The organism is Kitasatospora sp. NPDC051164, assembly GCF_044455625.1.
Taxonomy (GTDB): domain Bacteria; phylum Actinomycetota; class Actinomycetes; order Streptomycetales; family Streptomycetaceae; genus Kitasatospora.
In genome coordinates this window covers 317,125-373,730 of the sequence record NZ_JBITFB010000004.1, presented here as the reverse complement: position 1 = coordinate 373,730, position 56,606 = coordinate 317,125, and the positions used below count along the sequence as shown (strand labels likewise).

The 56,606-nt window shown below is 72.7% G+C and carries 49 protein-coding genes and 3 tRNA genes (2 of these 52 only partly in view); 25 read left to right on the top strand and 27 right to left on the bottom strand.

Annotated elements, in window-relative coordinates:
* Both dnaG and ACIBEC_RS08775 read left to right on the top strand, forming a co-directional pair.
* Positions 1-210 carry the end of a DNA primase gene (dnaG, locus tag ACIBEC_RS08780; protein WP_360504212.1) on the top strand. Its footprint begins 1,695 nt before the window's first position, so only the last 210 of its 1,905 coding nucleotides appear in the window; its start codon lies beyond the left edge, outside the window; its stop codon occupies positions 208-210.
* A gap of 121 nt (positions 211-331) precedes the next feature.
* Positions 332-1,534 (top strand): RNA polymerase sigma factor, encoded by a 1,203-nt coding sequence (locus ACIBEC_RS08775; RefSeq protein WP_396287802.1) that lies wholly within the window; start codon positions 332-334, stop codon positions 1,532-1,534.
* Here the strand turns inward: ACIBEC_RS08775 and ACIBEC_RS08770 are convergent.
* From ACIBEC_RS08770 to ACIBEC_RS08755, 4 genes are all read right to left on the bottom strand, one after another.
* Positions 1,531-2,703, bottom strand: a complete 1,173-nt coding sequence (locus ACIBEC_RS08770; RefSeq protein WP_360504208.1) for a DUF2690 domain-containing protein — start codon at positions 2,701-2,703, stop codon at positions 1,531-1,533. The two genes, ACIBEC_RS08775 and ACIBEC_RS08770, sit on opposite strands and share 4 nt — an antisense overlap.
* Before the next feature lie 421 nt (positions 2,704-3,124).
* The gene (locus ACIBEC_RS08765; RefSeq protein WP_360504206.1) at positions 3,125-4,525 is read right to left on the bottom strand and encodes a glutamate decarboxylase; all 1,401 of its coding nucleotides are present in this window, start codon (positions 4,523-4,525) and stop codon (positions 3,125-3,127) included.
* Between the two features lie 122 nt (positions 4,526-4,647).
* Positions 4,648-6,081, bottom strand: a complete 1,434-nt coding sequence (locus ACIBEC_RS08760; RefSeq protein ID WP_360504204.1) for an FGGY family carbohydrate kinase — start codon at positions 6,079-6,081, stop codon at positions 4,648-4,650.
* A gap of 107 nt (positions 6,082-6,188) precedes the next feature.
* A complete protein-coding gene (locus ACIBEC_RS08755) occupies positions 6,189-6,494 on the bottom strand; it encodes a hypothetical protein (RefSeq protein WP_396287800.1) in 306 nt (101 codons plus the stop codon).
* A 234-nt stretch (positions 6,495-6,728) separates the two neighbouring features.
* Between ACIBEC_RS08755 and ACIBEC_RS08750 the strand changes: the two genes are divergently transcribed.
* Positions 6,729-6,801, top strand: a tRNA-Asn gene (locus tag ACIBEC_RS08750).
* A 60-nt stretch (positions 6,802-6,861) separates the two neighbouring features.
* A tRNA-Asn gene (locus tag ACIBEC_RS08745) sits at positions 6,862-6,934 on the top strand.
* A 125-nt stretch (positions 6,935-7,059) separates the two neighbouring features.
* On the opposite strand, the gene ACIBEC_RS08740 is transcribed toward ACIBEC_RS08745, so the two are convergent.
* Together ACIBEC_RS08740 and ACIBEC_RS08735 are read right to left on the bottom strand one after the other, a co-directional pair.
* Positions 7,060-7,806, bottom strand: coding sequence for a trypsin-like peptidase domain-containing protein (locus tag ACIBEC_RS08740; protein WP_360504200.1), 747 nt, complete (start codon positions 7,804-7,806; stop codon positions 7,060-7,062).
* A 117-nt stretch (positions 7,807-7,923) separates the two neighbouring features.
* Entirely contained in the window at positions 7,924-8,775 is an 852-nt protein-coding gene (locus ACIBEC_RS08735; RefSeq protein ID WP_360504198.1) for a hypothetical protein, read from the bottom strand.
* 190 nt (positions 8,776-8,965) lie between these two features.
* On the opposite strand from ACIBEC_RS08735, the gene ACIBEC_RS08730 reads away from it, so the two are divergent.
* The 5 genes from ACIBEC_RS08730 (at position 8,966) to ACIBEC_RS08710 (ending at position 12,314) form a co-directional block, all read left to right on the top strand.
* Positions 8,966-9,039: transfer RNA gene (locus ACIBEC_RS08730), tRNA-Ile, on the top strand.
* 313 nt (positions 9,040-9,352) lie between these two features.
* Positions 9,353-10,300: an SPFH domain-containing protein gene (locus tag ACIBEC_RS08725; RefSeq protein WP_360504196.1), complete on the top strand. Its 948-nt coding sequence runs from the start codon at positions 9,353-9,355 to the stop codon at positions 10,298-10,300.
* A 9-nt stretch (positions 10,301-10,309) separates the two neighbouring features.
* Positions 10,310-10,537 carry a hypothetical protein gene (locus tag ACIBEC_RS08720; protein ID WP_360504194.1) on the top strand — a complete coding sequence of 76 codons (228 nt, stop codon included), beginning with the start codon at positions 10,310-10,312 and terminating at the stop codon, positions 10,535-10,537.
* Between the two features lie 42 nt (positions 10,538-10,579).
* The gene (locus tag ACIBEC_RS08715) at positions 10,580-11,227 is read left to right on the top strand and encodes a GPP34 family phosphoprotein (RefSeq protein WP_360504192.1); all 648 of its coding nucleotides are present in this window, start codon (positions 10,580-10,582) and stop codon (positions 11,225-11,227) included.
* Between the two features lie 142 nt (positions 11,228-11,369).
* A complete protein-coding gene (locus ACIBEC_RS08710) occupies positions 11,370-12,314 on the top strand; it encodes a pyridoxal-phosphate dependent enzyme (protein ID WP_360504190.1) in 945 nt (314 codons plus the stop codon).
* Between the two features lie 25 nt (positions 12,315-12,339).
* On the opposite strand, the gene ACIBEC_RS08705 is transcribed toward ACIBEC_RS08710, so the two are convergent.
* Positions 12,340-13,851: an LCP family protein gene (locus tag ACIBEC_RS08705; protein WP_360504188.1), complete on the bottom strand. Its 1,512-nt coding sequence runs from the start codon at positions 13,849-13,851 to the stop codon at positions 12,340-12,342.
* A gap of 120 nt (positions 13,852-13,971) precedes the next feature.
* Positions 13,972-14,436, bottom strand: coding sequence for a MarR family transcriptional regulator (locus tag ACIBEC_RS08700; RefSeq protein ID WP_360504186.1), 465 nt, complete (start codon positions 14,434-14,436; stop codon positions 13,972-13,974).
* A gap of 103 nt (positions 14,437-14,539) precedes the next feature.
* Here ACIBEC_RS08700 and ACIBEC_RS08695 point away from each other — a divergent pair, with 103 nt between their 5' ends.
* Both ACIBEC_RS08695 and ACIBEC_RS08690 read left to right on the top strand, forming a co-directional pair.
* Complete coding sequence (locus tag ACIBEC_RS08695) at positions 14,540-15,565, top strand: NADP-dependent oxidoreductase (RefSeq protein WP_360504184.1); 1,026 nt, start codon at positions 14,540-14,542, stop codon at positions 15,563-15,565.
* 392 nt (positions 15,566-15,957) lie between these two features.
* Positions 15,958-16,452: a DUF3145 domain-containing protein gene (locus ACIBEC_RS08690; protein WP_360504182.1), complete on the top strand. Its 495-nt coding sequence runs from the start codon at positions 15,958-15,960 to the stop codon at positions 16,450-16,452.
* Between the two features lie 79 nt (positions 16,453-16,531).
* On the opposite strand, the gene fabF is transcribed toward ACIBEC_RS08690, so the two are convergent.
* The 5 genes from fabF to ACIBEC_RS08665 form a co-directional block, all read right to left on the bottom strand.
* Positions 16,532-17,797, bottom strand: coding sequence for a beta-ketoacyl-ACP synthase II (gene fabF, locus ACIBEC_RS08685; RefSeq protein WP_360504180.1), 1,266 nt, complete (start codon positions 17,795-17,797; stop codon positions 16,532-16,534).
* A 184-nt stretch (positions 17,798-17,981) separates the two neighbouring features.
* The gene (locus ACIBEC_RS08680) at positions 17,982-18,230 is read right to left on the bottom strand and encodes an acyl carrier protein (protein ID WP_360493006.1); all 249 of its coding nucleotides are present in this window, start codon (positions 18,228-18,230) and stop codon (positions 17,982-17,984) included.
* Positions 18,231-18,309: 79 nt separating this feature from the next.
* Positions 18,310-19,341, bottom strand: coding sequence for a beta-ketoacyl-ACP synthase III (locus tag ACIBEC_RS08675; protein ID WP_360493003.1), 1,032 nt, complete (start codon positions 19,339-19,341; stop codon positions 18,310-18,312).
* Entirely contained in the window at positions 19,338-20,288 is a 951-nt protein-coding gene (locus tag ACIBEC_RS08670; protein WP_360493001.1) for an ACP S-malonyltransferase, read from the bottom strand. The genes ACIBEC_RS08675 and ACIBEC_RS08670 overlap by 4 nt, the downstream gene beginning before the upstream one ends.
* A 91-nt stretch (positions 20,289-20,379) precedes the next feature.
* Entirely contained in the window at positions 20,380-21,576 is a 1,197-nt protein-coding gene (locus tag ACIBEC_RS08665; protein ID WP_360493031.1) for a helix-turn-helix domain-containing protein, read from the bottom strand.
* 206 nt (positions 21,577-21,782) lie between these two features.
* Here ACIBEC_RS08665 and ACIBEC_RS08660 point away from each other — a divergent pair, with 206 nt between their 5' ends.
* Positions 21,783-22,559: a pirin family protein gene (locus ACIBEC_RS08660; protein WP_360492998.1), complete on the top strand. Its 777-nt coding sequence runs from the start codon at positions 21,783-21,785 to the stop codon at positions 22,557-22,559.
* 35 nt (positions 22,560-22,594) lie between these two features.
* Here ACIBEC_RS08660 and ACIBEC_RS08655 read toward each other — a convergent pair whose 3' ends face one another.
* Positions 22,595-23,425: a serine hydrolase domain-containing protein gene (locus tag ACIBEC_RS08655; protein ID WP_360492996.1), complete on the bottom strand. Its 831-nt coding sequence runs from the start codon at positions 23,423-23,425 to the stop codon at positions 22,595-22,597.
* 158 nt (positions 23,426-23,583) lie between these two features.
* On the opposite strand from ACIBEC_RS08655, the gene ACIBEC_RS08650 reads away from it, so the two are divergent.
* Both ACIBEC_RS08650 and ACIBEC_RS08645 read left to right on the top strand, forming a co-directional pair.
* The gene (locus ACIBEC_RS08650; protein WP_360492993.1) at positions 23,584-24,087 is read left to right on the top strand and encodes a MerR family transcriptional regulator; all 504 of its coding nucleotides are present in this window, start codon (positions 23,584-23,586) and stop codon (positions 24,085-24,087) included.
* Positions 24,084-25,097, top strand: coding sequence for an aldo/keto reductase (locus ACIBEC_RS08645; protein WP_360492990.1), 1,014 nt, complete (start codon positions 24,084-24,086; stop codon positions 25,095-25,097). Before ACIBEC_RS08650 ends, ACIBEC_RS08645 begins: the two co-directional genes overlap by 4 nt.
* 98 nt (positions 25,098-25,195) lie before the next feature.
* Here ACIBEC_RS08645 and ACIBEC_RS08640 read toward each other — a convergent pair whose 3' ends face one another.
* Entirely contained in the window at positions 25,196-25,774 is a 579-nt protein-coding gene (locus ACIBEC_RS08640; RefSeq protein WP_360492987.1) for a TIGR03086 family metal-binding protein, read from the bottom strand.
* A gap of 101 nt (positions 25,775-25,875) precedes the next feature.
* On the opposite strand from ACIBEC_RS08640, the gene ACIBEC_RS08635 reads away from it, so the two are divergent.
* Positions 25,876-26,865, top strand: coding sequence for a WYL domain-containing protein (locus ACIBEC_RS08635; protein ID WP_360492984.1), 990 nt, complete (start codon positions 25,876-25,878; stop codon positions 26,863-26,865).
* A 50-nt stretch (positions 26,866-26,915) separates the two neighbouring features.
* On the opposite strand, the gene ACIBEC_RS08630 is transcribed toward ACIBEC_RS08635, so the two are convergent.
* The 9 genes from ACIBEC_RS08630 to ACIBEC_RS08590 all read right to left on the bottom strand — a co-directional run bounded on the left by ACIBEC_RS08630 (position 26,916) and on the right by ACIBEC_RS08590 (position 38,637).
* A complete protein-coding gene (locus ACIBEC_RS08630; protein WP_360492981.1) occupies positions 26,916-28,130 on the bottom strand; it encodes an alpha/beta hydrolase in 1,215 nt (404 codons plus the stop codon).
* Positions 28,131-28,329: 199 nt separating this feature from the next.
* Positions 28,330-28,665: an MmcQ/YjbR family DNA-binding protein gene (locus tag ACIBEC_RS08625; protein WP_360492978.1), complete on the bottom strand. Its 336-nt coding sequence runs from the start codon at positions 28,663-28,665 to the stop codon at positions 28,330-28,332.
* Positions 28,666-28,766: 101 nt separating this feature from the next.
* Positions 28,767-31,157, bottom strand: coding sequence for a Dyp-type peroxidase (locus ACIBEC_RS08620; RefSeq protein WP_360492975.1), 2,391 nt, complete (start codon positions 31,155-31,157; stop codon positions 28,767-28,769).
* 31 nt (positions 31,158-31,188) lie between these two features.
* Positions 31,189-33,126 (bottom strand): galactose oxidase early set domain-containing protein, encoded by a 1,938-nt coding sequence (locus ACIBEC_RS08615; protein ID WP_360492972.1) that lies wholly within the window; start codon positions 33,124-33,126, stop codon positions 31,189-31,191.
* A 163-nt stretch (positions 33,127-33,289) separates the two neighbouring features.
* Positions 33,290-34,519: an acyltransferase gene (locus ACIBEC_RS08610; protein WP_360492969.1), complete on the bottom strand. Its 1,230-nt coding sequence runs from the start codon at positions 34,517-34,519 to the stop codon at positions 33,290-33,292.
* Positions 34,520-34,545: 26 nt separating this feature from the next.
* Complete coding sequence (locus ACIBEC_RS08605) at positions 34,546-35,670, bottom strand: alpha/beta hydrolase (RefSeq protein ID WP_360492966.1); 1,125 nt, start codon at positions 35,668-35,670, stop codon at positions 34,546-34,548.
* Between the two features lie 166 nt (positions 35,671-35,836).
* Positions 35,837-36,511 carry a response regulator transcription factor gene (locus tag ACIBEC_RS08600; protein ID WP_360492963.1) on the bottom strand — a complete coding sequence of 225 codons (675 nt, stop codon included), beginning with the start codon at positions 36,509-36,511 and terminating at the stop codon, positions 35,837-35,839.
* Positions 36,508-37,821: a sensor histidine kinase gene (locus ACIBEC_RS08595; RefSeq protein WP_360492960.1), complete on the bottom strand. Its 1,314-nt coding sequence runs from the start codon at positions 37,819-37,821 to the stop codon at positions 36,508-36,510. Before ACIBEC_RS08595 ends, ACIBEC_RS08600 begins: the two co-directional genes overlap by 4 nt.
* A 117-nt stretch (positions 37,822-37,938) precedes the next feature.
* Entirely contained in the window at positions 37,939-38,637 is a 699-nt protein-coding gene (locus ACIBEC_RS08590; RefSeq protein ID WP_360492958.1) for a TetR family transcriptional regulator, read from the bottom strand.
* Positions 38,638-38,853: 216 nt separating this feature from the next.
* On the opposite strand from ACIBEC_RS08590, the gene ACIBEC_RS08585 reads away from it, so the two are divergent.
* Positions 38,854-40,452, top strand: coding sequence for an MFS transporter (locus tag ACIBEC_RS08585; protein ID WP_360492955.1), 1,599 nt, complete (start codon positions 38,854-38,856; stop codon positions 40,450-40,452).
* Positions 40,453-40,625: 173 nt separating this feature from the next.
* Here ACIBEC_RS08585 and aceE read toward each other — a convergent pair whose 3' ends face one another.
* A complete protein-coding gene (aceE, locus tag ACIBEC_RS08580) occupies positions 40,626-43,376 on the bottom strand; it encodes a pyruvate dehydrogenase (acetyl-transferring), homodimeric type (RefSeq protein WP_360492952.1) in 2,751 nt (916 codons plus the stop codon).
* A gap of 518 nt (positions 43,377-43,894) precedes the next feature.
* On the opposite strand from aceE, the gene ACIBEC_RS08575 reads away from it, so the two are divergent.
* The 5 genes from ACIBEC_RS08575 (at position 43,895) to ACIBEC_RS08555 (ending at position 48,052) form a co-directional block, all read left to right on the top strand.
* Positions 43,895-44,335, top strand: coding sequence for a DUF3052 domain-containing protein (locus tag ACIBEC_RS08575; protein WP_360492949.1), 441 nt, complete (start codon positions 43,895-43,897; stop codon positions 44,333-44,335).
* A 303-nt stretch (positions 44,336-44,638) separates the two neighbouring features.
* Positions 44,639-45,097, top strand: coding sequence for a peroxiredoxin (locus tag ACIBEC_RS08570; protein WP_360492946.1), 459 nt, complete (start codon positions 44,639-44,641; stop codon positions 45,095-45,097).
* Between the two features lie 218 nt (positions 45,098-45,315).
* Positions 45,316-45,891: a TerD family protein gene (locus tag ACIBEC_RS08565; RefSeq protein WP_360492943.1), complete on the top strand. Its 576-nt coding sequence runs from the start codon at positions 45,316-45,318 to the stop codon at positions 45,889-45,891.
* 341 nt (positions 45,892-46,232) lie between these two features.
* Positions 46,233-46,811, top strand: coding sequence for a TerD family protein (locus ACIBEC_RS08560; protein WP_360492940.1), 579 nt, complete (start codon positions 46,233-46,235; stop codon positions 46,809-46,811).
* A gap of 146 nt (positions 46,812-46,957) precedes the next feature.
* Positions 46,958-48,052 (top strand): DUF475 domain-containing protein, encoded by a 1,095-nt coding sequence (locus tag ACIBEC_RS08555; RefSeq protein WP_360492937.1) that lies wholly within the window; start codon positions 46,958-46,960, stop codon positions 48,050-48,052.
* Between the two features lie 144 nt (positions 48,053-48,196).
* Here the strand turns inward: ACIBEC_RS08555 and ACIBEC_RS08550 are convergent, their stop codons facing one another.
* Positions 48,197-49,414, bottom strand: a complete 1,218-nt coding sequence (locus ACIBEC_RS08550) for a DUF2637 domain-containing protein (protein WP_360492934.1) — start codon at positions 49,412-49,414, stop codon at positions 48,197-48,199.
* A 361-nt stretch (positions 49,415-49,775) separates the two neighbouring features.
* Between ACIBEC_RS08550 and ACIBEC_RS08545 the strand changes: the two genes are divergently transcribed.
* A complete protein-coding gene (locus ACIBEC_RS08545; protein ID WP_360492932.1) occupies positions 49,776-50,525 on the top strand; it encodes a Tellurium resistance in 750 nt (249 codons plus the stop codon).
* Between the two features lie 61 nt (positions 50,526-50,586).
* Here the strand turns inward: ACIBEC_RS08545 and ACIBEC_RS08540 are convergent, their stop codons facing one another.
* Positions 50,587-51,795, bottom strand: a complete 1,209-nt coding sequence (locus tag ACIBEC_RS08540) for a TerD family protein (protein ID WP_360492930.1) — start codon at positions 51,793-51,795, stop codon at positions 50,587-50,589.
* A gap of 396 nt (positions 51,796-52,191) precedes the next feature.
* Here ACIBEC_RS08540 and ACIBEC_RS08535 point away from each other — a divergent pair, with 396 nt between their 5' ends.
* From ACIBEC_RS08535 to ACIBEC_RS08525, 3 genes are all read left to right on the top strand, one after another.
* Complete coding sequence (locus tag ACIBEC_RS08535; RefSeq protein ID WP_360492927.1) at positions 52,192-53,400, top strand: HpcH/HpaI aldolase/citrate lyase family protein; 1,209 nt, start codon at positions 52,192-52,194, stop codon at positions 53,398-53,400.
* Positions 53,401-53,586: 186 nt separating this feature from the next.
* Complete coding sequence (locus tag ACIBEC_RS08530) at positions 53,587-56,277, top strand: phosphoribosyltransferase (protein WP_360492925.1); 2,691 nt, start codon at positions 53,587-53,589, stop codon at positions 56,275-56,277.
* Positions 56,277-56,606, top strand: partial view of an HAD family hydrolase gene (locus ACIBEC_RS08525; RefSeq protein ID WP_360492922.1) — the 5' portion only. The gene runs 492 nt beyond the window's last position; 330 of the gene's 822 nt are visible here — the first part of the coding sequence; its start codon is at positions 56,277-56,279; its stop codon lies beyond the right edge, outside the window. The genes ACIBEC_RS08530 and ACIBEC_RS08525 overlap by 1 nt, the downstream gene beginning before the upstream one ends.

The window sequence follows — 56,606 nt, the reverse complement described above, 5'->3', positions numbered from 1 at the left end:
CGCCGCAAGGTGGACGCCGTCTACGCGGGGGAGTTCCTGGTCAAGCTTCGCCTGCTGGCCGTCGACCGCAGGATCGCCGAGGTCCGCGGCTACCTCCAGCGGCTCGGCCACCGGGCCGACACGGAGCAGCTGCACGCGGTGCAGACCGAGCTGTGGCAGCTCCAGCAGTACGGCGATCAACTGAAGAGCCGGGGCGCCGCCGCCCTGTAGCACTCGCTGCACAGAAAGTCGGCGCACGAGTCTCGGCCACGGAGTGTGGCGTACCGCACACTGGAGGGCGTCCCACCTCCGTACAGCGCGGGTCCGCCAGAGTCGCGCCCGCCCCGAGGGGATGCCCGTGGAGCAAGGCCTCGTCGCAGCGACCACCACCAGTACGAGAGCGAACCCCGCCGAACCGGCGGGGGAGCAGGAGACCGACCACGGCCGGGCCGGGGCAGCGCCCCCGGACGGCGCGCGCGTCCCTGCCCAGGGCCTGCCGGAAGGCCACCCGGACAGCCCCGAGCCCGAGCCGGAGCCCGAGCCCGAAGCGGACACCGGCGGCGATGCCGAGCGCCCTGCCGACCACGATGCCGACCACGATGCCGACGCGGTGGACGAGCGCCGCGAGCCGGCCGACAGCAGCGGGCCGGGCGCCGACCTGCTGCGCCAATACCTGCGCGAGATCGGCCGGATCCGCCTGCTCACCGCCGCCGAGGAGGTCGAGCTGGCCCGCCGGGTCGAGGCCGGCCTGTTCGCCGAGGAGCGGCTGAACGGGGCCCCGCCGCCGTCCGACCCGTTGGCCGGGCAGCTGGACGCCCTGGTGGTGCGGGGCCGGATCGCCAAACGCCGGCTGATCGAGGCCAACCTGCGCCTCGTCGTCTCCGTCGCCAAACGCTACGTCGGACGCGGGCTGACCCTGCTGGACCTGATCCAGGAGGGCAACCTGGGCCTGATCCGGGCGGTGGAGAAGTTCGACTACGCCCGCGGCTACAAGTTCTCCACCTACGCGACCTGGTGGATCCGCCAGTCGATGAGCCGGGCCCTGGCCGACCAGGCCCGGACGATCCGGGTGCCGGTCCACGTGGTCGAGCTGATCAACCGGGTGGTCCGGGTCCAGCGGGGGCTGCTGCAGGAACGCGGCCTGGAACCGACGGCGGCCGAGATCGGCGCCGCCCTGGGACTGACCGAGGAACGGGTGCGGGAGCTGCTCCGGCTGGCCCAGGAGCCGATCTCGCTGCACACCCCGGTCGGCGAGGAGGACGACGTCGCGTTCGGCGACCTGATCGAGGACGCCGACGCCGCCTCACCCGCCGAGTCCGCGACCTTCCTGCTGCTGCGCCAGCACCTCGACGCGGTGCTGGCCACCCTGGGCGAACGGGAACGCCAGGTCGTCCAGCTCCGCTACGGGCTGGACGACGGCCGCCCGCGCACGCTGGAGGAGATCGGCGCGGTGTTCGGCGTGACACGGGAGCGGATCCGTCAGATCGAGTCGAAGACGCTGGTCAAGCTCCGCGACCACGCCTTCGCCGAGCAGCTGCGCGGGTACCTCGACTAGGACGGTGTCGGCGAGTCGCTCGGGGCTGCCGGGGCCGTCGCCGGGGTCGTCGCCGGGGTTGTGGCCGGTGTGGTGGCCGCACCCGCACCCGCTCCGGTGCCCGGCGGCGGCGAGGCGGGGCCGATCGGGATCGGGGTCGAGGCCACCACGGCGGCCAGGTCGAAGATCTCCTCGGTGCAGCGGTCTCCGCCCGGCTGGTGTCCGCAGAGGTGGAAGCCGATCGTCGGGTCCGCCGCGTTCAGCATGTTCGAGTAGTTGTCGTAGCCGTAGTGGATGAGGGCCTGCTCGCTGTCACCCGTGCTGTTGATGATCGTCGCGAAGTCGTTCGGCTCGCCCTCGGTGATCGCGGCCCACGCGGCCTGGCACGTCTGGCTGTACCGGAGGTAGATGACCACCTTGCCGATGACGTCGGTGTACAGGGTCCGCGCGTCCTTGCCGCAGCCGGTGTACTTGGGGTCCCGGTGGTCGCAGCCGAGGGCCTGGCAGGTGGGAGCGGCGGGGATGGGCTTGCCGGTGGCGCCGGTGGTGCCGGTGGCGGCCGGGGACGTGGTCGGCACCGGTTCGGCGACCGCCGTCGGCTGACCGTCGTGCCGGGCGGCGCGCAGGCCGACCAGCACCAGCAGGGCTGCCAGCACCGCCGCGCCGGAGACCAGCGCCGCCGGGCGCCGCCACCAGACGACGGGGGCGGGCTCCGGATCCTGGCCGGTCACCAGCGCCTCGTCCGGTTCCCCGGCGGACGCCTCGCCGTGCGACGCCTCGTCGGACGTCACACCGGGCTCGTCGCAGGACGGCACACCGGTTTTGCCGGGGGACGGCACACCGGTTTCGTCCGTTTCGTCCGGGGACGGCCCACCGGACGGCGGCTCCGCGGCAGGGGAGTCCTGCGCCGACGGCTCGGCCGGTTCCCCCGGCACCGCCGCCCGCTCCCACAGCGCCCGCAGCGCGGCCCCGTCGCAGTCCACCGTCCCGATCAGCGCGTCCAGTGCCTGCTCGGTGACGACCCGCTTGCCGTTCAGCCAGCGCTCCCAGGAGGCCCGGCTGTAGTGCGTGCGGGTGGCCAGCTCGGACAGTGAGAGCCCGGCGGCGTCCTTGATGGCCCGGAGTTCCTCGGCCAGGCTTCTGGCGGGCTCGGACAGCTCCTCGGGCAGGTTCTTCCAGGCGGAACCCATGCGGCCTTCCAAAGATCAGGGACGGAACGGGGGAGGGAGACGGGCGGAACGGGCTCCGGCCCGGGCCGTTCGGGTGTCTCCGGTGTCTCCAACCTCATCGGCCTGGCGTCTCAATCCCCTGGTCATGGCGCTGAGACGGACGGAAGTGTCTCACAAGCCCCGGAGACGCTCGAACAGTTATCTGGCCATCGTGCAGAGTTCTCTCACCGGAGCGGTTGGCCGCCCGGTGGGTTCGTTCGGATACCGGACGGTCACGTGCCGTTCGTCCGAAATCCGTCCCGGTTCCCCCACCGAGCCGGGGCAGCCTCGCGGGGGGAGGCTGCCCCGGCCCGTCCGGGACAGTCCGGCGGGAGGGCGCTTCACTGCGCCCTCCCGCCGTGACGTTCCCCTGGTGTTCCCGTCGATGTCCCGCGGCGTTCGCTCAGTGGTGGAAGCCCGACCGGGCCGGCACCCCGAGCTCCTTGAGCGGGACGGGCTGGCGCCGCAGTTCCGGCACCAGCCGGTGGAGGTCGGCCAGCAGCAGGTCGCCGAGGTCCCGGGAGAAGCCGTTGCGGCAGACCACCCGGAGCACCGACAGGTCCTCCCGGTTCGCCGGGAAGGTGTACGCGGGCACCTGCCAGCCGCGCTCGCGCAGCCGCCGCGAGACGTCGAACACATCGAACGGGACGTCCCCTTCGGTGGTGAAGGCGAACACCGGCAGCTGGTCGCCGCGGGTCAGCAGCCGGAAGCAGTCCAGCGCGCCGATCTCCCCGGCCAGGTAGGTGGCGACTTCGCGGGAGGCGCCCTGGACGGCCCGGAAGCCCTCCCGGCCGAGCCGCAGGAGCACGTAGTACTGGGCGACCACCTCGGCGCCGGGCCGGGAGAAGTTGAGCGCGAAGGTCGGCATCTCGCCGCCGAGGTAGTTGACCCGGAAGACCAGTTCCTCCGGCAGCGCCGCCTGGTCGCGCCAGAGCGCCCAGCCCACGCCCGGGTAGACCAGGCCGTACTTGTGCCCGGAGGTGTTGATCGAGGCCACCCGGGGCAGCCGGAAGTCCCACACCAGCCCGGGGTCGAGGAAGGGCGCCACCATGCCGCCGGAGGCGCCGTCCACGTGCACCGGCACGTCGATGCCGGTGCGCTCCTGGAACGCGTCCAGGGCCGCGCAGATCTCCGCGATCGGCTCGTACGAACCGTCGAAGGTGGAGCCGAGGATGCCGACCACGCCGATGGTGTCCTCGTCGCAGAGCGCGACCGCCTGTTCGGCGTCGAGGTGGAAGCGCTCGCCCTCCATCGGCGCGGTGCGCGCCTCGACCTCCCAGAAGTTGCAGAACTTTTCCCAGCACACCTGCACGTTGACGCCCAACACCAGGTTGGGCCGGGCCCCGGCCGCATAGCGGTCGGGGTTGCGGCGCATCCAGCGGCGCTTGAGCGCCATGCCGGCCAGCATGCAGGCCTCGCTGGAGCCGGTGGTGGAGCAGCCGACCGCGGTGTCCGGGTCGGGGGCGTGCCAGAGGTCGGCGAGGATCGCCACGCAGCGCCGCTCCAGTTCGGCGGTCTGCGGGTACTCGTCCTTGTCGATCATGTTCTTGTCGAGGCACTCGGTCATCAGCCGGGCGGCCTGCGTCTCCATCGACGTGGTGACGAAGGTGGCCAGGTTCAGCCTGGCGTTGCCGTCCAGCATCAGCTCGTCGTGGATCAGCTGGTACGCGGTCTCGGCCGGGACGGGGCCGTCGCCGAGCCGGTGCAGCGGCGGGGCCAGCTTCATCGCGCCCAGCGGGTCGGCGGCCGTGAACGAACCGATGCTCAGCCGGCGGTCCCCGCCGGCCCCCTTGTGCAGCGCCATGGCGTCCTGCCGCCCTTCGCGTCGGTGGCCGTGTCCCGTCCCACGCTGCCACCGGACGCCGGGTGACGCATCTTCACCGGCTGCCACCCCGAACGGCGGTCAGGCGCCACCCCGGCGGGCGGTCAGGCCGCCGTCTCCGGGTGGATCTGGCCGCGGGCGGCCCGGTACTGCCGGCGCACCGCCGAACCGATCGCCAGGTCCTGCTCCCCGTCGGGCTCGACGGTCTCGGCGTCCGGCAGCTCCCACTCCGGCGGCTCCGGGGTGCCCGCCAGCGCCCAGGCGGCCTGCCGGGCGGCCCCGCGGGCGGCGTGCGCGCCCGGCGGCGGCACCACGACCGGGACGCCGAACAGCATCGGGGCGATGTGCCGGACGGCGGGCAGCCGCCCGGCCGTGCCGAGCAGGAACACCCGGTTGATCCCGACGCCCTGGGCGCGCAGCACGTCCAGCGCGTCCGCGATGTTGCACAGCATGCCCTCGACGGCGGCCCGGGCCAAGTGCTGAGGAGTCATCGCGTCGGCGCGCAGGCCGGTCAGGGTGCCGGCCGCGTGCGGCAGCGCGGGGGTGCGCTCGCCGTCCAGGTACGGCAGCAGCACCAGCCCGTACGCGCCGGGGGAGGAGTGCAGGGCGAGGTCGCTCAGGCCCTCCAGTTCCAGGCCGAGCATCGCGGCGGTGGAGCGCAGCACCTGGGCCGCGTTGAGGGTGGCGACCATCGGCAGGTGGCGGCCGCTGGCGTCGGCGAAGGAGGAGACCAGGCCGGAGGCGTCCACCACGGCCTCCTCGTGCACCGCGAAGATCGTCCCGGCGCTGCCGAGCGAGACCACCGCGTCGCCCGGGCGCAGGCCCAGGCCCAGGGCGGCGGCCATGTTGTCGCCGGTGCCGGCCGAGATCAGCAGGCCCTCGGGAGTGTGCCCGGCGGGCTCGGCGGGGCCGAGGACGTCGGGCAGCTTGAGTTCGTGGCCGAGGGCCAGTTCGACCAGGTCCTGGCGGTACTCGCCGGTGATCGGCGACCAGTAGCCGGTGCCGGAGGCGTCGCCGCGGTCGGTGGTGCGGCGCTTGGGGTGGCCGAGCAGCTGCCAGACCAGCCAGTCGTGCGGCAGCAGCACCTCGGCGACCCGGCGGGCGTTGGCCGGCTCGAACTCGGCCAGCCAGCGCAGCTTGGCGATGGTGTACGTCGGGGCGGGCACGGCGCCGATCGCGGCGGTCCAGCCGGCTGGGCCGCCGAGGGCGTCCAGCAGCTTGGCGGCGGCGCCGCTGGAGCGCGGGTCGTTCCACAGGATCGCGGGCCGGACCTGTACCCCGCCCGCGTCCAGGCCGATCATGCCGTGCTGCTGCGCGCTGACGCCGATCGCCCGGACGCCCTCCAGCAGGCCGCCGGCCGCGGCGTCGCCGAGCGAGTGCAGCCAGACCTGCGGGTCGGCCTCGCCGGGGCGCAGGTCCTGGTCCTCGGGGACGGGGTGCGGCGCCTTGCCGGAGCGCAGGACGGCGCCGGTTTCCGTGTCGCACGCGACGATCCGGGTACGGCTGGTCGAGCTGTCTATCCCCGCGACGATGGCCATGTCGAGATCATGCCTCAGCCCGGCCCGGGACGCGTCCGGGCCGGGTGAGCCGTTGCCGCTTCGCGACCCCGCGTTGGGGCGCGCTTTGCCGTGGCATCACCGCCCCGTCACGGGCGGAAGGTACCCCAGCCGTCGTCCTCCGTCCGGGCCCGGTTGAAGTACGGCACCCGGTCGGTGACGGCCGACGGCAGCCGGTCGCCGACCCGGTCGGCGACCGCGCCCGCGGCCTTCCCGGCCACCGCGCCGGCCTGGTGCTTCGCCCGGTCGGCGGCGCCCTGCACCGTGGGGTTCTCGGCGATCTGCCGGGTGACCTTGGCGATCTGCTCGTAGCGCTGACGCCCGGCCCGCGAGCCGAGTACGTAGCCGGCCGCGAACCCCGCGGCCAACGACAGCTTCCACATGGTCGGATCCACCCTCTCCTGGCGGCCTTCTGCCGCATTGCCCTACCCGTCCGTCGGGACGGCGAACCGTCGTCCGCGTCCCCAGCATCCCCGGGAGCGGCTGCGGGCGCGCGCGGGGCACGCCGGGCGGCAACCCCGGGGCAACCGGCGAAAGCGATTGGCGGACCACCCCCCCGAGTGCGCTAATGTATGTCCCGCAGCGAGCGCCACGGAGTCCGGGAAACCGGGGGCCGGGGCGGAAGCCGATCCCCCATAGCTCAATTGGCAGAGCAGCCGACTGTTAATCGGCAGGTTATTGGTTCGAGTCCAATTGGGGGAGCTCGGGACGAGGCCTTCTGGGTCCTCTGCCCGCCCGTGGTACGGAAGTCGAGTGCCGCGATCCCGCATAGCTCAATTGGCAGAGCAGCCGACTGTTAATCGGCAGGTTATTGGTTCGAGTCCAATTGCGGGAGCTGCACCGGGTGCGCCCGGTGACTGCTCAGAGCGAAGGCCCCTCGGTCGACCGGGGGGCCTTCGTGTTGCCGCCACCCGGTGTCGCGTACGTCACACCGTGACGCCGCCCCGGCGGGCCCCGGAATCAGGTGGTCGCCTTCCGGTAGAGGTCGGTCACCCGCTGGTCGAAGGCGACGCTGTACGAGGTGCCCGGGGTGTCCCCGCCCTCCTGGTAGCCGCCGATCACGCCGACCACCGTGCCCTTCTCGGTCACCCACGGGCTGCCGCTGGTGCCGTCGGTGTAGCCGCCGCAGTCGAAGCGTTCCTGGGTGGCGCTCTGCGAGCGGGTCCGGACCGAGCAGGTGATCGGCTCGTCGCTCTGGTTCGGGTAGCCGGTCACCGAGACGGACAGCCCGAAGCCCTGCCCGGTGCCGATCGGATTTCCGCCGACCGCGTCCTCGACCTGCCGGCCGTCCACCGTGCCCACCGTGACGAACGCCACGTCGTACTCCGGGTCGTCGTCGGACGCCCAGCGCGGGTCGACGGTGACCGACCGCACCGGCCAAGTCCCGTACGGGGTGGACCCGTTGCGGTAGCCCGGGGTGAATACCAGGCCGTCCAGCAGGCCGATCCGGCGGCTCTGCACACAGTGCGCCGCCGTCACGAGCAGGTTGTGCCGGGGGCTCTGCACGACACTCGCGGTGCACGCCCGAGGGCCCTGCGGGGTGTGGATAGAGAGCGTGCCGATCCGGTCCCGCGCGGGGCTCTGCTGCGCGACCTCGGCGGTCGGCGCCCCGTCCTGCCCGCCGCACGCAGTGCCGGCGGCGAGCAGCAGGGCGGCCAGCGCGGCCGTACGAACCGGGCGCGCGGGCCGTACCGGGCGGGGGGCCATCGGGGCTCCGTCTCGTTCCTCGGGGCGGGCACCGGGCCGTGCGTTCCGCCGTTCGTGAGGAAGATCTACCAGGCCGTGACGGGCGGCGCCACCGTCGGGTTCCCGGTGCGGCGCCGGTCAGCCGGTGGCGCGGTCGTACAGCGCCTGGACGCGGTCGCCGAAGTAGCTGCTGTACGAGGTGTCCGGGCTGTCGCCGCCCTCCTGGTAGCCGCCGATCACGCCGACCACGGTGCCGGTCCTGGTGGTGGGGTCGAAGTCGGTGACCCAGGGGCTGCCGCTGGTGCCGCCGGTGTAGTCGGGGCAGTCGATCCGCAGCTGGGTGGGGCTCTGTTCGGAGGTGGTGTTGGAGCAGGTGATCGGGACGTCGCTGCTGCCCGGGTAGCCGGTGACTTTCACCGGGACCCGGTAGCCGCGGTTGACGCCCAGTCGGTTGGCGCCGAGCACCTGCTGGACCTGCTGCCCGTTCTGGGCCTGGACGACCGCGAAGGCGACGTCCATGTCCGGGTCGGCGTGGTCCTTCCAGCCGTCGTCGACGGTGACCGCCAGCAGCGGCCAGACGCCGCTGGGGGTGTCCCCGTCCCGGTAGCCGGGGACGAAGACCAGGTCGGCGCGCTGACCGAGCTTCGGGTCCCAGACGCAGTGGGCGGCGGTGACGATGAGGTTGAGCCCGGCGCTGTCGACCACGCTGGCCGTGCAGAAGTGGTCGCCGTCGGCGTTGCGGGTGAACACCGCGCCGACCAGGCCGTTGAGGACGCTGGGCTTGGCGGTGCGGGTGACTCCGGTGCGCCGGTCGACCGCCCCCTTGAACCGCTGCCTGCTCCAGCCGTGGCTGCTCCCCGAGGCGGCCGTGGCCGGTGCCGAGGTGACCGTGGGGACGCCCCCGCCGGGCCCCGCCGAGGTCGTGCAGCCCGCCGCGGCCAGCACCGTTGCGAACAGCCCGGCCACCACCCCCGCCCTACGTATCGTCATCCGCCCAGGCTGCCCTGGACGGGCGTCGCGCCGCCACCCGGGCTGCGCCGCCCGGAGAGGCGCGCGCCGTCCCGCACCCAGGTGCGCCCCCGGCGCGCACCACGGGTGATCGACCGGCTATGCTGCCCGGGACGGCCTCGCTGGGGCCGTCTGCTGCTGCCGTGGCCGATCGACCGGCGCGCGGCGAACCGGGGCGGTAGCTCAGCCGGTTAGAGCAGGGGACTCATAATCCCTTGGTCGTGGGTTCGAGTCCCACCCGCCCCACCTTCTCGATGCGCGACGAGTGTCGTACGAGCGCGTATGACCGTCCGCGGGCAGGCCCTGAGCCGGAGCTCCGCCGCCTGCGACGACGCGAGTCTAGGACGCGGCCACTCCTCTTCCCCGGGTGGCGCGCCGGAATTCACCCGCCTGTGGGCATCGGCCCCGGCGTCCCCTGGTGGCTCCCCAGCCCTGTGCCCCGTCGGCGTCCTGTCGGCGGCGCGTCGGTGTTCCCGGTGTCGGCCCCCTGGTGCGGTGCGCGGAAAAAGTGATATCACTTTGCCATCGGATGCGGACACTCGTTGGAGGAGTCGGTCTCATGGCCACACCGCGTTTCACCGTCGAAGACGGACCTGCCCTGGACCTTCCGGTCCCCAAGATCACCGAGCGGCTCATCACCGGGGCCGCCGGGCTGCCGGTGCTCTTCGGTGCGCTGCTCGGCCTGGTCGCGGGGGCCGGGTCGATCATCGGTGGAGGGGTCCAACTGGCGGACGGGCAGCAGGGGTCGGGTGCCGGACTGATCGTCGTCGGGCCGCTGCTGCTGCTGGGCTCGCTGCTGACGCTGTGCGGGCTGACGGTGGTCTCGCCCGGTCAGGCCCGGGTGGTGCAGCTGCTCGGGCGCTACCGCGGCACGGTCCGTGCCGAGGGCCTGACCTGGATGAACCCGTTCACCAGCCGTCGGCACATCTCCCTGCGGATCCGCAACCACGAGACCGAGACCACCAAGGTCAACGACGCGGACGGCAACCCGATCGAGATCGCCGCCGTGGTGGTCTGGCAGGTCGAGGACACCGCGATGGCCATGTTCGAGGTGGACGACTACACCGACTTCGTCGCCATCCAGACCGAGACGGCCGTGCGGCACATCGCCAGCAGCTACCCGTACGACGCCCACCAGGAAGGGCAGTTGTCGCTGCGCGACGGGGCGGACGAGATCGCCCGCAAGCTCTCCGCGGAGATCGCCGCCCGGGTCGCCTCGGCCGGGGTTCGGGTCGTCGAGTCCCGGATCTCCCGGCTCGCCTACGCGCCGGAGGTCGCCCAGGTGATGCTGCAGCGTCAGCAGGCCGGGGCCGTGGTGGCCGCGCGCAGGCTGATCGTCGAGGGCGCCGTCGGTATGGTCGAGGAGGCGCTGGACCGGCTCGCCGAGCGTGACGTGGTGGAGTTGGACGAGGAGCGCAAGGCCGCCATGGTGAGCAACCTCCTGGTGGTGCTCTGCGGCGACCGCGGCACCCAGCCTGTCGTGAACACGGGCTCCCTCTACCAGTAAGGCGCGGCATTGGCGACGGAACGGAAGAAGATCCTGTTGCGACTGGACCCTTCAGTTCACGACGCACTCGCCCGCTGGGCCTCGGACGACCTGCGCAGCACCAACGCGCAGATCGAGTTCCTGCTCCGCCGCGCCCTCACGGACGCGGGCCGGATGCCCGGCGGTGCGAACCGGATTCCCCGGCGCGGACGCCCGCCCAGGGAGAGCCCGGAGGACGGCGAATCCGACGCCGAATGATCGGACGGTTCCACCCCACTGTCCACAGCTTTGGAGTCCACCATGGACGTGCCCGCCAATCTGCCGGAGAAGCTGTACCTGCTCGCCTACGACCCCGAGCGTGAGCGGCTCACCGCCACCGACCGGCTCGACCTGGTGCTGCGGGCGTCGGCGCTGGTCGAACTCCTGCGGCGCGGAGTGATCCGGGACGACGGCCGGCACCCGGCCGCCGTCGAGGGCGTGCAGGCCGAAGGCCTCGACCCGCTCTCCGCCGCCCTGCTGGAGCAGATCCGGCAGGGGCGCCGACGCAGCTGGCGAAGCTGGGTCGGCCGCAACCAGGGGTCGACGGCCCGCGCCGCACGGGTCGTCCGGAACGGCCTGGCGGCGGCCGGCCGGATCCGGATAGAGGAGCGCCGGGTGCTCGGGCTGTTCCGGTTCTCCCGGGTGACCCTGCCGGAGCCCCGGCTGCGCAAGTCGGTGATGGCGTTGGTCGGTTCGGCGCTGAAGGGCCCGCTCAGCCGGGTCGAACCGGCGGACGCCGCACTGGTCGCGCTGGTCGACGCCGCCCGGCTGGGCTCGGCCCTGTCCTGGCGCGGGCGCCGCGAGTTCCGGGCCCGGATCGACAAGCTCGCCCCCGCGGCGGGCCCCGTCCCGCGCGCCCTGCGCCGGGCCGTCAACGCCAGCCGTGCCGACGGTTCGACGGGGGGCTGACCCACCCCTGCGTCGTGAGCCCGGCCGCCGATCCGGCGGTCGGGCTCCACGCTGCCCGGGGGCGAAGCCGCTGCCCGTACGCCCGGCCCGTACGCCCGGCCCGTACGCCTGGCTCGTTCGGGCCGGCCCGTAAGCTGGCCGGGTGCTCGAACCCGCCCTGCTGCCGACCCCGCTGGTGGACTGCACCGACGAGGCGTTCGCCCGGGCCGGGGTGGAGCTGCGGCTCAAGCGGGACGACCTGCTGCACCCGACCGTTCCCGGCAACAAGTGGCGCAAGCTCGCGCCCAACCTGGCCGCCGCCGTCGAGCGGGGCCACACCCGGCTGCTGACCTTCGGCGGCGCGTACTCGACCCACCTGCGGGCCGTCGCGGCCGCCGCCGGGGCGCTCGGGCTGGAGAGCGTCGGACTGGTTCGCGGCGAGGAGCTGGCGGACCGGCCGCGCAACTGGTCGCTGCGGGCCGCCGAGGCGGCGGGGATGCGGCTGGAGTTCCTGACCCGGGCCGCGTACCGGGAGGCCACCGGCCGAGCCGGCAGCGCGGACCCGACGGACGACGGCGCCACGGACGACGGCGCCGCGGACGACGGCCTGCAGCGCCGCTGGGGCCCCTGCCTGGTGCTCCCGGAGGGCGGCTCCAACGCCCTGGCCACCGTCGGCGCGGCCGCGATCCCGGCCGAACTGCCCGATCTGGGCGCACGCGACGTGGTCTGCTGCCCGGTCGGCACCGGCGGCACGCTGGCCGGCATCGCGGCGGGCCTGCCGCCGGGCGCTCGGGCGCTCGGCGTGGCCGTGTTGCGCGGCGGCGAGGGGTACCTGGAGGCGGAGGTCGCCCGGCTCCATCTGGCCGCGTACGGACGCGAGTTCGACAACTGGCGGATCGACCACGCGCACCACGGCGGCGGCTACGGCCGGGTCCCGGCGGACCTGGCGGCCTTCGCCGAGCGGTTCGAGCGCCGCCACGGCGTCCCGGTGGAGCGGCGCTACGTCGCCAAGCTGCTCGCCGGGCTGGCCGACCTGGCCGGGGCGGGCGCCTTCCCGCGCGGCACCCGTCTCACCGCCGTGGTCACCGGGCTGCCGGACCCCGAGTAGCCGGGACCCCGGGTCCGGTGGCCGGTCAGCCGAAGGACAGGTTGGCGCACGGGTCGGTGTCGGCGTTGCGGGTGTTCTCCGCTATGCCGGTCGGGACGCCCCCGGTGGGGACGCCGCCGGTCGGCGCGGCGCCGGGGGTCGGGATCGGGGAGGACGCCGAGTCGATCCGAGTGCCCGCCGGCCGGTAGTCGGCGCCGAGCGTGACGGTGATCGACTCCGAGCCGGGCTCCTCGACCGCCTGGGCGCCGGGGAAGAGCGCCACCACCTGGTCGGCGGTGGCCTTCAGCGCGGGGTCGTACGCGATCCGGGTGACCTGGTGCCCCGGGGAGTTGGAGCCGAGCGTGACGTTCCGGAAGCCCCGCCCCTTGAGGGTCTCGCCGCCGGAGCCCGCCAGACCGGGGGTGCCGACGCCGTTGACCACGGTGATCGGCGCCGCGGCCTGCTCGGGGGTCAGCGGCGTGTCGGTGCCGGCCGTCGCGCCCGGGCCGGCGGTGGGGGAGGAGGTCACCTGGCCCGTCCCGGCGGTGCTCTGCCCGTCCAGGGTGCGGTCCTCGCGCAGCAGCTTCCAGAGGGTGTCGGCGTCCGGCTGGACCAGCCGGATCCGCTCGCCGGCGAAGCGCCAGGGCGCGGTGACGAAGGTGACGTCGGAGAGCTTGATGTCCTGCACCGAGCGGGCGAAGTCCACCAGCTTCATCGCGGTGCCCAGCCCCTCGTCCACGGTGAGCGACTTGGTGGCCGCGTCCGCCAGCGGCAGCAGGGTGGGCAGCGAGAAGCCCTGGCTCTGGACCTTCTTGATCATCGAGGAGAGGAAGGCCTGCTGGCGCTTCATCCGGCCTATGTCGGAGTTGTCGCCGATGCCGTGGCGCGCTCGCAGGTAGTCCACCGCGGACTGCCCGGAGAGCTTCTGCAGCCCCTTCTTCAGGTGGATGCCGAACTCGTTGACGTCGTTGGGCACGCAGGCCTCGACGCCGTCGACGGCGTCGGCCATCGCGGCCGCGCCCTTGAAGTCGACCACGACGGTGTGGTCGATCCGCAGTCCGGTGAGCTTCTCCACGGTGTTCTGCGTGCAGGCCGGGTTGCCCTTGGCGTCCTCGCCGACGGTGAAGGCGGAGTTGAACATCTGGTCGTTCTTGGGCGTCGTCCAGGCGCCGCTCGGCAGCCGGCAGGACGGGACGGTGACCAGGGTGTCGCGGGGGATGGAGACGCCGACGGCGTGCTTGTGGTCGGCGTAGATGTGCAGCACGATCGCGGTGTCCGAGTGGCCGACGCCCTCGTCGCCGCCGCCCAGCGCGTTGTTGCCGTCGCCGCGGGTGTCCGAGCCGAGCAGCAGCACGTTGACCGGCACGGAGGCGCCCGGGGTGGCCGGAACGGGGGACGGCGGGCGCTCGGTGGCGACGCCGCCCGCGTCGAAGGTGGTGATGTTGCTGTCCAGCCGGTGGTAGAACCAGGCCCCGGCACCCACGACCGACAGCACCAGAACGGCGGCCAGGCCGATGGCGGTCCGCAGGTAGCGGCGTCGGCGCGTGCTGCTGCTCATCCTCTGTGCCCCCCGTCTTCAGGTTTCTCGCGTTCGACGATTCGAACGTTAGACGTTCCGGGGGGCGGTTCGGTTACCCCCGATGGGCGAACGGATCGCCCGTCGGGCCTGTGATGCTGGTCACGCCCCGGGGCCGGCGGCGCCCGCGAGCATCCGCCGGAGCAGGTCGCGCAGGACCGTCCGCTCGTCCGGGCCGAGCGCGGCCAGCGGCTCGCGGGCGAAGTTCAGCGATTCGCGCAGCTCGGCGGAGGCCGCCGACCCGGTGTCGGTGGCGGCGACCAGCTTGACCCGGCGGTCCTGCCGGTCGGCCTCGCGGGTGACGAAGCCGCGGGACTCCAGCCGGTCGACGATGCCGGTGATGTTGGACGGCTCGCAGCTGAGCGTCTGGGCGATCTGGCGCATCGGCATCGGCCCGCGCCGCAGCAGTGCGAGCACCTTGGCCTGGGCGCCGGTGAGCGAGCGGGCGGCGGCGGCGTCCTCGTACTCGCGGTGGAAGAGCGCGACCAGGTTGGCCATCAGGTCGACGACGTCGCGGGTGATCTCGTCGGGCTGCGGCGTGGCGTCCTGGGCCGGCTGAGTGTCCATGCTGCAGAGTCTACCTGAAAAGTTGACAAGATGAACCTTTCATGCCCATCGTTACTTAAGTTTCTCAACCTTTCATGCACCTGGACCGTAAGGAGCACGTCCCATGGCAGAGCAGGCCGCCCCCGCCACCGCCCGTGAATGGCACCTCGCCGCCCGCCCGGAGGGCTGGCCGGTGCCGACCGACTTCGCCCTGGTCGAGGCCCCGGTCCGGACCCCTGGTCCGGGCGAGATCCTGGTCCGCAACGTCTACCTCTCGGTGGACCCGTACATGCGCGGCCGGATGTCGGCCCGCAAGTCCTACGCGGAGCCGTACGAGCTCGACAAGCCGATGCAGGGCGGGGCGGTCGGCCAGGTCGTCGCTTCGCAGGCGGAGGGCTTCGCCGAGGGCGACTACGTGCTGCACTTCTTCGGCTGGCGCGAGTACGCGACGTTCGACGCCAGGACGGCAGTCAAGGTGGACCCGAACGCCGCGCCGCTCTCCACCTACCTCGGCGTGCTCGGCATGCCGGGTCTGACCGCGTACGCGGGGCTGACGCGGATCGCGGAGATCAAGGCCGGCGACGTGGTGTTCGTGTCCGGCGCGGCCGGCGCGGTGGGCGGCATCGTGGGCCAGATCGCCAAGCTGAAGGGCGCGGCGCGAGTGATCGGCTCCGCCGGCTCGGACGAGAAGGTCAAGCTCCTCGTGGAGGAGTACGGATTCGACGCCGCGTTCAACTACAAGAACGGTCCGGTGGTCGAGCAGCTCCAGGCGGCGGCCCCCGACGGCATCGACGTTTACTTCGACAACGTGGGCGGCGAGCACCTGGAAGCGGCGATCGAGGTGATGAACCTGCACGGACGCATCGTGGTGTGCGGCATGATCTCGCAGTACAACGCCACCGAGCCCACTCCGGCCCCGCGCAACCTGGCGCAGATCATCGCCAAGCGCTTCCGCATGGAGGGACTGCTCGTCGGCGACCACTACGACCTCCAGCCGAAGTTCGTCGAGGAGGTCTCGGCGTGGGTGCGCTCGGGTGAGCTGGAGTACCGCGAGACGGTGACCCAGGGCATCGACAGCACCGCGGACGCCTTCCTCGACCTGCTGCGCGGCGGCAACACCGGCAAGATGATCGTCCGCCTGGACGGCTGACGCCGCGTCAGGACACCGACCGCCCCGCCGCCCCGACCGGGCACGCGGGGCGGTCTGTCGTCAACGGCTCGTCGTCAGCGGTTCGCCGTCAACGGTTCGCAGTCGGGCGCAGGGGATCCGGTCGCACTACCGCATTCCGGCCGGATCCGAAAGTGCGTCAGTCATCCTGCGGGGCGGCGCGGTACGGTGGTTCCGCCCGGCGATGGGGCCGTTCGGGGGAGAGATCCGGCCGAGGGGTAGACCTCGTTGAGGATTCGACTAGCATTGAGCGAAAGCCTGTCCGTTTTGCTCAATTTAGTGACTTAATGTCGGCTAACATGGGTAACTGTGGATCAACTGCAGGCACGAGGCAGCTGGGGAAGGCGACCCTCGTCCACAGCCTGGAGGTCCCGGTGACGACACGTGGAGTTCTGTACATCCACTCCGCGCCCCGCGCGCTGTGCCCGCACGTCGAGTGGGCCGTCGCGGGGGTGCTCGGTGTGAGGGTGAGCCTGGACTGGATCCGCCAGCCGGCCGCACCCGCGCATTGGCGTGCCGAGCTCTCCTGGCAAGGGGAGCCCGGCACGGCCTCGAAGATCGCCTCTGCGCTGCGCGGCTGGCAGCTGATGCGGTACGAGGTGACCAGCGAGCCCTGCGCCACGGCGGAGGGGGAGCGGTACAGCAGCACGCCTACGCTCGGCATCTTCCACGCCGTCACGGGCATCCACGGCGACATCCTCATCCCCGAGGACCGGCTGCGCGCCGTCCTGTTGCGCGCCCGCAGCGAGGGGGCCGACCTGGAGGCCGAGATCGCCCGGCTGCTCGGCAAGCCCTGGGACGACGAGCTGGAGCCGTTCCGCTACGCGGGCGAGGGCGCGCCGGTGCGCTGGCTGCACCAGGTGGTCTGAGACCGGAGGGTACGACGAAGGGGCCGGCGCTCGCGGAGAGCGCCGGCCCCTTCGTACGGGCTGTTCGGGGCAGCGGGTGTCAGCGGGTGCGGAATGCCAGCACCACGTTGTGGCCGCCGAAGCCGAACGAGTTGTTCAGCGCCGCGATCCGGCCCTCGGGCAGCTTGCGGGCCTCGCCGCGCACGATGTCCGCGTCCACGTCGTCGTCCAGGTCGTCGACGTTGATGGTCGGCGGGGCGAGGCGGTTGTACAGGGCCAGCACGGTGGCGACGGTCTCGACGCCGCCGGCGCCGCCCAGCAGGTGACCGGTCATCGACTTGGTGGCCGAGATGGCGATGTGGTCGAGGTCGTCGCCGAGCTCCTTGCGGAGCGCCTTCAGCTCGGCGGTGTCGCCCTGCGGGGTCGAGGTGGCGTGCGCGTTGACGTGCACGATCTCGGCCTTGTCCAGCTCGTTGCGCTCGAACAGGTCGGCCAGCGCGCGGGCCACGCCGGCGCCGGTCGGCTCGGGCTGGGCGATGTGGTGGGCGTCCGAGGACAGGCCCTGGCCCACGGCCTCGCAGTAGATCCGGGCGCCGCGCGCCTCAGCGTGCTCGACCGACTCCAGGACGACCACGCCGGCGCCCTCGCCCAGCACGAAGCCGTCGCGGGCCTTGTCGTACGGGCGGGAGGCGTGCTGGGGGTCGTCGTTGTTCTTGGACATCGCCATCATGCTGGCGAACGCGGCGATCGGCAGCGGGTGGATCGCCGCCTCGGTACCGCCGGCCACCACGACGTCGGCGCGGCCGGTACGGATCATCTCGATCGCGTAGCCGATCGCCTCGGCGCCGGAGGCGCAGGCGGAGACGGGGGTGTGCACACCCGCGCGGGCGCCGACCTCCAGGCCGACGTTGGCCGCCGGGGAGTTGGGCATCAGCATCGGGACGGTGTGCGGGGAGACCTTGCGGGCACCCTTCTCCCGCAGCACGTCGTACTGGTCGAGGAGGGTGGTCACGCCGCCGATGCCGGAGGCGATGACGGTGCCCAGGCGCTCGGGGGCGAGCTTGGAGGACTCGTCGGTGGCGGGGGTCTCGTAGCCGGCGTCGGCCCAGGCCTCGCGGGCGGCGATCACGGCGAACTGGGCCGAGCGGTCCAGCTTGCGGGCCAGCGGGCGGGGCAGGATCTCGCCCGGCTCGACGGCGGTGCGCGCGCCGATCCGAACCGGCAGTTCTTCGGCCCACTCCTCGGTCAGGGCCGCCACACCGGACTTACCGGCGACCAGGCTCTCCCAGGTGCCGGCGGCGTCGGCGCCCAGCGGCGTGAAGGCGCCGATACCCGTGACGACCACGGTGCGATTTTCAGCGGTCACTGGTTTCTTCTTCTCTCACGTGTGCGGGGGGTCGGCGGGAGCCGAGGACGGGCCCGGCCGGGCGCCCCGGTGGGGCGTCCCGGCCGGAGGGTCGGTCCGGCTCGGCGAGCCGGACCGACGGGTCAGCTGTCCGAGGTGCTCAGGGCACCTCGGACGGGCTGGCCGAAGCGAACGAGTCGATCGCTCAGGCGCTGGCGTTGGCCAGGATGTAGTCCACGGCGTCGCCGACGGTCTTCAGGTTCTTGACCTCGTCGTCCGGGATCTTGACGTCGAAGCGCTCCTCGGCGGCCACGACGACCTCGACCATGGACAGCGAGTCGACGTCCAGGTCGTCGGTGAACGACTTGTCGACCTCAACGTCCTCGACCGGGATGCCGGCGATCTCGTTGACGATGTCGGCGAGACCGGACAGGACCTCGTCCTTGGTAGCCATACTGGCTGCTCCTCTACGGTGTTGAACGTGTCCGGCCGGCGGCCGGACACAGGCTTGTGGATAAGTGGGCGAAACGCGCCTAGGGGAGCGTAACGACTGCCGCGGCGTACACGAGACCCGCCCCGAAGCCGATGATCAGCGCCAGGTCGCCGCTGTGGGCCTCGCCGGTCTCCAGCATGCGCTCCATCGCGAGCGGAATGGAGGCCGCGGAGGTGTTGCCGGTCTCCGCGATGTCACGGGCAACCGGCACCGACTCCGGCAGCTTGAGCGCCTTGATCATGGCGTCGGTGATCCGCATGTTGGCCTGGTGCGGGATGAACGCGCCGAGCTGGTCGGCGGTCACCCCGGCGGCGTCCAGCGCCTGCTGGGCGACCTTGGCCATCTCCCAGACCGCCCAGCGGAAGACCGGCTGGCCGTCCATCCGCAGGAACGGCCACTTGGTGTCCTCGCCCGGCCCGTTGATCGCGTCGGGCTTGGCGAAGGCGGTGTCCCAGGCCTCGGTCTGGGTGATCACGTCGGCCTGCGAGCCGTCCGAACCCCAGATCAGCTTGCCGATGCCCGGAGTGTCGGACGGGCCGACGATCGCGGCGCCGGCGCCGTCGCCGAAGATGAAGGCGGTCGAGCGGTCCGACTTGTCGGTCAGGTCACTGAGCCGCTCGACGCCGATCACCAGCACGTACTCGGCGTTGCCGCCGCGGATCATGCCGTCGGCCAGGCCCAGGCCGTAGCCGAAGCCGGCGCAGGCGGCCGAGATGTCGAAGGCCGGGGCGGTGCCGCAGCCGAGCCGCTCGGCGATCTCGGTGGCGATCGCCGGGGTCTGCTTGAAGTGCGAGACGGTCGCGACGATCACGCCGCCGATCTGCTCCGGGGAGATCCCGGCCTGGGCGATGGCCTTGCCGGCGGCCTGCACCGACATCTCGGAGACGGTCTCCTCCGGGCCCGCCCAGCGGCGCTCGGTGATCCCGCTGCGGGTGCGGATCCACTCGTCCGAGGAGTCGATCCACTCCAGGACCTCGGCGTTGGGAATCACCCGGACCGGGCGGTAGCCGCCGACGCCGTGGATGCGCGAGTACTGCGCACCACCGGCGGGGCGGATCTGGGGCTTGGTCATGCGGTGGTCTCCTGCTCCTGACCGCCGTGCTCCGCGATGAGCTCGCGGGCCTTGTCCAGATCGGCGGGGGTCTTGAGGGCGAGCGTGGCCACACCCTTGAGGTTGCGCTTGAGCAGCCCCGTGAGGGTGCCCGCGGGGGACAGCTCGATCACGGCCGTCGCACCCAGCTGCCCGAAGGTCTCCATGCACAGGTCCCAGCGGACCGGGTTGGAGACCTGCGACACCAGGCGCGCGAGCACCTCGGTGCCGGAGTCCACGACCCCGCCGTCCCGGTTGGAGACGTAGCGGACCTGCGGGTCGGCCGCGGTCAGGGTCGGGGCCAGCTCGGCCAGCCGCTCGACGCCGGGCGCCATGTGCTCGGTGTGGAACGCGCCGGCCACCTTCAGGGCGATCAGCTTGGCGCCGGCCGGCGGGTCCGCCTTCAGCGCCTCCAGCTGGGCCAGCGTGCCGGCGGCGACGATCTGGCCGCCGCCGTTGTTGTTGGCCGCGGTCAGGCCGTGCTTGTCCAGCGCCGCCGCGACGACCTCGGGGTCGCCGCCGAGCACGGCGGTCATGCCGGTCTCGGTGACGGCGGCGGCCGCGGCCATGGCCCGGCCGCGCTCGCGGACAAATGTCAGTGCGTCATGGGCGCTGAGCACCCCGGCGCCGGCGGCGGCGGTGATCTCGCCGACGCTGTGGCCGGCGACGGCGCCGACCAGCTTGCGGGCGGCGTCCTCGTCCGGGAACAGCTCCCGGGCGGTCACCAGACCGGCCGCGACCAGCAGCGGCTGGGCGACGGCGGTGTCCTTGATCTCCTCGGCGGACGCCTCGGTGCCGGCGTGCACCAGGTCGAGCCCGGCGACGTCCGACCAGCCGCGCAGGCGGTCGGCGACACCGTCCAGCTCCAGCCAGGGGCTGAGGAAACCGGGGGACTGGGCACCCTGTCCAGGGGCGACGATTACGAGCACGGTTCAACCCTCTCTCGCCAGGCGCCCAGGGGCGGGTAGGCGACGGTAACGAAGAAAACCATCCGGGATTGTATGGTCCCTACACTCCGGCTCAGCTGGGCTCGCCCACGGCGGTCAGCCGACCGAGGGCCAGTGCGATCCGCAGAGTGAACGCCGAACGTACGTCGGAGGGGGCGTACCCCGTGACGTCGGTCACACGTCGTAGCCGGTAGCGCACCGTGTTGGGGTGGACGAAGAGCATCCGGGCCGCGCCCTCCAGGGAGGAGGCCTGCTCCAGGTAGACACTGAGCGTCTCCAGCAGTGCCGAGCCCGCCTCATCCAGGGGTGTGTAGATCTCCTCCACCAACTGGTGGCGCGCAGCCTGGTCGCCGGCCAGCGCCCGCTCGGGCAGCAGGTCGTCCGCCAATACCGGGCGGGGAGCGTCCGGCCAGGCGGCGCAGGCGCGCAGCCCGGCCGCGGCGGCGTGCGCCGAGCGGGTCGCGGACAGCAGGTCCGGCACGGTCGGGCCGACCACCACCGGGCCCGGCGCGAACTGGCCGATCAGCGCCTTGGCCGCCTGCACCGGCTCCTTGTTTCCGCCGACCACCACCACCAGGCGCCTGCCCAGCACCCCGGTCAGCACGTGCAGCTTGGCGTATCGGGCGGCCCGGCGGATCGCCTCCACCACCAGCTCGCTGTCGCCGTCCGGCGCGCTGCCCATCACCACCCGGATCTGGCTGGGCTGGCCCCAGCCGAGCGCGGCGGCGCGGGAGAGCACGCCCTCGTCGGCGTCGCCGGACATCAGGGAGTTGACCACCAGCGCCTCCAGCCGGGCGTCCCAGGCGCCGCGCGCCTCGGCCGCCTGGGCGTACACCTGGGCGGTCGCGAAGGCGATCTCCCGGGCGTAGACCAGCACCGACTCGCGCATGTCCGCCTCGTCGCCGGGGGCGGCCACCTCCTCGATGGCCTCCTCCATCACCTCGATCGTGGTGCGGATCAGCTCGACGGTCTGGCGCAGGGTGATCGCCCTGGTCAGCTCGCGCGGGGCGGTGCCGAAGACGTCGGTGGAGATCGCCTTCGCGGCCTCGGGATGGCGGTACCACTCGGTGAAGGCGGCGATACCGGCCTGGGCGACCAGGCCGATCCATGACCGGTGCTCCGGCGGCATCCGCCGGTACCAACCGAGCTGGTCGTCCATCCGCGAGATCGCGGCGGTGGCCAGCTTGCCCGAGGACTTCTCCAGCCGCTTGAGCGTCGCCGCCCGGCGCTCGGCGCGCTCGGCGGCGTTTCTGCGCTCCTGCGCCGTCAGGCGGGGCGCGGCACGGCCGGGACGGTCGCGCCCGGACCGGGGAGCCGGGCTCTTCCCGGTCGGTTCGGGTACGGGACTGGGTTCGCTCTTGGAGTTCGCGGAAGCGGCTGGCACAAGGACAAGACTGCCTCACGTGAGTGACTGCTCGTGCACACCCCCCGGCACAGCGGCGCGGTGGCAAGGGCCACAACCATTACGGTGGGCGCGTGACCGACGCCGCTGACCGCCCCCGCGCCGACCTGCGCCGCACCGCCGAGCGCTACCGCTCCGCTCCTGCCGAGGGCATCGAGACCCGCCACGCGTTCTCCTTCTCCGGCCACTACGACCCGAAGAACACGCACTTCGGCGCGCTGCTCGCCTGCAACGAGGAACTCCTCGCCCCTGGTGCCGGGTTCGAGGAGCACAAGCACCGGGACACCGAGATCCTCACCTGGGTGCTGGAGGGCGCGCTCGCCCACCGGGACTCCCACGGCCACGGCGGGGTGGTCCGCCCCGGAATGGTCCAGCACCTCAGCGCCGGCTCCGGCGTCACCCACACCGAACGCAACATCGGTGGCGCCACCGGCCCGGTTCGCTTCGTCCAGATGTGGCTCCAGCCGGACGAGTTCGACGCGGCCCCGGCGTACGGGCTGCGCAAGGTGGAACCGGCGGACGGCGGGTTGACACTGCTCGCCTCCGGCCTGGAGCGCGACGCCGGAACGGAGGCCCTGCGGCTGCGCCGCAGTGACGCCGCGCTCTGGCTGGCGACCGCCGGGCCGTGGCAGCCGCTGCCGGAGCTGCCTGCCGCCCCCTGGCGGTACGCCCACCTGACGGCGGGCTCGCTGGGCTACCGGACGATCCCGGGGCCCAAGGGCGGCGGCCGCTCGATGGCCCCGGGCGACAGCGTGCGGATCACCGGCGAGGCCTTCGCCGACCCGGCCGCGGGCGAGACCGGCGCGGAACTCCTGCTGTGGGAGATGCACTCGCCGGTCTCGTACGGCTGAGACCTCCTCGGAAAGGCCTCGGTGGAGCTCGGCCCTCAGCGGAGCTCGGCGAGGACCGCGTCCGAGAAGGCCGGCCAGGCCTCGACCGCCCACGGGCCGAAGTCCCGGTCGGTGAGCGCGACGCAGGCCACGCCCGCCTGCGGGTCGACCCACAGGAAGGTGCCGGACTGGCCGAAGTGGCCGAAGGTGGCCGGGGAGTTGGCCGTGCCGGTCCAGTGCGGGCTCTTGCCGTCGCGGATCTCGAAGCCGAGGCCCCAGTCGTTCGGGCGGCGGTGGCCGTAGCCGGGCAGCACGCCGCTGGTGCCGGGGAAGGCGACCTCGCGGGTGGCCCGCAGGACGGTGGACGGGTCCAGCAGCTTGGGCGACTGCAGCTCGGCGGCGAACCGGGCGAGGTCGGCGACGGTGGACAGGCCGCCGGCGCCGGCCGGGGACCTGTGCGCGGTGTGGATCAGGGTGTCGGCCATGCCGAGCGGCTCGAACACCGCCTCGGCGAGGTAGCGGGAGAACTCGATCCCGGCGGCCCCGGACAGCGCCGACGCGAGCGCGTCGAAGCCCGCGTTGGAGTAGAGCCGGCGGTTGCCGGGCTCGGCGAACACCCGGTCCTCGTCGAAGCCCAGGCCGGAGGTGTGGGCGAGCAGGTGGCGGACGGTCGCACCGGGCGGCCCGGCCGGGTCGTCCAGCTCGAACACGCCCTCCTCGACCGCGATCAGCGCCGCGTACGAGGTGAGCAGCTTGGTCACCGAGGCCAGCGGGAACAGGTGTTGCTGCGGCCCGTGCGCCCCCAGCACCGCGCCGTCCGCCCCCCGGACCACCGCCGCCGCGGCGTGGGGCACCGGCCAGTTCTCGATCACACGCAAGCTCTCCATGGATCCCGACTGTAGCCGGGGCGGGCGAGGGGCGGCGGGGCACCCTGCGGTCAGCCGGGTGGCGGGGGCACCCGGCTGTCGGGCCGGTCGGGCTTGCTTGGAGTGCACTCCAACTCGGTAGCGTCGTTCCCGTCGCACAGGACAGGGGGAAACGTTCGATGGCCACACCCGCACGACTCGAGATCGACCTGCGCAGCTGCTCCGAGGTGTTCGGCCGCCCGGTCGGCGATCCGGACCGGACCCCGCGGCACACCATCAGCGAGGTCGCCGCGGCGAGCGGGCTCACCGCCCACACCCTGCGCTGGTACGAGCGGATCGGCCTGCTGGACCCCGTCGACCGCGCGGCCGGCGGCCAGCGCCGCTACTGCGACGCCGACCTGCACCGGTTGGCCTTCCTGGGCCGGCTGCGACTGACCGGCATGTCCGTGGCGGACATGCTCAAGTACGTGGACATGGCCCGACAGGGCGAGCAGACCTACGAGGGGCGGCGCCTGCTGCTGGAGGCCCAGCGCGAGGAGGTCCGGCAGAGGATCGTCGACCTCCAGGCCACCCTCGTCGTCCTCGACTACAAGATCGATCTCTATGCCGGGAAGATCGCCGACGCCGCCGGCACCCCGGCCCAATGCCAGTACTACCGCGTAGAGGAAGAGCAGAGCGCATGACTCACCCCGTCCTTCCCACCGCCGAACTCGGCACCGACGGCCCGCTGGTGGGCGTCCAGGGCCTCGGCTGCATGGGCATGAGCGAGTTCTACGGCCCGGCCGACGCCGGCGAGTCGCTCGCCACCCTGGACGCCGCGCTGGAGGCCGGTGTCACCCTCTTCGACACCGCCGACGCCTACGGCTACGGCCGCAACGAGGAGTTCATCGGCCCGTTCGTCCGGGCCAACCGGGACAAGGTGGTGCTCGCCACCAAGTTCGCCCTCGTCCGCAAGGAGGAGGACCCGGGCTACCGCGGCATCAGCAACGACCCCGCGTACATCCGGGCCGCCGTGGACGCCTCGCTGCGCCGCCTCGGCGTGGACGAGATCGACCTCTACTACATGCACCGCCGCGACCCGGCCGTGCCGCTGGCCGACTCGGTCGGCACCATGGCCGAGCTGGTCAAGGCCGGCAAGGTGCGCCACCTCGGCCTGTCCGAGGTGACCGGGGCCGAGCTGCGCGAGGCGCACGCGATCCACCCGATCGCGGCGCTGCAGTCCGAGTGGTCGGTGTTCGCCCGCGACGTCGAGCGCTCGGCGGTGCCGGTCGCGGCCGAGCTGGGCGTCGCCTTCGTGCCGTACTCGCCGCTCGGGCGGGGCTTCCTGACCGGTTCCTTCCAGGCCGCCGAGCAGCTCGCGGCGGACGACGTGCGGCGCACCCAGCCGCGCTTCACCGGTGCCAACGCGGCGGCCAACGCCGAACTGCTGGCGCCGATCCGGGAGATCGCGACGGCCCGCGGGGTGACCCTCGCGCAGATCGCGCTGGCCTGGGTGCACCAGCGGGCCGAGGTGCACGGGCTGACCGTCTTGCCGATCCCGGGCACCCGCAAGCGCAGCCGCCTCGCCGAGAACGCCGCTGCGGCGACGCTGCGGCTCACCGCGGCGGAGCTGGCGCTGCTGGAGCCGGTGGCCGGCCAGGTGGCGGGGGAGCGCTACGCGGACATGAAGTTCACCTCGGTCGGCCGGGAGTAGCCGGCAACAGCCGGTCGGGCCCGGGAAGTCGCCGACTTCCCGGGCCCGACCGGCTGCCGTGCTCATCCGTGCGGCCGGCTTCAGCTGTGCGGCCCGGCTCAGGCCGGGCGGCCCAGCCAGGCGGCCAGCTTCGCGTGCACGTCGGCGTCCTCGGCGACCGGCTGGACCGCGGCGAACGGGACGCCCTCGACGCGGCTCTCGGGCGGCAGGACGGTCTCGGCGATGCCCAGCGCGGTCCGCGCCAGCGCGTCGTCCAGCGCGAAGCCGTTGCCGAGGCTGGTGACGATGTCCCCGGTGTGGGTTACCGCCTCCATCAGGTAGCCGCCGACCGCGGCCCCGCCGGGGACCTCGCCCCAGGGTGCGAAGGTCGGGCGGCCGAGCTTGGCGTCGTCCGCCCAGGCGGCGGTCACCCGGGCGCGGGCCCGGCCCAGCGCGGCCGGCCAGCCCTCGTCCGACGGGTCCTCGATGGCGGGCACGATGTCCTCGAAGCGGCCGCCCTCCCCGAGGTACGCGAGGCGGTGGATGCCGCCGACCACGTGGTTCAGCAGCCGGCGCAGCGTGAACTCGGTGCAGGGGGTGGGCCGGTCGAGGTCAGCCGGGGTGATCGTGGCGAACAGCTTCTCCAGCTGGTCGAGGGCGAGCAGGTACTGCGGGCGGGCGTCCTGGACGGCGTTCATGTGCGGTCAACTCCCCATGGTCGGGCGGGCTTTCGGGCTCGGAACGCAATCTCCCAGTAAAACCTGACAGGTTCCGTCAGGATTACTGGGATTCTTGGCCCATGAAGGCCGACCGCCTGCTCTCCGTCCTCCTGCTGCTGCAGACCCGCGGCCGGGTGTCCGCCACCGAACTCGCCGCGCGGCTGGAGGTGTCCGTGCGCACCATCTACCGCGACGTGGAGTCGCTCTCCGCCGCCGGGGTGCCGGTGTTCACCGAGCGCGGGCGGCACGGCGGCATCGGCCTGCTGCCCGGCTACCGCACCGACGTCACCGGCCTGACCGCGGACGAGGCCAGGGCGCTGTTCGTCCTCTCCGCCCAGGGCGCGCACAGCGACCTCGGGCTGGACGGCGCGCTCGGCTCGGCGCTGCGCAAGGTGATGGCGGCGCTGCCGGCCCCGCACCGGCCGGCCGCCGAGCGGATCAGCGAGCGGATCCTGGTCGACCCGGCCCGCTGGATGCAGGGCGGGCTGCCCGCGGCCGCGCCGGGCCCGGACCTGGGCGAGCTGCAGTACGCGGTCTTCGCCGACCGGCGGCTGCGGCTGCGCTACCGGCACAGCGGCACGCCCGCGCCGGTGGAGTACACCGTCGACCCGTACGGGCTGGTGAGCAAGGCCGCGGTCTGGTATCTGGTGGCCGATCTGCACGGCGAGCCGCGGCTGTTCCGGGCCGACCGGGTGCTGGCCGCCGAGACCACCGAGGAGGCGGTGCGCCGCCGGGCCGGGGTGGGGCTCGGTGACGTGTGGGCGGCGCTGCGCGAGCAGGTGGAGCGGCTGCCGAAGGAGCTGCCGGTGCGGGTGCGGGTCCGGCGCGGGCGGCTGGACCAGTTCCTGCGCATCCACGGTGGCCGGGTCATCGCGCCGCCGCCGGAGGCGGGCATCGGGCCGGCCGAGGACTGGGTCGAGGTGGCGATGGCCTTCCCGGCTCCGGCGGCGGTCCGGTCGCTGCTGGCCTTCGGCGCGGAGGTCGAGGTGCTGGCCCCGCCGGCCGCCCGGCGCGAGCTGGCCCGGGCGGCGGCGGACGCCCTACGGCTGTACCAGGACCAGCCGTCGTAGCCGTACCGGCGTGGCCCGGTCGGGAGTCGGGCCGGTCGGGAGTCGGGCCGTCAGGAGTTGGGCTCGGTCCGGACCACGTCCCGGTAGTGGCCGAGCGAGATCACCGCGAAGTTGTGCAGGCTGTCGGTGCCGTCGGTGAGGTAGCCGGTGTGGCCGACCGCGCGGGCCGAGGAGATCTGCTCGGCGCCGAAGCCGCCACCGGTCGGGTCGGCGCCGTGGCCGAGTTTGCCGACCTCCAGGAACGGGACGTTGCCGATCCAGTCACCGGGGTTGCGGGCGGCCCAGACGTGCACGCCGCCGCCCAGCTCGGCGGCGTTCTGCACGCCCATACCGGGGGAGCCGAACACCACCATGTCGGTGATGCCCGAGGTGTCGGACGGCGAGGCGGCCGCGCGGAGGATCTTCGGGGCGGCGGTGCCGCAGACCACCGAGCCGTACGAGTGGCAGAGCAGCGACGGGGGCGCGTCCGGCCGGGTCGTCTCCTTGAAGCCGGCGAGCAGTCGCTCCAGCCGGGGCGCGGCGACGTCGGCGAGCCGGGAGGTGGCCGCGTCCGGGCCGAGGCCGGAGGGGGTGACGTAGCCGGTCCAGGAGACCACGGCGGTCCGGGTGCCCGGGGCCTGGCGCTGCTCCTCGGCGTAGAGGGCGCGGGCCATGCCGGCCGGGGAGCGCAGCGGCTCGGCGGTCTGGTCGAAGTGGCCGAGGTCGGCGTCCGAGCCCGGGACGAGGACGGAGATCCGCTCGGCGTCGGCGAGGTCGCCCCACACCTCGGTGACCAGGCCGCGGCCGCGCGGGTCGAAGGCCAGGATCTGTCGGCCGGGGGCGAGCAGGTGCTCGACGTCGTTGGCGCGGGAGACGGCCAGCGCGCGGGTGTCGGAGTCGAGCCTGTGGTCCTCGGCGCGGGCCCGGGCCGTGTCGCGTTCGACGGCCAGGGCGATCCGGTTGGCGCGGTAGCGCAGGTCCAGCGGGGCACCGTCGTAGTTGCCGACGACCAGCGGGTAGTCCCGGATCAGCCGGTCCAGCTCGGTGGGCGCGAGCGAGGCGAAGAACTCGGCGGCGGCGGCCGGGGAGGTGGTGGCCGGGTCGGGCAGGGTGCGGCCGAAGGAGTGGTCCTGGATCCAGGCGGCGCTGCCGGCCGGGGGCGTGGAGATCGCCAGCTGCTCGGAGGAGACCGCGGCCGCGGCCGCCGAGGCGCCGGCGTCGGCGAGCACGGCGCAACCCGCGAACGCCCCGATCAGTACACGCTTCCAGCGTCGACGGTTGCGCACCGCACCAACTCCCTTGGGGCCCGTCACCGTTTCGCGGGCGGTGCCCGGAGGGTGCATTGGAACTGCTGATTCCCTGCGCAAGCCTAGGGGGCCCGACGGGGTGGCGGGCGTGCCTAAACTGTGGGATGGATCACATGAACCGGGGGTGTCCTGCCGACGTCTCCCCGTGGTGCGGGCCGTGGCCCGCAGGGCCGCTCGCTCAGGCGTCGAACTCCCGGACCAGCCGCTTCGGCGCCGTCCGCCGCCAGGCCTCGGTGACCAGGTCGCGCAGTTCGTCCGGGTCCACCAGGTCCAGCCGGACGCTCACCCAGCCGTGCCGCCCGACGTAGGGGGCGGAGGAGAACACCTCGGGCTCGGCGGCGAGCAGCTCGGCCTGGTCCTCGGGGGAGGCCTTGACGGTGACCCGGTCGCCGTCGGGCGAGCCCATCGTGAAGATCCGGCCGTGGACCCGCAGCGTCTCGATGTCCCAGGTCGGCTCCTGGGCGGTCTCCGGCAGGGCCAGCGCCATCGCGCGGAACTCCTCGAACGTCACCATGGCGGCAGGTTAGAGCAGGGCACTGACAACGCGCCCCCGGCGCGCGCGATGGCGCACCGGGGGCGCGTGGGTGCCAGGTCGGCCCGGTCGGGCGGGCCCGGTCAGGAGAGCGAGGACCAGCCGTCGCAGGAGCGGTCGGCGGAGACCAGCCGGTCCGGGTGGCCGCTGCCGTCGGAGATCGAGATCCTGCGGTACTTCTGGCCGCTGAACACCCAGTACTCGCTGTTCCCGCCGACCCGCTGCTGGTCCGGGACGGGCAGGAAGCAGTCCACCCGGTCCAGGCCGCTCAGCGAGCCCCACTGGGAGAGTTCGCGGTCGGTGCGCTCGCGCACGTCGGTGTGCGAGGAGCCGTCGGCGATCGAGATCAGCCGGTACTGCTGGCGCCCGGCGGTGGTGTGGAAGCACCAGTACCAGCTCTTACCGCCGACCCGCTGCTGGTCCGGGACGGGCAGCCAGCAGTCCACCTGGCCGACGCCGCTGAGCGAGCCCCAGAGGGTGAGGTCGCGGTCGGAGCGTTCGAGCGCCGTGGTGTACCGGCCGCCGCCGCAGGTGATGGAGACCAGCCGGTACTGCTGGCGCCCGGCGGTGCTGTGGAAGACCCAGTACCAGCTCTTGCCGGCCGGGTCCTGCTGGTCCGGTACGGGCAGGACGCAGTCGACCCGGCCGACGCCCTGCAGACAGGACCAGGTGGTCAGCCAGGTGTCGTCCTCGACCTTGCGGTCGGTGTGGGCGGATCCGTCGGCCACCGAGATCAGCCGGCAGCGGTCGCCGTGGAACGCCCAGTACTGGCTCTGCCCGCCGCGGCGGAACTGGTCCGGGACGCCGATGAACTCGTCGCACGGGTACGCCTTCACCGGCTGCGGCTTGGGCTGCGGCTGTCCGCCGGTGCCGGGCTGCATGGTGGTGCCCTGGCCGTTGCCGCCCGGCTGCGTGGTGGCGCCCTGGCCGCCGACCGGGGTGAGCCGGCCCTCGCAGAGTCCGCGCAGGATGCTCAGGGAGGGCATGAAGGCGTACACCGAGCCGGTGGTCTGGACGAACTGCCGGAAGCTCACCGGGGTGTGCGTGATCAGGCCGCTCGCGTCCCGGCTCTCGAAGTCGACGTCGGGGGCCTCCTGGGTGACCGGGTCCTTGCCGGGTACCGGCCTGGGGTTGGCGTGCCCAGGCGGGACGCTCCCGCCGCTGTCCCGGTTCGGCGGGAAGTTCGGCTGGTCCATCCAGTCGGCCTGGATGAACTCGAACTGCCGCTGGATGTCCGCCTGGTAGCAGATGAACAGCAGGCCGCGCGGGTCGTCGGGGCCGCCCGGGCCTTCCGAGGCCGGGTCGAACGGGGCGCCGTACGGGGTGCCGCGGCGCATGATCCGCCGGCCGTTGAGGTCCTTGGCGGGGAACGGGTCCTTGTCCGGGCTCTCCTGCAGGCCGGCCCGCGGCTCGGTCTTGCGCAGGTGCGACCAGAGCGGGGTGACCAGGCCCTCCGGGTCGTCCCGGAAGTCGAAGTCGTTGTCCGAGGCGGCGCTCGGGTTGTTCGGGACGTCGTTGAGCTGGTGCTTGCAGACCGGGGCGCCGGAGCGCCACCGGCCGACCATCCGGGCGGCCAGCCACTCGGTGGTGGCGGTGTCCGGGACGGCCTTGGCCTGCTTGAGCTCCCTCAGCTTCACCGCCACCTGTGACCACCAGCCGGGGACGTCCTGGGCGAGCCGGCGGACCACCTGGAAGGAGCCGTTGCGCGCCCACACGGGGTACTGGTCCTTGGGGAAGCTGAACTGGTCGTTCTCCAGGCCGCAGACGAACTCGCCGGCCGGGATGAGCCGGGTGCCCGGGTGGCCGTCGACCTCGTCCGGCCTGGCCGGGTTCGGTCGGTCGAAGCCCTTGATGCCGGGCTCGCTGATGCCGTCCTTGAAGCCGAAGTGCTCCTTGCCGCGGCGGCTGCCCAGCAGGGTCTGGGCGTTCTGCTGGTAGGCGATCAGGACCCGGCACTCGGCGGCGGCGATCCGCTGCGCCTCGACGGCCGCCTGGAGGTCCCGCTCGGTGTCCGCGGAGATCTTCAGCACGGCGTGGACCGACTGGGTCCGGCCGTTGCCGAAGAGCCAGTTCTCCGGGGAGTTGTCGCCGGTGTCGCCGAGCGCGCCGGCCCGTTTGGCCGAGCCCTCCTTGAAGGCCTCCAGGCCGCTGCCGACCGGCGGGGCGGTCGCGAACGGGTCGGTGGCGGAGAGCATCCGCAGGCCCTCGTAGGTGAAGCTGATGCCGAGCCAGGTGGCGGTCAGCGACTTGGGGTCGTCGCCGCCGGAGGCCTGTCTGGCGTCGCTGAACGCCTCGTTGAACTGGGCGACCTGGCGGGTGGTGGAGATCTGCGGGGTCAGCTTGCGGAGCCAGTCGCGGGCCCGGGCGGCGTCCTCGAACTTGAGGAACAGGAGGCTGACGTTGTCCTTCTTGAAGCCGGCGAGGATGTCGCCCTGGATCTCGTCGCTGTCGCGCAGGCTCAGATCCGTTGCCATGGGAGGTCCTTTTCTGGGGTGGGGTGGGGGATCAGGCCGAGGAGCTGAGCTGGACCCACTGCGCGACGCTGGGCACGCCCTTGTCGCTGAGCAGGAAGAGCATGTACCAGCCGGGCGGGGCGGCCTTGGCGTCCGGCGGGGCCTGGAACTCCAGCCGGTTGCCGGCCCGGCCGGTGAGCCGCAGGTCGATGTGGCGCTGGCTGGTGTTGACCGAGTGGGTGGAGGTGGTCGGCGCCAGCAGGACGGCCTTGGCGGCGAGGCCCGGGGTGGTGCTGGTGACGGTGAACTTCTTGTCGTAACCGACCGGCGTGGTGGGCGGGTTGGCCAGCGCGGGCCGGTCGCCCTGGTGCAGGTAGGACGGCTCGTAGATCTCGATGGTGCCGTTCATGGTGACCGGCCCGGAAGTGCCCGGGATGCCGCTGACCGTGCCGTTGATGTCCGTGTTGTTGGCCATCTGCTGGAGCTCGTCGCCGGTCACCAGGACGCGTCCGTCCGGCAGCACGACGGCGTTGGAGTGGTAGCCGCGCGGCAGTCGCTGGACCGGGCCGAGCTGCCAGTTGCCCTGGTCGTCGCGCAGCTCGATCTGGCGGTACTTGAGGTCGGCGTTGGGGTTGTACGGGCCGTTGCCGTAGTCGCGGATGTCGTAGGCGCCGTTGACGGTCAGCAGCCGGCCGGTGGGCAGCAGGACGGTGTCGTCCTGGGTGCGGCCGAAGGCGCGGGACTTCTCGGCGGTCCAACTGCCGTTGGAGAAGCGCATCGTGCTCGGATTGTCCCGGTCGCCGCCGAGGACCAGCGCGGAGTCCGGGCCGTTGACGCCGTTGGGGAGCATGACGGCGGAGCCGTAGTTGCGCCTGCGGCCGTCCGGGCGGGCCGCCAGATCGGTGCGGGACTCGGCGGCCGGGTCGAACTTCCACTGCTCGCCGGGCTGGCGGCCGAAGCCGTAGACGCTGCCGTCGTTGAGCGAGAACAGGTGCGGGTAGTCGGTGCTGAACGGGGCGTCCACCTTGAACCGCTCCACCGGGGTGTCCTTGGGGACGTCGGTCTTCTTCACCGGCACCGGGAAGGACTTGGCGGGGAAGCGCTCGACCACCGGGGTGGGGGTGCCGTAGCCGAGCTCGGACTGGCCGGACATGATCAGCTGGCGGCCGTCGGCGCCGGTCACCACCGAGGGGTACCAGCGGCCGACCGACATGTCGGGGTTGCGGGTCCAGGTCTCGGTCCACGGGTCGAAGACCAGCGAGAGCTTGGCGCCCGTCCCGCCGTTGCCGCCCAGGTTGCCGCCGAAGACGCCCAGCATCCCGTTGGGCAGGAACGAGTGGCCGGAGCAGAAGAACGGGACCGGGCGGGGCTCGCCCAGGCCGTCCGGCATGTCCGAGACCGGCGGGTTGACCTGCTTGAAGGCGTTTGGGCCGGTGCCCCTGGCCGGGTCCCACAGGAAGGCGCGGCCGGCGTTCTCCTTGCCGATGGTCTGGGTGGGGGCGGGCTCCTTCTCCGGGTTGGTCTCGATCCGTTCGAAGGAGAACAGCAGCACCTTGCCGGTCGGCAGCAGCGCGACGTGGTCGCCGAAGTCGGGGGAGGGGAAGTACTGGTTGAACGCGCCGAAAGTTGCCGGGTCGAAGGCTTTGTTGTGATCGGCCTGGGAGGCCGTCAGCGCGTTGTACCGGTTGGTGCGGGTGGTCTGCGGGTAGTCGCCGATGCCGCGGACGGCGGCGCGCATCCGGGCGTGCTCCTCGGCGTGCTCCTGGCCGAGCGCCGCGACCTCGTCCTCCCGCAGCTCGGCCATCACCCGGGGCGAGTCGACGTGCGGGGTGAGGCCGTCCGCCCCGGGGGCGGACGGTCCGCCGTGGGCGACGGCCGGGGCGACGGCGCCCAGCAGGGTGCCGGCGGTCACCGCGAGGACCACGGCGGTGCCCGGCAGCCGTCGGCGGGCCCGTCGCCGTGGCTGGGGACGGGGTGGGGACAGGGACATGGCACTCCTCGGGAGCGTGGGGTGGTGGGGAGGAGCGGCGAATGCGGACGGACGGGCCGTGGGCGGGCGCGGTCCTGCGATGGTCGCCGACCGTCACAGGACATCACGGCGCGTGGTGGTTCGCATGCGGGTGCATCCCCTCGGGCGCAGCCTCCCGGGAGGGTCACACCACGCCCAGCGCGTACGCCGCGAAGAGCGCCGCCGCGGCGCCGGCCGCCGCCTTCCCGGCCCGGGAGAAGGACGTCCACGGCCCGTCGAACCGTCGGGTGAACCACCCGATCGCCACCAGGGCGGCTCCGAACAGCGGAAGCAGCGCCAGCCGGGCGGCCACCCAGCCGAGCGAGTCCGGCGCGGTGGTCAGGCCCGGCACGGCGCCCAGGCCGGCCGCGCCGGGCACCGCCACCGCGAGCATCGCGCTCTGGTGCCAGCAGAAGATCGTCATCGCCGACAGGTTGACCGCCACCACCGGCAGCCACAGCAGCGGACGGTGCGTCAGCAGCCGGCCCAGCCGCTCCCGCAGCAGCACCGCGGCGCCGCACTGGAACGCCGCCAGGGCGAGCACCAGCAGGGACGGCGGGTGCGAGTTGGTGCGCTCGGCCCCGGGCACGCCGACCATGCTGGCCGGGTAGTGGAACACCAGCAGCAGGACGGCGAACAGGGCCCCGCCGCCGAGCAGCAGCACCCGGGCCGCCAGGCGGCCCAGCCGGCCCTGCGCCCAGAGCACGCCCAGCTGGTAGCCGAACAGCCAGCCCGGCAGGATGTTCAGCAGCGCGACCCAGGACGGCACCGCCTGTGCCCACGGCCCGTACCGCAGCAGGTCCACCGCGGCGACCGAGGCCACCAGCAGGCCCGCCGACCAGCCGCCCAGTCGGCGCCCGGCGGCCACGCAGAGCGGGGTCAGCGCGGTCAGCCCCAGGTAGACCCCGATGTACCAGAGCGGCTGCACCACCAGTGTCGCGCCGGTGCGGACGGTGTCGGCGGGGACGCCGAGCGCGGGCAGCAGCGGGAGCAGCAGGGCCCACACGGCCGTGACCCCGAGCACCGGGCGCAGCAGCCGGACCGTACGGGCGCGCAGCCAGCCGCCGTACGACTCGCCTCGGGCGCGGGCCCGGTCCAGCGAACGGACCGAGGAGTGGCCGCCGACCAGGAAGAACACCCCGAGCATCTGGAGCCCCCAGCTGATCGGGGCGAAGAAGCCGAGCGAGGAGAGCGGGCTGGCGTTGTGCAGCACGCCGTCGGGGGAGCGGGTGAAGCCGCCGAGCATCCAGTGCCCGACCGGCACGGCGAGCAGGGCGAGGGCGCGCAGCCCGTCCAGGGCGCGGTCGCGGGTGGCGGGGGTCTTGGCGTCGACCCGGCGGGCGGCGTGGCGCAGGGGGGTGAGGGGGTGGGCCATGGTGGTGCTCCTTCCGGTGCGGGCGGTCAGGCGCGGCCGAGGGCGACGGCGGCGTAGGCGGCGAGCGAGGCGGTGCCCGGGGCGAAGTAGCCGGTGTGGCCGTGGGATCCGGTGGCGGGCAGCGGTCGGGCGCCGAAGCCGGGGGCGGTCGGGTCGGAGCCGTGGCCGAGGCCGAGCAACCGGACGTTGGGCACGTCGCCGATCCAGTCGGAGCCGTTGCGGGCGGTGGCCCAGAGCGGGACGCGCCGGTCGAGGTCGGCGGCCGAGTCGACGCCCATGCCGGGGGAGCCGAGCACCACCACGCCGGAGGCCTGGGCGGGGGTGGGGCGGGCCAGGCCGCAGACCACCGAGCCGTAGCTGTGGCAGAACACGGTGGCGGGGGCCTGCGGGCTGGTGCTGACGGCGAGCCCGTCGAGCAGTCGGGTGAGGCGGGTGGCGCCGACCCGGGCGAGGTCCTCGGTGGCGGCGTCCAGGCCGAGGCCGACCGGGGTGGTGTAGCCGGCCCAGGCGATCACGGCGGTCTGCCGGTCGGTGGCCTGGTGCAGCGCGCGGGCCATGCCGGCGGGGGTGCCGTAGGGGTCGGAGGCACGGTCGAAGCCGGACAGGTCGATGTCCGAGCCGGGGACGATCACGGCGGTGCGGCGGGCGCCGGCGAGGTCGCCGTACACCTCGGCGACCTGGCCGCGGCCGCGCGGGTCGAAGGCGAGGATCTGCCGGCCTCCGTCCAGCAGGGTGCGGTAGCGCTCGGCGCGGGTGCGGGCGGCCTCGTGGTCCTGCGGGGCGAGGGCGGGGTCGGCGGCCCGGGCGAGTTCGCGGGTGCGTTCGGCGGCCAGGGCCAGGGCGTTGGCGCGGTACCGGAGGGCGACCGGGGCGCCGTCCAGATTGCCGACCACCAGGGGGTGCCGGACGGCCAGCGCGTCCTGCGTGCTCGGCGCCAACCCGGCGAAGAAGGCGGCGACTTGGGCCGGGGCGGCGGTGGCCGGGTCGGGCAGCCGCAGGCCGAGCGAGGTGTCGGCCGTCCAGGCGGCACTGCCGGGCGGCGGGCCGGTGACGGGGGTCTGGGTGTCGGCGGCCCAGCCGCCGGCGCCGAGCACCGCTGCCAGTGCCACCGCGGCGGCGGCGAGTGCCCGTCCGGCCCGAAACTTGCGCATGTCCCTGATCTCCCTCGTCCGTTCGGCTTGCGACAGAGAGGAAGGTAGGAACGCGACGGCCCCGCGGACGTCACACCGCGGGGCCAACTCCCGGGTACTACCGGGGTATCAGGCCCGCCCCGAGCGGAGGCGAGCCGGCGCGTAGCGAGCGGGGGAGTAACAGCCGCTACTGACCGGGGGTCACCAGGCCCGACTCGTAGGCCAGCACCACCGCCTGGGCGCGGTCGCGCAGGTCGAGCTTGGCGAGGATGCGCCCGATGTGGGTCTTCACGGTCTGTTCGGCGAGCACCAGCTTCGCGGCTATCTCCTGGTTGGACAGGCCGCGGGCGATCAGCTCCAGCACCTCGGTCTCGCGCGGGGTCAGGCCGTTGAGCCGCACCTTGGGGTCGTGGCGCTTGGCCGGACGGGTGCGGGCGAAGTCCTCGATCAGCCGGCGGGTCACCGAGGGGGCGAGCAGTGCCTCGCCGGCCGCGACCACGCGGACCGCGGCGATCAGGTCGGCCGGCGGGGCGTCCTTGAGCAGGAAGCCGCTGGCCCCGGCGCGCAGCGCCTCGTACACGTAGTCGTCCACGTCGAAGGTGGTCAGCATCAGCACCTTGGGTGTGTGCGCGCCCGGCACGGCGGGGTCGAGCAGCCGCCGGGCGGCCTCCAAGCCGTCCATCACGGGCATCCGGACGTCCATCAGCACCACGTCCGGGTGGGTGCGGCCGACGACCTCCAGGGCCTGGGCGCCGTCCGCCGCGTCCCCCACCACGTCGATGTCGCTCTGGACGCCCAGCAGGGCGGCGAAGCCCGCGCGGACCATGGCCTGGTCGTCGACGATGATCACGCGGATGGTCATGCGGTGGTCTCCCGAGGGGTGCTGAAGGTGCCGAGGGGCAGGACGGCGGCCACCTTGAAGCCGCCGTCCGGCAGCGGGCCGGTGTCCAGCTTGCCATCGACCAGCCGGACGCGTTCGCGCATTCCGACCAGGCCGTGCCCGGTGCCCTCGACCGAGGCCTCCAGCGACTCGGTGCGCTCCGGCGGGGGCGCGTTGACCACGGTCACCAGCAGTGCCGGGCCGTCCGAGGAGAGCGACACCCAGGTCTGCGCGCCGGGGGCGTGCCGCACCACGTTGGCGAGCGCCTCCTGGACGATCCGGTACGCGGAGAGGCCGACGGCCTGCGGCACCGTCTCCACCAGCCCGTGGTCCACCGCCAGCTCGGCCGGGACCCCGGCCCGCCCCACCGTCTCGACCAGCTGGGCGAGTTGGCCGACCCCGGGCTGCGGGGCCTTCTCCCCGCCGGACTCCTCGCTGCGCAGCACGCCCAGCAGCCGGCGCATCTCGGTGAGCGACTCGCGCGCGGTGCCGGCGATCGCGGTGAACTCCTCGGCGGCCGCGGCCGGCATCTCGGGGAGCCGGTACGGCGCGCTGGCGGCCTGCACCGCGATCACCGACATGTGGTGGGCCACCACGTCGTGCAACTCCCGTGCGATCCGGGCGCGTTCCTCCAGCAGGGTGCGCCGTTCGCGTTCGACCTCGCTGATGTGCTCCTGCTCGGTGAGCAGCCGGCGCGCCTCGGCGCGGTCCCGGACGGCCCAGCCGAGCAGCAGCACGGCGCCGCTGAGCGCGATCAGCAGCACGGTGGTGCCGTCGCCGGAGCGGGGCAGGCCGAGCGCGGTGGTGAGCACGGTGAGCAGGACGGTGGCGAGCCAGACCGCGACCAGGGTGGGCCGGCTCTCCCGCAGTGCGAGGGCGATCAGCAGGAAGAGGTACGCGAGGATCATCGGCGCGGTCCACGGCCAGGTACCGCCGTGCAGGTCGTAGTGCGCGGAGATGGTGGCGGTGGCGACGAGGGTGGCGGCGCTGATCCACCAGGCGGCCAGCGGCCGGGTGATGGCGAGCAGCAGCGGCGCGGTCTGGGCGACGGTGAGCGCGCCGGCCACCGGCAGCACCAGGCCGTAGGAGTCGACCAGCACGGCGATCCCGGAGGGGATCAGCGAGGACATCAGGATCAGGGCGACGGCGTACGGCAGCCGTCGCAGCCAGGACCTGGGCGACTCCCCGAGCAGCGGGGTGTGCCCGCCGGTCGGGGTGATGAGGTGGTGGTAAAGGGAGCGCAGCAGGCGGTCGGCGTACCTGCGGAGGTCGGCGGGGGTGAGGTTCTTCATCGTGGGCCAGCCTAGGAGGCCGGGGCCCGCCGGGGCGTCGCACCGGAGCGCGAACTTCCGGGTGCTGCCGGGGTGTCGGGTGCTACCCCGGTATGACCCGGGGGTGCTACCCGGGCGTTACTCGGGGCGCTGTGCGGGGGTGCGCCAGTGGCCGGCCAGGGCCGGGCCGAGCTGGTCGAAGTGGCTCTCGATCAGGGCGATCATGCCCTCCGGGCCGTCGGGTTCGCGGTCGGCCGTCCAGGACAGGTGGGCGGCGCGCAGCACGCTGCCGAAGACGGCGGCGAGCACGGTGGGGCGCAGGTCCTCGCGCGGGTCCAGCCCCTCGCGTTCGGCGAGCACCCGGACGACGATCCGCTCCTGCTCGGTGACCCGGCGCAGGTGGGCGGCGAGCAGGGTGGGCGCGTCCTCGATCATCCGCATGAGTTCGAGGGCGCTGGTGATCGAGCCGGCGCCGGAGGCCTTGGCGTTCCCGAGGTCGCGCCAGGCCTTGACGATCGAGGCGCGCAGGGCCTGCAGCGGGGTCTCCTCGGCGGGGCGGTGGCGCAGGCACTCGATGAAGTAGTCCTCGGCTTCGGCCATGACGGCGAGCGCGACCTCGTCCTTGTTGGCGAAGTAGCGGAAGAAGGTGCGCTGGGAGACGTCGACGGCGGAGGCGATCTCGTCGACGGTGGTGCGGGCGAAGCCCTGGCTGAGGAAGAGCATGTGGGCGGCCTGGACCAGGGCGTACCGGGTCTGCTGCTTCTTTCGCTCACGCAGCCCGGGCGTCCGCCCGAGGTCCTCGGGGATGCCGGCGGGGCGGGGGGTGTGAGCGGCCATGGCGGGGGCCTTCCGGGGCTCTGGTGTGGCGGGTGGGAGCACAACCTTAGCGTTCTGACAAATGTCAGTAATGGCCAGAAGTCACTGTTTGCCGAATGTCAGCGACTGACATAATCTGCGGCGAGTGGCGCCCGTCGGGCCGGGGCACCTGTGGGGACGGGTGGGCCGGGGCGCCACGACCACGTTCCGAACGAGCCACGCCCCCGGAGGGCCCAGATGAGCCAGTCCGTCGTCAACAACTCCGAGGCGCACGCCCCGCCGCTGCCACCGCCCGGGGGCGGCCTCAAGGGGCACCCCTGGCTGACCCTGCTGACCGTCGCGGTCGGCGTCATGATGGTCGCGCTGGACGGCACGATCGTCGCCATCGCCAACCCGGTGATCCAGGAGAAGCTGCACGCGGCGCCCTCCGAGATCCAGTGGGTCACCAGCGGCTACCTGCTCGCCCTGGCGGTCTTCCTGATCACCGCCGGCAAGATCGGCGACCGTTTCGGCCACAAGTCCACCTTCCTGGTCGGCGCCGTCGGCTTCGCCGCCACCTCGGCCGCGATCGGCTTCGCGGGCAACATCCAGACCGTGATCGCCTTCCGGGTGCTCCAGGGCCTGTTCGGCGCGCTGCTCCAGCCGGCCGCGCTCGGCCTGCTGCGCGGGGCCTTCCCGGCCGAGAAGCTCAACATGGCGATCGGCATCTGGGGCGGCGTGATCGGCGCCTCCACCGCGGCCGGCCCGATCGTCGGCGGCCTGCTGGTCGAGCACGTCAGCTGGGAGTCGGTGTTCTTCATCAACATCCCGGTCGGTCTGATCGCGCTGGCGCTCGGCCTGTGGGTCCTCAAGGACGTGCGGGCCGAGAACGCCGCCAAGTCCTTCGACGTGCCCGGCATCGTGCTGCTGTCGGTGGGGATGTTCGCGCTGGTCTTCGGCATCATCAAGGCCCCCGAGTGGGGCTGGGGCGACACGAGGACGCTGCTGTTCCTGGGCGGCGCGGTGGTGCTGATGGCGCTCTTCGCGTTCTGGCAGGGCAAGGCGCGCGAGCCGCTGATCCCGCTCAGCCTGTTCCGCTCGGTGCCGCTGTCGGCGGGCGTCCTGCTGATGGCGCTGATGGCCTTCGCGTTCTTCGGCGCGATCTTCTTCGTGACCTTCTACTTGCAGAACGTGCACGGGATGAAGCCGGTCGAGGCCGGCGTCCACCTGCTGCCGATGACCGGCATGATGATCGTCGGCTCACCGGTGGCCGGCATCGCGATCGGCAAGCTCGGCCCGCGGATCCCGATCGTGGCCGGCATGCTGATCACCACCACCGCGATGTTCGGGATGTCCACCCTGGACACCGGCTCCGGCACTGGCGTGATGTCGCTCTGGTTCGTCCTGATGGGCCTCGGCATCAGCCCGGTCATGGTCGGCGCCACCGAGGTGATCGTCGGTAACGCCCCGCTGGAGCTGTCCGGCGTGGCCGGCGGCCTCCAGCAGTCCGCGATGCAGGTCGGCGGCAGCCTCGGCACCGCGGTACTGGGCGCGCTGATGGCCGCCAAGGTCGGCGACGTGCTGCCCGGCAACTGGGCCAAGGCCGGCCTGCCGCCGGTCGAGGGCCCGCAGGCCGACGGCCTCAAGCAGGCCGCCCAGCTCGGCATCGCCCCGCCGGCCCCGCCCGGCACCCCGCAGCAGGCGGTGGACGCGATGGCCGGGGCCGTCCACGAGTCCTTCGTCAGCGGCATGTCGCTCGCCTTCGCGGTCGCCTCCGTGGTGGCCTTCGCCGCCGCCGTGCTCGGCCTGCTCACCCGCCGCGGCACCACCGACGCGGGCCCCGCCGTGCACATCTGACACGCGCCCGTACGCGACGGCCCCGGACTCGGCGGAGTCCGGGGCCGTCGTGGTGTCCGGCGGCGCACGTCGGTGGGCGCTCCTCACACGCGGGTGAGGGCGACCAGCGGCGAACCGGACGACGAAGGGCCGGACTCCCGGGGGAGTCCGGCCCTTCAGTGCCCAGCTGGTGATCAGGCGTCGCCGCCGGCGGCGCCCGGGTCGGCCGCGGTGACGTCCAGCAGCTGGTAGCGGTCGATCGCGTCCTTCAGCGCCGAGCGGTCGATCTTGCCCTGCTTGGCGAGCTCGGTGAGCACCCCCAGGACGACCGACTGCGCGTCGATGTGGAAGAAGCGACGGGCCGCGCCACGGGTGTCGGCGAAGCCGAAGCCGTCGGCGCCCAGCGACTGGTACTGGCCCGGCACCCAGCGGGAGATCTGGTCCGGCACCGCGCGCATCCAGTCGGACACCGCGACGACGGGGCCCTCGGCGCCCTGGAGCTTCTGGGTGACGTACGGCACACGCTGCTGCTCCTCGGGGTGCAGCAGGTTGAACTCCTCGGCCTCCACCGCGTCGCGACGCAGCTCGTTCCAGGAGGTCGCGGACCAGACGTCGGCCTTGACGTTCCACTCCTCGGCGAGGATGCGCTGGGCCTCCAGGGCCCACGGCACGGCCACGCCGGAGGCGAGGATCTGGGCCGGGATCTGGCCGGCGGTGCCCGGAGCGTACTTGTGCAGACCCTTGAGGATGCCCTCGACGTCCACGTTCTCGGGCTCGGCCGGCATCTTGATCGGCTCGTTGTACACGGTGAGGTAGTAGAAGACGTCCTCGCCGTTCGGGTGCTCGGCGCTGGAGCCGTACATCCGGCGCAGACCGTCCTGGACGATGTGCGCGATCTCGAAGCCGTACGCCGGGTCGTACGCGACGACGCCCGGGTTGGTCGAGGCCAGCAGGTGCGAGTGGCCGTCGGCGTGCTGCAGGCCCTCACCGGTCAGGGTGGTGCGGCCGGCGGTGGCGCCGATCACGAAGCCGCGGGCCAGCTGGTCGGCCATCTGCCAGAACTGGTCGCCGGTGCGCTGGAACCCGAACATCGAGTAGAAGACGTACACCGGGATCAGCGGCTCGCCGTGGGTGGCGTAGGAGGAGCCGGCGGCGATCAGCGAGGCGGTGCAGCCCGCCTCGGAGATGCCGTCGTGCAGCATCTGGCCGGTCGGCGACTCCTTGTAGGCGAGGAGCAGGTCCCGGTCGACCGACTCGTAGGTCTGGCCGAGCGGGTTGTAGATCTTCGCCGACGGGAAGAGCGAGTCCATGCCGAAGGTGCGGTACTCGTCCGGCGCGATCGGCACGAAGCGGTTGCCGATGCCCTTGTCCCGCATGAGGTCCTTGAGCACCCGGACGAACGCCATGGTGGTGGCGATGGTCTGGTTGCCGGACCCCTTCTTGACCGCCTTGTACGCGTCGTCGCCGGGCAGCTCCAGCTTGCGCGGGCGCACCTTGCGGGTCGGCACGTAGCCGCCGAGCTCCTGCCGGCGGTCGTGCATGTACTGGATCTCTTCCGAGTCGCGGCCCGGGTGGTAGTAGGGCGGGTAGCCCTCGTCCAGCTGCTTGTCGGTGATCGGCAGGTGCAGCCGGTCGCGGAAGCGCTTCAGGTCCTCGACCGTCAGCTTCTTCATCTGGTGGGTGGCGTTGCGGCCCTCGAAGTTGGGGCCCAGCGTCCAGCCCTTGACCGTCTGGGCCAGGATGACCGTCGGCTGGCCCTTGTGCTCGCGGGCCGCCTTGAACGCCGCGTAGATCTTCTTGTGGTCGTGGCCGCCGCGACCCAGGTGCTGGATCTGCTGGTCGGTCATGCTCTCGACCATCTTGCGCAGGCGCAGGTCGGAGCCGAAGAAGTGCTCGCGGATGTACTCGCCGGTCTCGGTGGCGTAGGTCTGGAACTGGCCGTCCACCGTGGTGTTCAGCTTGTTGACCAGCACGCCGTCGCGGTCCTGCGCGAGCAGCGGGTCCCAGCTGCGGTCCCAGACCAGCTTGATCACGTTCCAGCCGGCGCCCCGGAACTGGGACTCCAGTTCCTGGATGATCTTGCCGTTGCCACGGACCGGGCCGTCGAGGCGCTGCAGGTTGCAGTTCACCACGAAGGTGAGGTTGTCCAGGCCCTCGCGGGCCGCCAGGGACAGCTGGCCGAGCGACTCGGGCTCGTCCATCTCGCCGTCGCCGAGGAAGGCGTACACCTGCGAGTCGGAGGTGTCCTTGATGCCGCGGTGCTCCAGGTACCGGTTCATCCGGGCCTGGTAGATCGCGCCGAGCGGACCGAGGCCCATCGAGACGGTCGGGAACTCCCAGAAGTCCGGCATCAGCCGCGGGTGCGGGTAGCTGGACAGGCCGTACGGGGCCTTCGACTTCTCCTGGCGGAACGCGTCGAGCTGCTGCTCGGTCAGTCGGTCCAGGAGGAAGGCGCGGGCGTAGATGCCGGGGGAGGCGTGACCCTGGAAGAAGATCTGGTCGCCGGACTCGCCCTCGGCGTCCTTGCCGCGGAAGAAGTAGTTGAAGCCGACGTCGTAGAGCGACGCGGAGGAGGCGAAGGTGGCGATGTGCCCACCGACGCCGATGCCCGGGCGCTGCGCCCGGGAGACCATGACGGCCGCGTTCCATCGCGTCGCGTTGAGGATCTTGCGCTCGATCTCCTCGTTGCCGGGGAAGAACGGCTCGTCCTTGGTGGCGATGGTGTTGACGTAGTCCGTGCTGCGCATCTCGGGCACGGCGACACGCTTCTCGCGGGCGCGCTCGATCAGCCGCAGCATCAGGTAACGGGCACGCTCACGCCCCCGCTCGTCGATGGCCGCATCGAGCGACTCCAGCCATTCCGCGGTCTCCTCGGGATCGAAGTCCGGGACCTGACTCGGAAGGCCGCCAATGATGATCGGGTTGCGATCGGATCCGGAAGCCACGCTGTTCCTTCACTGTCGGTCGAAACTGAGGTGTGTCGCGCCGCCTCCATCGTGCTACCGCGCTCGGAGATCCGTCATCTCTACCGATCGGTAACCGTTCCGCCTGGTGGGCGGGCCGGTCTGGTGGTGCGTGGCGCGGGCGTGTCCGTCCGCTCCGTACACCCCCGGGTGTTACGAAAAGAGGTGGTCCGACCTGGTGTCCCGTCCGCCCGATGGCGGGCGGCCGGGGTGAGGGCCAACAGGAGACTCTACGCCCGCGCACGCGCGGACCCCGAATGCCGTTCGCATCTCGGGCACACGTACGGCCTGTGGGCCGGGACCACCCGAAGCATCGTTGTCCGATGCAGAGAAGGGCAAATCGGTGTGATTCCCGACACGTCGGAACGGCGTGTTCCGGTGTGGCGCGTCAACCTTTGGAGGGGATCGGGGGTCGGGTACTTGCGCGAACCGCCGCGCCCGTGTGGACTACGGCCACAGCCTTGGCATGGATGCCGAGCCGAATACTGGAGGTTATTCCCGTGAGCGCGACCGCGGACCCCGCGGACAAGTCCAACCCGGCGACCCGTCTCGGCTTCGAAGAGGGCCAGATCATCCAGGAGCTGGGGTACGACGACGACACTGACCAGGAGCTCCGCGAAGGCATTGAGGAGCTCACCGGGACGGATCTCGTCGACGAGGACTACGACGACGTCGCCGACGCCGTCCTGCTCTGGCACCGCGACGAGGACGGGGATCTCACCGATGCCCTCGTCGACGCCCTGGAGTACCTGGCCGAGGGCGGCATCATCTGGCTGATGACGCCCAAGACCGGGCGGGACGGCCACGTCGAGGCCTCCGAGATCAACGACGCGGCCAAGACCGCCGGCCTCTCCCAGACCAGCTCGATCAACATCGCCAAGGACTGGGCGGCCACCCGGCTCGCGACCAAGTCCACGGCGAAGCCGGGCGGCAAGCGCTGAACGGGTTCTGAAGCCCCGCGCCGGGCCCCCTCGGAGTCACGCTCCGACGGGGCCCGGCGCCTTTTCGTGCTCTTCGGCGTCCGGAGGCGGCCTGGGGGCGGCGGCCCGGGGGCCCGGAGAGGACCCGAAGAGGATCCTCCGGAACCCGACCGAGGGGTGGTGGCGCGTTCGCCCAGGGCGAAAGGAGACGGGCGCCGGGCGGCCCCGCGTCATCCGTTCGGCCGAACGTGCGTCGACGAATGGCAGGATGTGGCCTGCCGCGCCCGCCGCGCGGCGCGGTCGCGCGTCAGAAAGGTCCCGTCCATGGCCATCGAGGTCGGCACCCGGGCTCCGGACTTCGAGCTCAACAACCAGCACGGGGAGACGGTCCGGCTCGCCGACTTCCGCGGCGAGAAGAACGTCGTGCTGGTCTTCTACCCGTTCGCCTTCACCGGGGTCTGCACCGGCGAGCTGGGCGCGATCCAGCGCGAACTCGCCGGGCTGCAGAACGACGACGTCCAGGTGCTCGGCCTCTCCTGCGACTCGCAGTTCTCCCAGCGCGTCCTCGCCGACCGCGAGGGGCTGGAGTTCCCGCTGCTCGCCGACTTCTGGCCGCACGGCGAGGTCACCCGGGCGTACGGCGTCCTCGACGAGGAGCGCGGCTGCCCCCTGCGCGGCACCTTCGTGATCGACAAGGCCGGCACGGTGCGCTGGAGCGTCGTCAACGGCCTCCCGGACGCCCGGGACGAGCAGGAGTACCTGAAGGCCCTCGCCGCGCTCTGAGCCGCCCCCGCCGCGCTCTGAGCCCCCGCCCCCGCCGCCCGGGTGCCCGACGGCCGTGTCCGACGGTCGTGTCCGAGCGGAACCGCGCTGCCGACGGGAACCGCGTACTACGCTCGGGCCGTTGGCGGAGTGGGGTGCGGGAGCAGGTGCGCTCCCGGAGCCCCGGACCGCACCACCGGGGGCACCACAGGGCGTGCCTCCCGATTCTTGGAGGACACGTGGGAGTCAGCCTCAGCAAGGGCGGCAACGTCTCGCTCACCAAGGAGGCCCCCGGGCTCACGGCCGTGGTCGTCGGCCTGGGCTGGGACGTCCGGACCACCACCGGGACGGACTTCGACCTGGACGCCAGCGCACTGCTCTGCAATGCCCAGGGCAAGGTCGCCTCGGACGGCAACTTCGTGTTCTTCAACAACCTGAAGAGCGCGGACGGCTCGGTCGAGCACACCGGCGACAACCGCACCGGTGAGGGCGAGGGCGACGACGAGGCGATCAAGGTCAACCTGGCCGGCGTCCCGGCGGACGTGGAGAAGATCGTCTTCCCGGTGTCGATCTACGACGCCGAGAACCGCGGCCAGAGCTTCGGCCAGGTGCGCAACGCCTTCATCCGCGTGGTGAACCAGGCCGACAACACGGAGCTGGCCCGCTACGACCTCTCCGAGGACGCCTCCACCGAGACCGCGATGGTCTTCGGCGAGCTGTACCGCAACGGCGTCGAGTGGAAGTTCCGCGCCATCGGTCAGGGGTACGCCTCCGGCCTGCGCGGCATCGCCCAGGACTTCGGCGTCAACGTCTGAGTCCTTGTCGGCGCCCGGCGGCGCGCGTCACCCGGGGCGGCCCGGACCCGCGGAGGTCCGGGCCGCCCCGTTTCGTGCCGGCCGTTCGCGTGGCCGTTCGCGTGGCTTCCCGTGCGGTCTCTCGTACGGCCATCCGCGCTGCGGTTCGCGGGGCGGTTCGGGGTGCCGTTCGCGCGGGCGGGCGCGGGCCGGCCGGGAGTTCGTCCGACCCGGTGCCGCGGTGGCCCGCCACGCTGCGAGGATGTGAGTTCAGGAAGTTCAGCCGACCAAAGCCGGTCGGCCGGGGCCGCGGGGGATACACCTGGAAGGCGCCCCGGGAGAAACAAGGGAGGAACAACGTCATGGTGGTCACGCTCGCCAAGGGCGGCAACGTCTCGCTCACCAAGGCCGCGCCGAACCTGACGCAGGTCCAGATCGGCCTCGGCTGGTCCGCCCGTTCGACCACGGGCGCCCCGTTCGACCTCGACGCGAGTGCCCTGCTCTGCGGTGGCGGACGCGTGCTCGGTGACGAGTACTTCGTCTTCTACAACAACCTCAAGAGCCCCGAGGGCTCGGTGGAGCACCAGGGAGACAACCTCACCGGCGGCGACGACACGGGTGACGACGAGGTGGTCCTGGTCAACCTGGACCTCGTCCCGGCGCAGGCGGAGAAGGTGGTCTTCGCGGTCTCGATCTACGAGGCCGAGGCGCGCCTGCAGAACTTCGGGCAGGTCCGCAACGCCTACATCCGGGTCGTCAACTCGGTCGACGGCCAGGAGATCGCCCGCTACGACCTGTCCGAGGACGCGTCCAACGAGACCGCGATGATCTTCGGCGAGCTGTACCGCTACGCGGGCGAGTGGAAGTTCCGCGCGGTGGGCCAGGGGTACGCCTCCGGCCTGCGGGGCATCGCACTCGACTTCGGCGTGAACGTACAGTAGGGGCGGAAATCGGACCATCGCACCCGACCCGATCATGAGAACTGAGGGCAGTGCGGGGGTGACCTGACCGGGCCCGGCCCGGTCAGGGCGTCTCGGGGACGAGGCCGCCCCCGGCACGGCCAGAACCCGAAAGGTAGCCAACTCCCGTGTTCCTCCGCACATTCGGCTGGTCGTTCGCGATCACCGCCATCGGCCTGGCTGCGGCCGGACTGCTCTGGGGAGCCCAAGGCTTCGGCATCGTGCTGATCCTCTCCATCCTGGAGATCTCCCTGTCGTTCGACAACGCGGTGGTCAATGCCACGGTGTTGAAGCGGATGAACCCGTACTGGCAGAAGATCTTCCTGACCGTCGGCGTGCTGATCGCCGTCTTCGGCATGCGCCTGGTCTTTCCGCTGCTGGTCGTCGGACTCACCGCGAAGCTCAACCCCGCGACGGTCATCGACCTCGCGCTGCACTCCGACAAGACCTACGACGGCCTGACCTACGGCCAGTACCTGGAGGCGGCCAACCCGGCGATCGCCGCCTTCGGAGGCGTCTTCCTGCTCATGATCTTCCTGGACTTCGTGTTCGAGGAGAAGGACTACAACTGGCTGTCCTGGATCGAGCGCCCGCTGGAGAAGGTCGGCAAGCTGGAGGCCTTCTCCACCGTCGTCGCCCTGGTCGCCCTGCTACTGGCCTCCAACTTCTTCGCCGGGGAGCACGCCGAAACCGTTCTGCTCGCCGGTGTCCTCGGCCTGGTCACCTACCTCGTCGTCGGCGGCCTGTCCTCGATCTTCGAGTCCGGCCTGGAAGAGGAGTCCGAGCGCGAGGAGGAGGCAGAGAAGTCCGGCAAGTCGGTCGTCCAGGTCGCCGGCAAGGCCGCGTTCTTCCTGTTCCTCTACCTGGAGGTCCTGGACGCGTCGTTCTCCTTCGACGGCGTGGTCGGCGCGTTCGCCATCTCCAGCGACATCTTCCAGATCACCCTGGGCCTCGGCATCGGCGCGATGTACATCCGCTCGCTGACCGTCTTCCTGGTCCGCAAGGGCACCCTGGACGACTACGTCTACCTGGAGCACGGCGCGCACTACGCGATCGGCGCGCTGTCCGTGATCCTGCTGGTCGGCATCAAGTACCACATCCCGGAGATCGTCACCGGCCTGATCGGCGTCGCCTTCATCGGCCTCGCGCTCGGCTCGTCGATCCTGCGCAACCGGCGCCAGGGCGCGGACGAGGAACCGGAGCTGGTCGGCTCCGACACGTAGCCGCCGCCGGCAGGACATGCGAAACGGCCGCCTCCGGGAAATCCCGGGGGCGGCCGTTTCGCGTTGTGCGTCGTGTGTTGTGTGTGGTGCGCGTTTTGAGTTGTGCGTTTTGAGTTGTGCGTCGCGCGTCGTGCGGGGGTGGGGTCAGCCGAGCTGCTGCTCGATCGCGCGCAGCTTGCGCTCCAGCGAGTCCAGCTTCGGCATCGACAGGGTGTCGTCGTCGGCCGACAGGTCGATGGACGAGCCGCGACGGGACGAACCGAAGGAGTCGGCCGAGGAGCTCGAGGAGGACGAATAGGCCGAGGACGACGAGTAGTCCGAGGACGACGAGTAGCCCGAGGAGGACGCGGCGGACGAGTACGTCGAGGGGGACGAGTACGAGGAGTACGAGGAGCCCACGGCGGCGCGGGGGCGGCGGCCGCTGTCCAGGGCGGCGGGCTCCGCCGAAGCGGTGGAGGTGTGCGAGGTCGAGGAGGTGGCGTCAGTCTCCGCGGCTAGGGCAGGCTCCGTAGCGCTCGGGCCGTCTCCGGCAGCCGTGAGGGCGGGCACCTGGCGGCCACCGCGGGCCCGGGCCAGCATGCCGCCGCCCTGGCGGGAGATGGCCTTCAGCTCGGCGCGCTCGCGGCGGTCGGCGGTGCGGGCGCGGACCTTGGCGTCCAGCTTCGCCTGGCGCTCCTCGCGCACCTCCTCGACCGCCTCGTCCAGGCTGCGGACGTTCTCCAGCAGCATCAGCGACCAGGCCGCGTAGGTCTCACGCGGGGCGCGCAGCCAGCGGACGATGCGGATCTGCGGCAGCGGGCGGGGCACCAGGCCCTGCTCGCGCAGCGCGGCCTTGCGGGTCTGCTTCAGCGCGCGGTCGAACAGGATCGCCGCCGAGATCGACATGCCGGAGAAGAACTGCGGGGCGCCGGCGTGGCCGAAGCCGCGCGGGGCGTGCACCCAGTTGAACCAGGCCGAGGCGATCGCGAACACCCAGACCAGCAGCCGGGAACCGAGCGCGGCGTCACCGTGGCTGGCCTCGCGGACGGCGAGCACCGAGCAGAACATCGCGGCGCCGTCCAGGCCGAACGGGACGAGGTACTCCCAGCCGCCGGCCAGGCCCAGGTTCTCCTTGCCGAAGCCGACCAGGCCGTGGAAGGACAGCGCGGCGGCGACACCGGCACAGCAGAACAGCAGCGTGTACGAGGAGATGCCGTAGATCATCTCCTTGCGGCGGCGACGCTCCTCGCTGCGCTCCCAGGAGTCGCCGGCCTCGTCCTTCTTCGTGTTCTTGAAACGCAGCGTCGCCATCAGGACGGAGACGAACAGCAGGGCTGCGCCGCCGACGACGGTCCAGACCAGCTGTATGGAGGTCAGGTTCATTGCGGGTCGGGCCTCGGGTTTCCGCAGGGGACAGGTTCACAGTGCGACACAGGCGGTCAGGTTCCGCCGCGCGGGCACTGCCTGACGGTTCGTTCGTCACCGCACGGCTGCCCCACCGCGCCCGCGCAGGGGCGGGCGGGACACCTGTGCGGCTAGACGATATCGCGTCCGAAGGGGCGGCATGTTACGGGAGGGCGGCTTGCTCCGGCCAATCGACCCGTCGGTTCGGCTGTGGTTCGCCCGTGGTTCGCCTGGCGGGGTAGGGGAGGGCGTGGACGGGGTATCCGTCGGCCGGGCCGATGCCCGATCATTGGTCGGCGGAACGTCAGATCGCCTGGCGGGAGCAGGGGGAGAGGACGGGATGGTCTCGATCTGGGAGTACCTGCGCGGGGACCGGAGCTACACCTTCGACAACCCGGGCGGTCAGCACAAGGTCATACTCACCAAGTCGGCCCCGCAGCACGCGATCACCGGGTCCGCCGCCACCACCGGCTACCTCTACGTCAACCTGCACTGGTCGATGCGCGCCGGCACCGGCCGTTCGAGCACCCGGGACACGGTCAAGCGGTTCTTCAGCCCGCGGATCCTCAGCCCGCGGGAGCCGGACTCCCCGCAGGGCAACGAGCCGATGAACGTCGACCTCGACCTGGCCTGCATGTACGAACTCTCCGACGGCTCCACGGGCGTGGTGCAGCCGCTCGGCGGCCTCTTCGGCGACCTCCAGAACGCGCCCTACGTCAAGCTCAGCGGCGACGACCAGTACGGGGCGCCGTCGGGCGAGACGATGTACGTCAACCTGGAGAAGAAGGACAAGTTCAAGCGGCTGCTGATCTTCGTCTACATCTACGACGGCACGCCGGCCTTCGAGCAGTCGCAGGCGGTGGTGACGATCGTGCCGCAGACCGGTCCTCGGATCGAGATCAAGCTGGAGGAGCGGGCCCGGGCGGCGCGCTCCTGCGCCGTGGTGCTGATCGAGAACGCGGGGGACAACCAGCTGACGGTGCGCCGCGAGGTGCGGTACGTCAACGGGTTCCAGTCGGACATCGACCGGCTGTACGGGTTCGGGATGCAGTGGCAGCGCGGCTACAAGAACCAGCCGGGCGGCGACTGACGGACGCCGCGCGTTCGGGGCGGGGCCGCCGGTGTCGGGCGGCCCCCGCCCCGGACGGGTGTCAGCGGGGCTGGAACTGCGGGCCCTGCGGGGGCAGCGCGAACTCCTCGCCGGTGGGTGCCGGGGACTGGCCGGCGGGAGGCTGGCCCGTCGGAGGCTGGGGCGGGACGGGCGGCTGCTGGCCGGTGCCGGGCGGCGGGTAGCCGTAGCCGCCCGGGTGCGGCTGCGGCGGGACGGGCTGGTTCGGCGGGGGGTAGCCGTAACCGGCGGCCGGCTGCTGCTGGTACGGCTGGGTGGGCTGCGGGTATCCGTAACCGGTCCCGGGCTGCGGGTAGCCGTACCCCGTGCCGGGCTGCGGCGGCGGGTAGCCGTAGCCGGTGCCGGGCTGGTGGCCCGGTGGCGGGGTGGGCGGCGCCGGCGGGACGGCCGGGGGCGCGGTGGGCGGGGCCGCCAGCGGGGGCGTCATGGTCGGTGGGGTCGAGGGCGGCGGCGGTGCGGTGAGCGGTGCGCCCGTCGGTGCGCCCGTGGTGGCGCCGACCGGGGTCGGGGCGGCCTGCGGCTGCGGCTGGGGGACGGCCGGGGCCAGGGTGAAGGTGCCCGGCTCGGGGGCGGCCGAGCGCCGGTCCGGCAGCGGGGTGCTGCGCGGGTCCACCGCGCCGGTGGGCGAGCCGGTGGAGACCGGCGCCGGGGTCGGCGCCGGACCGGGTGCGGCGCCCGCCGCCTCGTCCTCGACGGTGATGCCGAAGTCGGTGGCCAGGCCGATCAGCCCCGAGGTGTAGCCCTGGCCGATCGCCCGGAACTTCCACGACCCGGACCGCCGGTACAGCTCGCCCGCGACCAGCGCGGTGACGCTCTCGGCGTCGCTGATCCCGAACTCGGCCAGCGCGGGCGCGCCCTCCCCGGCCGTGGCGTCGAACAGCAGCAGCCGCAGGCCCGGCACCGCGCGGAAGGGCCCGCCCTCGGAGGAGCCGGCCAGCACCACGCGGTCCACGTCGGCGGGCAGCTTGCCGAGCTCGACCTCGATCGTGTCGATGATCTCGGCGCCGCCGGAGGTCTGCTGCTTGGGCAGGTGGCGGACCAGGCCGGAGGGGTGGCGCGGCTGGTTGTAGAAGACGAAGTCGGCGTCCGAACGGACCCTGCCGGTGGCGCCGAGCAGCAGCGCGGACGCGTCCACGTCCGGCGCACCGGGCGTGGCGCTCCAGCGCAGCACGGCGCGGACCGCCGCCGCCGGCAGTGCGATGTTGGCGCCCTTGGCCATCACGTGCGTCATAGCGGACCATCCTGCCTGTTCGCCACCCCTTCGGACAACGTGACCGGACCGGTCCCCGCCGGGTCGGACTTTGCCAAGACTTGCGCTTCCCGGGGTTTGGCGCCGCCGAACCCATGATCGTCCAAGTGGACCGGGATGTTCCGGGAGTTCAGTGCCGGGGAACCGGGGGCGGCCGGATCCCGTCCGTACGATGGGCGGTCGTAGGCCCCCCGGGGGGTTCGGCGGAGGGACGTCCACCCGTGGCGCGACCGGGGAACCATGGCACCCGGTCGGCCGGTTGACCAGGGTGTCGGCCGGTTGACGGCGGCCTCGGCCGGCCGGCAGCGACGCCGTCCGGTCGACAGGGGCGTCGTCGGCAAGGGGCCGAGGCCCGTCCACATTCTGGAGGAGAGCACCTTGCGCCATTTCGGCCACCTCGCCGAGGACGTACGCGGCCGGCTCTTCCTGGAGCAGCCCCGTGCGTTCACCGCGCAGAGCGAGCCCGAGGTGCTCGCCACCGCGCTCGGCGGCACCCTCTACAGCCCGGCCACCAGGCCCGCACTCGCCGCCGACATCCGCAAACAGGCTGCTCGGGGCGTGGTGTCCATGGTGCTCTGCCTCGAGGACGCAATCGCCGACCACGAGGTGGACGCCGGGGAGCGGAACCTGGTCGAGCAGTTGAATGACCTGGTCAAGGATTTCACCGACTGTGCACAGAGTCACCCACTGCTCTTCATCAGAGTCCGCGCCGCCGCCCAGATTCCCGACCTGGCCCAGCGGCTCGGTCCGGCCGTCGAGCTGCTCAGCGGCTTCGTGCTGCCCAAATTCACCCCGGAGAACGGCGGCGCCTACCTGGCCGCACTCGCCGCCGCCGAGGCCGCCACCGGGCGACGGCTCTTCGCCATGCCCGTCCTGGAATCGCCCGAACTGGCCCACCTGGAGACCCGGCGCGAGCAGCTCTTCGGCATCGCCGAACTGCTCGCCGGACACCGGGAGCGGGTACTCGCCGTCCGCCTCGGCGTCACCGACCTCTGCTCCGCGTACGGCCTGCGACGCTCGCCCGACCTGACCGCCTACGACGTCGCGCTGGTCGCGGCGGTGATCGGGGACGTGGTCAACGTGCTCGGCCGGGCGGACGGCACGGGGCACACCGTCACCGGCCCGGTCTGGGAGTACTTTCCCGTGCAGGAGCGGATGTTCAAGCCGCAGCTGCGCCGCACCCCGTTCACCGAGGCGTCCTTCGGCGCCGCCGTCGGGACCGTCCGGGCCTCCGGCGAGGAGATCCGCCGCCGGATCATCGAACACGACCTGGACGGGCTGATCCGGGAGGTCGAACTCGACCGGGCCAACGGCCTGCTCGGCAAGACCTGCATCCACCCCAGCCACGTGCCCGCCGTGCACGCACTCTCCGTGGTCACACACGAGGAGTACTGCGACGCCCGTGACATCCTCCGCCAGGAGCAGGACGGCGGCGGGGTACTGCGCTCGGCGTACACCAACAAGATGAACGAGGCCCGGCCGCACCGCGCCTGGGCGGAGCGGGTGCTCCTGCGGGCGGAGGTGTTCGGGGTGGCCCGGGAGGACGTGAGCTTCGCGGAGCTGCTGTCGGCCTGCTTGTGCGGCTGAGGCTGTTCGCGTGGCTGAGCGCGAACCGTCGCCTCCCGTTTCCTTATGGCGGATAGGACGAGTTTCCGTACGGCGGACAGGACGGGCCATGGATGACGAGCAGTGGATGACGGGCCGGGGACGACGAGCCGTGGACGACGGGCTATGGACGACGAGCCGTGGCCGACGAGCCGTGGCCGACGGGCCATGGATGACGGGCCAGAAAATGACGAACGCACCATCGCACCACCGAAGGCAGGACCAGCAGTGACAGCAACATCGCAGACGTGGACCGGCCGTTGGGTCGCCGACCGGGCCGGGATCACGCTGACCGGCTCCGAGCGCCTCCCCGAACTCGTCGGCCTGGCCCTCCGGGAGAACCGCAAGCGCGCACACCTGCTGGTCTCCAACGTGCTCGGCAAGCACGTGCCACAGCGGCCCTCGGTGGTCCACGGTGCCGGACTCGAACTCGGCCGCCGGGTCCGCGAACTGCTCGGCGAGGAGACGGCCGCGCGGGCCGTCGTCCTCGGCTACGCGGAGACCGCCACCGGCCTCGGCCACAGCGTCGCCGACGGCCTCGACGCCCCCTACCTGCACTCCACCCGCCGCCCGGTGCCCGGGATCCCCCCGCTCGGCGGCTTCGAGGAGGAGCACTCGCACGCCACCTCGCACCTGCTGCTACCGGCCGACCCCGACCTGTTCGCCGGGGACGGGCCGCTGGTGCTGGTGGACGACGAGTTCTCGACCGGCCGGACGGTGCTCAACACCATCCGCGAACTGCACGCCCGCCACCCGCGCGACCACTACGTCGTGGTCGCCCTGGTCGACCTGCGCTCCGCCGCCGACCGGGACCGGCTCACCGACGCCGCCGCCGAACTCGGCGTCCGGCTCGACCTGGTGGCCACCGCGAGCGGCGGCGTCGAGCTGCCCGAGGACATCCTGGAGCGGGCCGAACGGCTGATCGCGGCGGCGACGGCGGGCGAGGTGGCCCCGGGGGGTGAGGTGGCCCCGGGGGGTGATGCGCCTTCGGTGGGCGGCGTGCTTTCGGTGGCCGACCCCGCGCCGCTGGTCCGGGTCGAGCTGGACTGGCCCGCCGGACTCCCGGACGGTGGCCGGCACGGCTTCACCGTCCGCGACCGCGCCCGGCTGGACGCCGTACTGCCCCGGCTGGCCGGGCAACTGGCCGAGGCCCTGCCCGCCGAGGCGCAGCGGGTGCTGGTGCTCGGCTTCGAGGAGCTGATGTACGCGCCGCTGCGCCTGGCCGACACCCTGTCCGAGCAGCTCGGCGGCGACCGCGTCCGGTATTCCACCACCACCCGCTCGCCAGTCCTGGCGGTGGACGACCCCGGCTACGCCATCCGTACCCGACTGGCCTTCCCGGCCCACGACGACCCGCAGGACGCCGCCTCGCGCGAGCGCTACGCGTACAACGTCGCCCCCGGCACCGACCCGGCGCGGCGCTTCGACGCCATCGTGCTGGTGGTGGACGACGTCGCCGACACCCCGGCGCTGCACCGGGGCGAGCGGGCACTGCTGGCCCGGCTGCGGGAGGTCACCGACCGGGTGGTGCTCGCGGTGTTGCCCTCGCACCGACCGGTGGCGTTGCCGGCCGGGGCGGGCGGGTCAGGCGGGTCGGCGGGGTCGGGCAGGTCAGGCAGGTCGGCGGGGTCGGGCGGGTCGGCTGCTGCTCTGCCCACGCCGCTGTACGGGCCGGAGTTCTCCTCGTACCGCGCCGAGGAGGTGGCCTGGCTGCTGAAGGACCTCACCGGGGTCGCCCTGGAAGCCCCCACCGAGGAGCGCGAGGAGGCCGTGCAGAACGGCGGCGCGCACTACGCCGAGTCGCTGCCGGTCGAGTACCAGCCCAGCCCCGAGTACCAGGAGCTGTTCCACCAGGCGCTGCACGGCTCCGCCCGCCGGATCGCGCTTGCCGTCGGCACCGTCGCCGAGACGCTGCTGCGCGAGCGCGGCCCCGGGTTGGTCCTCGCCTCGCTGGCCCGGGCCGGCACACCCGTCGGCATCCTGATCCGCCGCTGGCTGGCCTTCGCCCACGGCCTGTCCGTACCGCACTACGCCGTCTCGATCGTGCGGGGCCGCGGCATCGACCCCGTCGCGCTGCGGTACCTGGCCGCCCACCACCGGGCCGAGGACGTGGTGTTCGTGGACGGCTGGACCGGCAAGGGCGCGATCACCCGCGAACTCGCCGACGCGCTGGCCGGCACCCGCTTCGACCCGGACCTCGCGGTGCTCGCCGACCCCGGCCGCTGCGTGCGCACGTACGGCACCCGGGACGACTTCCTGATCCCGTCCGCCTGCCTCAACTCCACGGTGTCCGGGCTGGTTTCGCGCACCGTCCTGCGGGCCGGGCTGATCGGGCCGGACGACTTCCACGGGGCCAAGCACTACACCGGGCTGGCCGGCAGCGACGTCTCGGCGGCCTTCCTGGACGCCGTGGCCTCCTGCTTCGGCGACGTGCGCGCCTCGGCGGTCGAAGGTGCGGACCGGCTGTCCGCCGACCCGGACCGGGCACCCGACTGGGCCGGCTGGGCCGCCGTCGAGCGGATCAGCACCGAGTACGGCATCGACAACGTCAACCTGGTCAAGCCCGGCGTCGGCGAGACCACCCGGGTGCTGCTGCGCCGCGTCCCCTGGCGGATCCTCGCCCGTCGCGGCGCCGGTACGGACCTGGACCACGTCCGGCTGCTCGCCGCCCAGCGCGGCGTCGAGGTCGAGGAGGTGGACGGCCTGCCGTACACCTGCGTCGGTCTGATCCACCCCCGCTACAGCCGCGGGGCGACCGGGGCCGACGGGCGGTCCGTGGTGCCCGAGGTGCCCGAGGTGCCAGAGCTGCCTGACGTGTCTGTGGCGTCTGTGGTGTCCGCGACGGAGGGGAAGTCCTGATGGGTGTTCTGGTGGCCAGCGACCTCGACCGGACGCTGATCTACTCAGACCGGGCCCTTGCCCTGGACGTTCCCGACCGGCTCGCGCCGCGGCTGCTCTGCGTCGAGGTGTACCAGGGCCGGCCGCTGTCCTACATGACCGAACGGGCCGCCGGACTGCTCGCCGACCTCGCCCGGCAGGCCCGCTTCGTCCCCTCCACCACCCGGACGCCGGAGCAGTACGAGCGGGTCAAGTTGCCCGGCCCGACCCCGGGTTGGGTCCCCGAGTACGCGATCTGCGCCAACGGCGGGCAGCTGCTGGTGGACGGCGTGCCGGACCGGGACTGGCGC

Coding starts and splice junctions, on each gene's coding strand:
- ACIBEC_RS08645 (WP_360492990.1), top strand. CDS start 24,084: ATGACTCACCCCGTCCTTCCCACCGCCGAACTCGGCACCGACGGCCCG.
- ACIBEC_RS08530 (WP_360492925.1), top strand. CDS start 53,587: ATGGATGACGGGCCAGAAAATGACGAACGCACCATCGCACCACCGAAG.
- ACIBEC_RS08635 (WP_360492984.1), top strand. CDS start 25,876: ATGAAGGCCGACCGCCTGCTCTCCGTCCTCCTGCTGCTGCAGACCCGC.
- ACIBEC_RS08700 (WP_360504186.1), bottom strand. CDS start 14,436: ATGGACACTCAGCCGGCCCAGGACGCCACGCCGCAGCCCGACGAGATC.
- ACIBEC_RS08585 (WP_360492955.1), top strand. CDS start 38,854: ATGAGCCAGTCCGTCGTCAACAACTCCGAGGCGCACGCCCCGCCGCTG.
- ACIBEC_RS08615 (WP_360492972.1), bottom strand. CDS start 33,126: ATGTCCCTGTCCCCACCCCGTCCCCAGCCACGGCGACGGGCCCGCCGA.
- ACIBEC_RS08620 (WP_360492975.1), bottom strand. CDS start 31,157: ATGGCAACGGATCTGAGCCTGCGCGACAGCGACGAGATCCAGGGCGAC.
- ACIBEC_RS08770 (WP_360504208.1), bottom strand. CDS start 2,703: ATGGGTTCCGCCTGGAAGAACCTGCCCGAGGAGCTGTCCGAGCCCGCC.
- ACIBEC_RS08650 (WP_360492993.1), top strand. CDS start 23,584: ATGGCCACACCCGCACGACTCGAGATCGACCTGCGCAGCTGCTCCGAG.
- ACIBEC_RS08725 (WP_360504196.1), top strand. CDS start 9,353: ATGGCCACACCGCGTTTCACCGTCGAAGACGGACCTGCCCTGGACCTT.
- ACIBEC_RS08590 (WP_360492958.1), bottom strand. CDS start 38,637: ATGGCCGCTCACACCCCCCGCCCCGCCGGCATCCCCGAGGACCTCGGG.
- ACIBEC_RS08600 (WP_360492963.1), bottom strand. CDS start 36,511: ATGACCATCCGCGTGATCATCGTCGACGACCAGGCCATGGTCCGCGCG.
- ACIBEC_RS08760 (WP_360504204.1), bottom strand. CDS start 6,081: ATGGCCATCGTCGCGGGGATAGACAGCTCGACCAGCCGTACCCGGATC.
- ACIBEC_RS08680 (WP_360493006.1), bottom strand. CDS start 18,230: ATGGCTACCAAGGACGAGGTCCTGTCCGGTCTCGCCGACATCGTCAAC.
- ACIBEC_RS08655 (WP_360492996.1), bottom strand. CDS start 23,425: ATGGAGAGCTTGCGTGTGATCGAGAACTGGCCGGTGCCCCACGCCGCG.
- ACIBEC_RS08625 (WP_360492978.1), bottom strand. CDS start 28,665: ATGGTGACGTTCGAGGAGTTCCGCGCGATGGCGCTGGCCCTGCCGGAG.
- ACIBEC_RS08695 (WP_360504184.1), top strand. CDS start 14,540: ATGGCAGAGCAGGCCGCCCCCGCCACCGCCCGTGAATGGCACCTCGCC.
- ACIBEC_RS08610 (WP_360492969.1), bottom strand. CDS start 34,519: ATGGCCCACCCCCTCACCCCCCTGCGCCACGCCGCCCGCCGGGTCGAC.
- ACIBEC_RS08545 (WP_360492932.1), top strand. CDS start 49,776: ATGGTCTCGATCTGGGAGTACCTGCGCGGGGACCGGAGCTACACCTTC.
- ACIBEC_RS08550 (WP_360492934.1), bottom strand. CDS start 49,414: ATGAACCTGACCTCCATACAGCTGGTCTGGACCGTCGTCGGCGGCGCA.
- ACIBEC_RS08560 (WP_360492940.1), top strand. CDS start 46,233: ATGGTGGTCACGCTCGCCAAGGGCGGCAACGTCTCGCTCACCAAGGCC.
- ACIBEC_RS08595 (WP_360492960.1), bottom strand. CDS start 37,821: ATGAAGAACCTCACCCCCGCCGACCTCCGCAGGTACGCCGACCGCCTG.
- ACIBEC_RS08765 (WP_360504206.1), bottom strand. CDS start 4,525: ATGGCGCTGCACAAGGGGGCCGGCGGGGACCGCCGGCTGAGCATCGGT.
- ACIBEC_RS08540 (WP_360492930.1), bottom strand. CDS start 51,795: ATGACGCACGTGATGGCCAAGGGCGCCAACATCGCACTGCCGGCGGCG.
- ACIBEC_RS08715 (WP_360504192.1), top strand. CDS start 10,580: ATGGACGTGCCCGCCAATCTGCCGGAGAAGCTGTACCTGCTCGCCTAC.
- ACIBEC_RS08775 (WP_396287802.1), top strand. CDS start 332: ATGCCCGTGGAGCAAGGCCTCGTCGCAGCGACCACCACCAGTACGAGA.
- ACIBEC_RS08640 (WP_360492987.1), bottom strand. CDS start 25,774: ATGAACGCCGTCCAGGACGCCCGCCCGCAGTACCTGCTCGCCCTCGAC.
- ACIBEC_RS08605 (WP_360492966.1), bottom strand. CDS start 35,670: ATGCGCAAGTTTCGGGCCGGACGGGCACTCGCCGCCGCCGCGGTGGCA.
- ACIBEC_RS08705 (WP_360504188.1), bottom strand. CDS start 13,851: ATGAGCAGCAGCACGCGCCGACGCCGCTACCTGCGGACCGCCATCGGC.
- ACIBEC_RS08570 (WP_360492946.1), top strand. CDS start 44,639: ATGGCCATCGAGGTCGGCACCCGGGCTCCGGACTTCGAGCTCAACAAC.
- ACIBEC_RS08675 (WP_360493003.1), bottom strand. CDS start 19,341: ATGACCAAGCCCCAGATCCGCCCCGCCGGTGGTGCGCAGTACTCGCGC.
- ACIBEC_RS08735 (WP_360504198.1), bottom strand. CDS start 8,775: ATGACGATACGTAGGGCGGGGGTGGTGGCCGGGCTGTTCGCAACGGTG.
- ACIBEC_RS08740 (WP_360504200.1), bottom strand. CDS start 7,806: ATGGCCCCCCGCCCGGTACGGCCCGCGCGCCCGGTTCGTACGGCCGCG.